At 59.9% G+C, this 57671-nt stretch carries 46 protein-coding genes (1 of these 46 running past the window's edge); 28 read left to right on the forward strand and 18 right to left on the reverse strand.

From position 1 onward, the window contains the following. Positions 1–945 (forward strand): CPBP family intramembrane glutamic endopeptidase (locus HXO69_RS01700; protein WP_296544930.1); only part of this gene is annotated, 945 nt, incomplete at its 5' end. A gap of 143 nt (positions 946–1088) precedes the next feature. Beyond that, a complete protein-coding gene (locus HXO69_RS01705; protein WP_296544931.1) occupies positions 1089–2396 on the forward strand; it encodes a M18 family aminopeptidase in 1308 nt (435 codons plus the stop codon). A gap of 92 nt (positions 2397–2488) precedes the next feature. Here the strand turns inward: HXO69_RS01705 and HXO69_RS01710 are convergent, their stop codons facing one another. After that, positions 2489–3235: a hypothetical protein gene (locus tag HXO69_RS01710; protein WP_296544932.1), complete on the reverse strand. Its 747-nt coding sequence runs from the start codon at positions 3233–3235 to the stop codon at positions 2489–2491. 1205 nt (positions 3236–4440) lie between these two features. Between HXO69_RS01710 and HXO69_RS01715 the strand changes: the two genes are divergently transcribed. Continuing rightward, positions 4441–5106 (forward strand): hypothetical protein, encoded by a 666-nt coding sequence (locus HXO69_RS01715; protein WP_296544933.1) that lies wholly within the window; start codon positions 4441–4443, stop codon positions 5104–5106. Between the two features lie 92 nt (positions 5107–5198). Here HXO69_RS01715 and pdxT read toward each other — a convergent pair whose 3' ends face one another. Both pdxT and pdxS read right to left on the reverse strand, forming a co-directional pair. Beyond that, positions 5199–5837 (reverse strand): pyridoxal 5'-phosphate synthase glutaminase subunit PdxT, encoded by a 639-nt coding sequence (gene pdxT, locus HXO69_RS01720; protein WP_049350439.1) that lies wholly within the window; start codon positions 5835–5837, stop codon positions 5199–5201. Between the two features lie 115 nt (positions 5838–5952). Next, entirely contained in the window at positions 5953–6858 is a 906-nt protein-coding gene (gene pdxS, locus HXO69_RS01725; RefSeq protein ID WP_005507298.1) for a pyridoxal 5'-phosphate synthase lyase subunit PdxS, read from the reverse strand. A 435-nt stretch (positions 6859–7293) separates the two neighbouring features. Between pdxS and HXO69_RS01730 the strand changes: the two genes are divergently transcribed. After that, complete coding sequence (locus HXO69_RS01730; RefSeq protein ID WP_049356104.1) at positions 7294–8934, forward strand: Na+/H+ antiporter; 1641 nt, start codon at positions 7294–7296, stop codon at positions 8932–8934. A gap of 196 nt (positions 8935–9130) precedes the next feature. Then, on the forward strand, positions 9131–10657 hold the full coding sequence (locus tag HXO69_RS01735; RefSeq protein WP_070616300.1) for an MATE family efflux transporter: 1527 nt from the start codon (positions 9131–9133) through the stop codon (positions 10655–10657). An 89-nt stretch (positions 10658–10746) separates the two neighbouring features. Here the strand turns inward: HXO69_RS01735 and nadE are convergent, their stop codons facing one another. Next, positions 10747–11580 carry an ammonia-dependent NAD(+) synthetase gene (gene nadE, locus HXO69_RS01740; RefSeq protein ID WP_070629280.1) on the reverse strand — a complete coding sequence of 278 codons (834 nt, stop codon included), beginning with the start codon at positions 11578–11580 and terminating at the stop codon, positions 10747–10749. Between the two features lie 219 nt (positions 11581–11799). On the opposite strand from nadE, the gene HXO69_RS01745 reads away from it, so the two are divergent. Further along, positions 11800–12171 (forward strand): recombinase, encoded by a 372-nt coding sequence (locus tag HXO69_RS01745; RefSeq protein ID WP_296544938.1) that lies wholly within the window; start codon positions 11800–11802, stop codon positions 12169–12171. Positions 12172–12256: 85 nt separating this feature from the next. Here the strand turns inward: HXO69_RS01745 and HXO69_RS01750 are convergent, their stop codons facing one another. From HXO69_RS01750 to HXO69_RS01765, 4 genes are all read right to left on the reverse strand, one after another. Beyond that, the gene (locus tag HXO69_RS01750) at positions 12257–12397 is read right to left on the reverse strand and encodes a hypothetical protein (protein WP_296544939.1); all 141 of its coding nucleotides are present in this window, start codon (positions 12395–12397) and stop codon (positions 12257–12259) included. Between the two features lie 95 nt (positions 12398–12492). Continuing rightward, positions 12493–16533: a S8 family serine peptidase gene (locus tag HXO69_RS01755; RefSeq protein ID WP_296544941.1), complete on the reverse strand. Its 4041-nt coding sequence runs from the start codon at positions 16531–16533 to the stop codon at positions 12493–12495. Between the two features lie 443 nt (positions 16534–16976). After that, positions 16977–20963, reverse strand: a complete 3987-nt coding sequence (locus HXO69_RS01760; RefSeq protein ID WP_296544942.1) for a S8 family serine peptidase — start codon at positions 20961–20963, stop codon at positions 16977–16979. Positions 20964–21208: 245 nt separating this feature from the next. Beyond that, positions 21209–25156, reverse strand: a complete 3948-nt coding sequence (locus HXO69_RS01765; RefSeq protein WP_407072251.1) for a S8 family serine peptidase — start codon at positions 25154–25156, stop codon at positions 21209–21211. Between the two features lie 364 nt (positions 25157–25520). On the opposite strand from HXO69_RS01765, the gene HXO69_RS01770 reads away from it, so the two are divergent. The 6 genes from HXO69_RS01770 (at position 25521) to HXO69_RS01795 (ending at position 31618) form a co-directional block, all read left to right on the forward strand. After that, on the forward strand, positions 25521–26159 hold the full coding sequence (locus HXO69_RS01770; protein ID WP_070505761.1) for a hypothetical protein: 639 nt from the start codon (positions 25521–25523) through the stop codon (positions 26157–26159). Beyond that, complete coding sequence (locus HXO69_RS01775) at positions 26156–26989, forward strand: type VI secretion protein (protein ID WP_296544946.1); 834 nt, start codon at positions 26156–26158, stop codon at positions 26987–26989. The genes HXO69_RS01770 and HXO69_RS01775 overlap by 4 nt, the downstream gene beginning before the upstream one ends. Positions 26990–27105: 116 nt before the next feature. Continuing rightward, positions 27106–28041, forward strand: a complete 936-nt coding sequence (locus tag HXO69_RS01780) for a hypothetical protein (RefSeq protein ID WP_296544947.1) — start codon at positions 27106–27108, stop codon at positions 28039–28041. 183 nt (positions 28042–28224) lie between these two features. After that, complete coding sequence (locus HXO69_RS01785; protein WP_296544948.1) at positions 28225–29355, forward strand: pyruvate ferredoxin oxidoreductase; 1131 nt, start codon at positions 28225–28227, stop codon at positions 29353–29355. 284 nt (positions 29356–29639) lie between these two features. Next, positions 29640–30110, forward strand: coding sequence for a DUF4870 domain-containing protein (locus HXO69_RS01790; protein ID WP_296544949.1), 471 nt, complete (start codon positions 29640–29642; stop codon positions 30108–30110). 215 nt (positions 30111–30325) lie between these two features. Beyond that, the gene (locus HXO69_RS01795; RefSeq protein WP_049327414.1) at positions 30326–31618 is read left to right on the forward strand and encodes an adenylosuccinate synthase; all 1293 of its coding nucleotides are present in this window, start codon (positions 30326–30328) and stop codon (positions 31616–31618) included. 356 nt (positions 31619–31974) lie between these two features. Here HXO69_RS01795 and HXO69_RS01800 read toward each other — a convergent pair whose 3' ends face one another. After that, positions 31975–32679 (reverse strand): hypothetical protein, encoded by a 705-nt coding sequence (locus tag HXO69_RS01800; protein WP_296544951.1) that lies wholly within the window; start codon positions 32677–32679, stop codon positions 31975–31977. Between the two features lie 262 nt (positions 32680–32941). On the opposite strand from HXO69_RS01800, the gene HXO69_RS01805 reads away from it, so the two are divergent. Further along, on the forward strand, positions 32942–33979 hold the full coding sequence (locus HXO69_RS01805; protein WP_296544953.1) for a magnesium and cobalt transport protein CorA: 1038 nt from the start codon (positions 32942–32944) through the stop codon (positions 33977–33979). A 37-nt stretch (positions 33980–34016) separates the two neighbouring features. Here HXO69_RS01805 and HXO69_RS01810 read toward each other — a convergent pair whose 3' ends face one another. The 3 genes from HXO69_RS01810 to HXO69_RS01820 form a co-directional block, all read right to left on the reverse strand. Then, complete coding sequence (locus HXO69_RS01810; protein WP_296544954.1) at positions 34017–34700, reverse strand: integrase; 684 nt, start codon at positions 34698–34700, stop codon at positions 34017–34019. 264 nt (positions 34701–34964) lie between these two features. Continuing rightward, complete coding sequence (locus HXO69_RS01815) at positions 34965–35993, reverse strand: iron chelate uptake ABC transporter family permease subunit (protein ID WP_296544984.1); 1029 nt, start codon at positions 35991–35993, stop codon at positions 34965–34967. A 35-nt stretch (positions 35994–36028) separates the two neighbouring features. Then, a complete protein-coding gene (locus HXO69_RS01820) occupies positions 36029–37327 on the reverse strand; it encodes an iron ABC transporter permease (RefSeq protein ID WP_296544955.1) in 1299 nt (432 codons plus the stop codon). Between the two features lie 123 nt (positions 37328–37450). Between HXO69_RS01820 and HXO69_RS01825 the strand changes: the two genes are divergently transcribed. The 3 genes from HXO69_RS01825 (at position 37451) to HXO69_RS01835 (ending at position 40618) form a co-directional block, all read left to right on the forward strand. Continuing rightward, positions 37451–38473 (forward strand): iron-siderophore ABC transporter substrate-binding protein, encoded by a 1023-nt coding sequence (locus HXO69_RS01825; RefSeq protein WP_296544956.1) that lies wholly within the window; start codon positions 37451–37453, stop codon positions 38471–38473. 283 nt (positions 38474–38756) lie between these two features. Beyond that, a complete protein-coding gene (locus HXO69_RS01830) occupies positions 38757–39656 on the forward strand; it encodes a YwqG family protein (RefSeq protein ID WP_296544958.1) in 900 nt (299 codons plus the stop codon). Between the two features lie 41 nt (positions 39657–39697). Then, entirely contained in the window at positions 39698–40618 is a 921-nt protein-coding gene (locus tag HXO69_RS01835) for a YwqG family protein (protein ID WP_296544959.1), read from the forward strand. Positions 40619–40707: 89 nt separating this feature from the next. On the opposite strand, the gene HXO69_RS01840 is transcribed toward HXO69_RS01835, so the two are convergent. Then, on the reverse strand, positions 40708–42309 hold the full coding sequence (locus HXO69_RS01840) for an ATP-binding protein (RefSeq protein WP_296544961.1): 1602 nt from the start codon (positions 42307–42309) through the stop codon (positions 40708–40710). 418 nt (positions 42310–42727) lie between these two features. Here HXO69_RS01840 and HXO69_RS01845 point away from each other — a divergent pair, with 418 nt between their 5' ends. From HXO69_RS01845 to HXO69_RS01880, 8 genes are all read left to right on the forward strand, one after another. Next, positions 42728–44191, forward strand: a complete 1464-nt coding sequence (locus tag HXO69_RS01845) for an O-acetylhomoserine aminocarboxypropyltransferase/cysteine synthase family protein (protein WP_296544962.1) — start codon at positions 42728–42730, stop codon at positions 44189–44191. After that, positions 44191–44697, forward strand: coding sequence for a CoA-binding protein (locus tag HXO69_RS01850; RefSeq protein WP_005509183.1), 507 nt, complete (start codon positions 44191–44193; stop codon positions 44695–44697). Before HXO69_RS01845 ends, HXO69_RS01850 begins: the two co-directional genes overlap by 1 nt. Before the next feature lie 731 nt (positions 44698–45428). Continuing rightward, positions 45429–46580, forward strand: coding sequence for a PLP-dependent aspartate aminotransferase family protein (locus HXO69_RS01855; RefSeq protein ID WP_012904272.1), 1152 nt, complete (start codon positions 45429–45431; stop codon positions 46578–46580). Positions 46581–46879: 299 nt separating this feature from the next. Continuing rightward, the gene (locus tag HXO69_RS01860) at positions 46880–48040 is read left to right on the forward strand and encodes a PLP-dependent aspartate aminotransferase family protein (RefSeq protein ID WP_070833433.1); all 1161 of its coding nucleotides are present in this window, start codon (positions 46880–46882) and stop codon (positions 48038–48040) included. A gap of 103 nt (positions 48041–48143) precedes the next feature. After that, positions 48144–48989: a transporter substrate-binding domain-containing protein gene (locus HXO69_RS01865; protein ID WP_296544967.1), complete on the forward strand. Its 846-nt coding sequence runs from the start codon at positions 48144–48146 to the stop codon at positions 48987–48989. A gap of 267 nt (positions 48990–49256) precedes the next feature. Next, positions 49257–50078 (forward strand): transporter substrate-binding domain-containing protein, encoded by an 822-nt coding sequence (locus HXO69_RS01870; protein WP_296544969.1) that lies wholly within the window; start codon positions 49257–49259, stop codon positions 50076–50078. Positions 50079–50106: 28 nt separating this feature from the next. Next, positions 50107–50781 (forward strand): amino acid ABC transporter permease, encoded by a 675-nt coding sequence (locus tag HXO69_RS01875; RefSeq protein WP_049340190.1) that lies wholly within the window; start codon positions 50107–50109, stop codon positions 50779–50781. Continuing rightward, a complete protein-coding gene (locus HXO69_RS01880) occupies positions 50774–51523 on the forward strand; it encodes an amino acid ABC transporter ATP-binding protein (RefSeq protein WP_296544971.1) in 750 nt (249 codons plus the stop codon). The genes HXO69_RS01875 and HXO69_RS01880 overlap by 8 nt, the downstream gene beginning before the upstream one ends. A 99-nt stretch (positions 51524–51622) precedes the next feature. Here the strand turns inward: HXO69_RS01880 and HXO69_RS01885 are convergent, their stop codons facing one another. Then, positions 51623–52414 carry a trimeric intracellular cation channel family protein gene (locus HXO69_RS01885; RefSeq protein ID WP_296544972.1) on the reverse strand — a complete coding sequence of 264 codons (792 nt, stop codon included), beginning with the start codon at positions 52412–52414 and terminating at the stop codon, positions 51623–51625. A 230-nt stretch (positions 52415–52644) separates the two neighbouring features. Here HXO69_RS01885 and HXO69_RS01890 point away from each other — a divergent pair, with 230 nt between their 5' ends. Then, entirely contained in the window at positions 52645–52848 is a 204-nt protein-coding gene (locus HXO69_RS01890) for a hypothetical protein (RefSeq protein WP_296544974.1), read from the forward strand. Between the two features lie 97 nt (positions 52849–52945). Continuing rightward, complete coding sequence (locus HXO69_RS01895) at positions 52946–53596, forward strand: L-alanine-DL-glutamate epimerase (RefSeq protein ID WP_296544975.1); 651 nt, start codon at positions 52946–52948, stop codon at positions 53594–53596. Between the two features lie 129 nt (positions 53597–53725). Here HXO69_RS01895 and HXO69_RS01900 read toward each other — a convergent pair whose 3' ends face one another. The 3 genes from HXO69_RS01900 to HXO69_RS01910 all read right to left on the reverse strand — a co-directional run bounded on the left by HXO69_RS01900 (position 53726) and on the right by HXO69_RS01910 (position 55424). Continuing rightward, entirely contained in the window at positions 53726–54184 is a 459-nt protein-coding gene (locus HXO69_RS01900) for a GNAT family N-acetyltransferase (RefSeq protein WP_365668067.1), read from the reverse strand. Between the two features lie 124 nt (positions 54185–54308). Continuing rightward, on the reverse strand, positions 54309–54839 hold the full coding sequence (locus HXO69_RS01905; RefSeq protein WP_296544978.1) for a carboxymuconolactone decarboxylase family protein: 531 nt from the start codon (positions 54837–54839) through the stop codon (positions 54309–54311). Between the two features lie 3 nt (positions 54840–54842). Then, the gene (locus tag HXO69_RS01910; RefSeq protein WP_049346562.1) at positions 54843–55424 is read right to left on the reverse strand and encodes a peroxiredoxin; all 582 of its coding nucleotides are present in this window, start codon (positions 55422–55424) and stop codon (positions 54843–54845) included. A 250-nt stretch (positions 55425–55674) separates the two neighbouring features. On the opposite strand from HXO69_RS01910, the gene HXO69_RS01915 reads away from it, so the two are divergent. After that, positions 55675–56307, forward strand: coding sequence for a GNAT family N-acetyltransferase (locus HXO69_RS01915; protein ID WP_070818984.1), 633 nt, complete (start codon positions 55675–55677; stop codon positions 56305–56307). 65 nt (positions 56308–56372) lie between these two features. On the opposite strand, the gene HXO69_RS01920 is transcribed toward HXO69_RS01915, so the two are convergent. Beyond that, positions 56373–56690 (reverse strand): acylphosphatase, encoded by a 318-nt coding sequence (locus HXO69_RS01920; protein ID WP_070615466.1) that lies wholly within the window; start codon positions 56688–56690, stop codon positions 56373–56375. Positions 56691–56973: 283 nt separating this feature from the next. Here HXO69_RS01920 and HXO69_RS01925 point away from each other — a divergent pair, with 283 nt between their 5' ends. Continuing rightward, positions 56974–57671, forward strand: partial view of a DHA2 family efflux MFS transporter permease subunit gene (locus HXO69_RS01925; RefSeq protein ID WP_296544981.1) — the beginning only. 886 nt of this gene lie beyond the right edge of the window; the window shows 698 of its 1584 coding nt (coding positions 1–698); the start codon lies at positions 56974–56976; its stop codon lies beyond the right edge, outside the window.

Below are 57671 nucleotides of genomic sequence, written 5' to 3' on the forward strand. Positions count from 1 at the left end.
GCCCCCGGCACCCCCGCGGCTGCTACTGCGCCTGCCGGTCTTGCGTACCACCGCCTCTCCCACGCCGACCCGAATACCCGCTGGTTCTCACCCCTGCTGGAAGGTCTGCTCGGCGTCGCCGTATTTCTTGGCCTTAACCTGCTGATTTCAGTTGCCCTGGCCGCGGCGATTATGGGTTCGGGACTTTCTCTCCATGATGTAGCGACGAACCGTGCCGTCATTATGGAACACCCGGCGCTCTTCGCTCTGACCTTCCTCTCCCTCATCGCCATCGTGCCTTCGCTCTTTATTGCGCGCCTGGTTGTAGGCCCGAAGCCCTGGGGTCTGATTCATTCGGTGGCGGGTCGTCTACGCCGCTCACTGTTGCTTCCATACCTGGGTTTGAGCTTCGTTGTCTACGGCATCTACTACGCCGTGATGCTGGCGTTGAGCGGTGAGAGCCTGCCCGAATACCGCTATTTTCAACCTCCACAGGTTGAATTTTGGGTTTATGTGGCGATGATGCTGCTCCTGGTGCCCGTGCAGTGCTACGCCGAAGAGCTCGCCTACCGCGGCTTCATGATGCAGATGCTGGGCCGCTGGCTCCGCACCCCCTGGCTGCCGATTGTGCTGCCCGCAGTGCTGTTCATGCTCTCCCACGCCTACGACCCCTGGGGTCAGAGCACGATTCTTGCGATGGGTATTTACGCGGGTTTCCTCTGCTGGTACACCGGCGGTCTGGAAGCCTCCATCAGCCTGCACGTGGCAAATAACGTGATCCTGATGCTGCTGTCCATGGTGGCTGGTCTGGATCCGTTCGCCTCCGAGGGTGTGACCCCTGTGGATGCGCTGCAGGGTATTGCACTGGAAGGCGTGTACGTGGTGCTCGCCTGCCTGATCTTCAACGCACGCGCTCGCCGCGGCGAAGTTTCACGTGAAACACAACCGCTAAAGGTTGATAAATAGGCTATATGGCGGGTTACTCTAGCTCGACTGTTCAACCCGCCCGCCCCGCTCCATTCGAGCCTCACCAGGGCTATTACCCCATACCCCGTGGACTATCGGCCCCGGTCACCCCGTCAACACCCAAGAAAAGGTAGGGTTAAACCATGACTGTTGATGCTGTAAAAAATATTGAAGACCTCGCCGCATTCGTGGCGGAGTCGCCGGTCTCTTACCTCGCCGCGCGCACGGTAGCGCGCCGCCTGCAAGCAGCAGGCTTCACCGAGCTCGTAGAGACCGAAGCATGGGACCCGCAGGTCGCAACCGGCCGCCACTTCGTCGTCCGTGACGGCGCGATTATCGCCTGGGCTGGCGGCGCGAAGGCGCAGAAGGCAAGCGGCTACCGTGTGCTGGGTGCGCACACCGACTCGCCCTCCCTGAAGATCAAGCCCTCCTCCTCCATCACCACGAAGGGCTGGCACCAGATTGCCGTCGAGAACTACGGCGGCGCACTGCTGAACTCCTTCCTCGACCGTGAGCTGTGCGTGGCGGGCCGCCTCACCGTCCTGGAGGACGGCGAGCTGAAGGACCGCCTGGTGCGCACCGGCCCGATTGCGCGCATCCCGCAGCTGGCACCGCACCTGGACCACAAGCGCAACGAACTGGTGCTGGACAAGCAGTTCAACATGTACCCCGTGTGGGGCGTGGACCCCGCGGAGAACGACGTGCTCGGCTACATGGCGAAGCACGTGATTGACGGCGAGCCGGTCGACCCGCAGAACATTGTGGGTTACGACCTGCTGTTCGCTGATTCGCAGCCGCCGCGCCGTTTTGGTGCGGATCAGGAGCTGTTCGCTTCCGGTCGCCTGGATAACCTGTCTTCGGTGCACGCGGGTCTGACCGCCCTGGAACGTTACGTTGCCGATAACGCGGACGAGCACGCCACCGAGACTGTGATGCTTGCGGCGTTCGACCACGAGGAGCTCGGCTCCGAGTCGCGTAGCGGTGCGGCCGGCCCGTTCCTGGAGGATATTCTGGTGCGCCTCTCGGCTGCGCGCGGTGAGAGCACGGAGGAGTACCGCCGTTCGGTGGCGGCATCGTTCTGCCTGTCGGCTGATGCCGGTCACCTGGTGCACCCGAACTATCAGGGTCACCACGACCCGACCGTGCAGCCGCTACCCGGTGGCGGCCCGCTGCTGAAGATTAACGCGAACCAGCGTTACGCAACGGATTCGGTGGGTGCTGGCGTGTTCGCTGCGGCGTGTGCGAAGGCTGGTGTGCCGTATCAGGAGTTCGTGTCGAATAACAATATGCCGTGTGGTTCGACGATTGGCCCGATTACGGCAACCCGCCTGGGCATGCGCACTGTGGATGTGGGTATTGGCCTGCTGTCGATGCATTCGATGCGCGAGATGTGCCATGTGGACGATATGGCGTACATGACGCGCGCGGTGGAGGGCTTCTTCCGCCTCTAAATTGAATCCCTAGCGGGAGTTTAAAAAGTTGTGGCGGTGACCGAACGAAACGGTCACCGCCACAACTATTTTTAAGATGAGACAGGCTTGGATTAGACGGGGTTGTCGGGGCTGGGCAGGGTTACCACCTCAGACCAGCGAGTATCCTTAGCGGCCGCACGGTTCGCGTCGCTCTTCTGCTTCACATCGGCTGGCGCCTGCTGCACCCACGCCTCAAAAGCAACAATGTAGTTCTCGGGGTAGTTTGCCGCGAGCAGTTCCTGTCGGGTCGGGAAGTACTCCTTACCCTCCCGAATGTCGACGTAGTTGCTTGCCTTATAGGGGTCTGCGCTCTGGACGTCAGCGCGCGGGCCGGAGGCTACCTTTCCGCTTGCCACGTTATTGTCATCGATAGCGCGCACCCATGCCGCAGCGTAGGCGTGATCGGCCTTGTTCTTCTCGTACAGTGCCAGGCACTCGGCTCCTGCCGATTCAGCTTCGGCGCGGGTGGGGAAGTTCGCCTGGTTGCGCACAACATGCCGCGCGGAGACGTAGGAGGGCAGTGCCGTACCGCGGTCGGCGCTCATGGCTTCCTGCTGCTTGAGGGTTTCAGCTTTCGCGGCTTCGTCAGGTTCAAGGCAGGGGGTAGACGTCTTCTTCGCCGCGGAAGAGGAGGCGGACCCGGTGGGGCTTGCTGCTGACGGGGAGGAAGCCACGGTCGTGTGCGAGGGTGCGGGGGTGTTTGATGCCGTGCTGGTGGAGCTACCGCAGGAAGCAAGAAGCAGGGGAAGAATCGCCAGCGCGGCACCGCGTCGTAGACCGCTGGAACGGAGCGAAAGAAAAACGGGGGTGTGGGTCATGAGACCACCTCACAAGAGGGATGGGACGATATATTGCGTCTAAACATACCCAAATATTTGATATGTGGTCAATGGAAATTATCATCTAATTTTTAAAACCAACACTCTAGACGCAAGGTGTGCTACCCAGTAGTCTTAGGGTGTTGACCTGCTTAAATATGAGGTAGACGGGGTAAGAGTGCGGAGATTTTGCAGGTCACCTACCTATCCCGGTATTGGCTTTGGGGCTTAATGGATAAGAAAAACAACATTGAGGCTATGCGTCCGGTGTTTCGCTACTAGTGTTTTATGCTCTTGAAAGGAAATGGCATCATGAATTCTACTTATAAGATGTTCGCCATAAATGAGAAAATAATTTTGTATATCTTGTTTCTCATTGTATTGCAATCTTTTTATATTTTCCCAACTGCCCTGTATACAGATTTCGATAGATTTGTCTCGCCATGTGATGGGTGGCAAAGTACCTATTTCTACTTGCCCTTCTTTGTGGTGGGAGTTGTATTAGCTAGCTTGTGGCAGATTTTTAGTATATGGCTGGGTGTCAAGCTTCGCATAGGCATTTTTTGGATTGCGTCGTTATATTTAGTTTTTAAAATGTATGGGACTTATGAAATTGTAAAAAGCTATATCGTCAGTCCATGTAAAGTCCCTACAGAATATATGCATGGAATATCGTGGCCATATGATCTACAGGCATTCATTCTCCTGGGTCCCGATATTGTCTCATGCGTTATTTTTATAGCAGTTTTTATTGCATGTTCTAAGCGTAGCTACTGGGTGCCAACCCTCGCAGCTATAGCCGCATTTGTTGCGCAGTGCGTCCTCTCGCTACTGCTCTGGGAATACGTTAGGGGGCTTATTTATTTTCTCCTCTAGTGGCTTCTAGTCGTTGAGGTGCGGACTTTTGCAGGGCTGGAGGTTGCATAAAGGGCACTCCGACCGTGCCCCTCTGGGCATGTTGGCTTCTGCTGATTATCAGGCAAATAGCAATATCTGACGCTGGTGTTTTAGCGACATGTTTGCTTCAAGAGCCCGGTGGCTTCCGTGTTTACGCAAGTCAAGGCGCTGAACAAGCTTGTTTGTCGATTTTCCTCCGAGGTGTTGGATTTTAAAAAATAAACACATTTTTCTCTTGACCATGCATCAAAAATGCCCGTATATTGAAGGTCAACTCGGTATGCTCCAGCCCACAATGAGGTGACATCATGACCCTGAATTTCAGGACTCTGAACCCCCGCTATAGTGCACTGCGATACGGTGCCGCTCTTTCAATCCTGCCCCTGTTCCTTGCCGCCTGCGGTGGTGCGAACACCGCGGCAAGCAGTACCTCCTCACCCTCCACGGCGAGCGCCTCAGCAACGGCAAGCACCACGCCAACCGTCAGCTGCTCCTCATACTCCGCCGAAGCTACCGCCTCAGCAGAAGCCGCCAAGCCCGTCCCGCGCACCGATGAACAGTACCCCGCGTACATCCAGTACCGGAACATCCTCGCAGACGGCGCCCACATCATTGAGCCCAGCGAAATCGACAGCAAATGCCACGCCGCACTCAAAGCAGGGCGCAGCACCCTCCCTGAATACGTTCAAAACATCGATGCCTACAACGCTCAGCCCAGCGTCGGACTCACCGACCCCTTCGCCGGTAGCGAGTACCGAGACATCAAGGACCGCAACGAATTCATCCCCCACCGCGCAGACCTGGAAGAAGCCGCCTACCCCGAGATGATTATTCGTCTCTACGAAAAGTGGTACGAGGCAGCCCCCGCAGACATCAAGACGCTCAGCGACGCGAACCGTGCACGATTCCTCGCCACAAGCGCCTACCAGCAGTGGAAGGCCCAGCCCCAAACCCCCAGCAGCTCCCGCGCATAAACCCACTCACGCATAAGCCCACTCAAAAATAGTTGTGGCGGTGACCGAACAACGGTCAACTCTTGAACGGGTTATCACCGGTTTTGGGGGGGCTACTTGCCCTTCACCTCGCGTGCCAGAGCCAGCAGCTCCTCATGCACCGTCGTATCGCCCGTAACCTCCGGGTGGAAAGAAATACCGATTAGGTTGCCCGAACGCACACCCACAATCTTCCCCTCATGACGAGCCGTCACCTGCACACCCTCACCAGTGCCAGTCACAATCGGCGCACGAATAAACGCCGTATCAATAACCACCTCATCACCGGCAGGGGTCAGCCACGGCAGGCGCACCTCCGCAGAATCAACCTGCGAACCAAAAGCGTTACGACCCACCGAAACATCCAAAACACCCAGCGACTGCTGACCCGGCGCCGGATCATCAATACGCTCCGACAACATAATCAGGCCAGCACAGGTACCCAGAGTCGGCAGACCCGAAGAAATCGCCTCAATCAGCGGCTCACGCACACCAAAAATACGGGTCAGGCGGTCAATCGTCGACGACTCACCACCCGGCAAAACCAGCGCATCCAGACCCTCAAGCTGCTCACCAGTACGCACCCAACGCACCTGCGCACCCAGAGACTCCAGCATCTCCGCATGCTCACTCACGCCGCCCTGCAACGCCAAAACACCAACCGTAAAACCCTCACCCGGCAAAACACCGGTAGGCTGAACCTTCTCAACCATCACCGCTCCCTTCACAAAACAACAAACACAACAAACACAAGGAGGGTGGGACCCGCCTCAGCGAACCCCACCCCCTCATCAAACACTCACCCCGAATACGGGGTGCGCGCACGAATTACCAGCCGCGCTCCGCCAGGCGGTGCGGTGCCGGAATGTCAGCAACGTTAATGCCGACCATAGCCTCACCCAGGCCGCGAGAAGCCTCAGCAACCTTCTCCGGGTCGTTGTAGAAAGCAGTAGCCTTCACGATAGCCTTCGCGCGAGCAACCGGGTCGCCCGACTTGAAAATACCGGAACCAACGAACACGCCGTCAGCACCCAGCTGCATCATCATTGCAGCGTCAGCGGGGGTAGCCACGCCACCAGCGGTGAACATCACCACGGGCAGCTTACCGGTCTGAGCAACCTCACGAACCAGCTCGTACGGTGCAGCCAGTTCCTTAGCCTTCACGTACAGCTCGTCGGGCATGGTGTTGTACAGGCCCTGCAGCTCAGCAATCTGACGCTTAATGGTGCGGATGTGCTTAGTCGCCTCAGAGACGTCACCGGTGCCAGCCTCGCCCTTCGAACGGATCATAGCGGCACCCTCGGTGATACGGCGCAGAGCCTCACCCAGGTTGGTAGCACCGCACACGAAAGGCACCTTGAACTGGTGCTTATCAATGTGGTTCACGTAGTCAGCGGGAGAAAGAACCTCAGACTCGTCAATGTAGTCGACCTTCAGGGTCTCCAGGATCTGAGCCTCAACGAAGTGGCCGATGCGTGCCTTCGCCATGACCGGGATCGAAACAGCATCAATGATGCCCTCAATCATGTCCGGGTCAGACATACGAGCCACGCCACCCTGCGCACGAATATCCGCGGGAACGCGCTCGAGAGCCATGACGGCAACAGCGCCAGCATCTTCAGCGATCTTAGCCTGTTCGGGGGTGACGACGTCCATGATGACGCCGCCCTTGAGCATGTCGGCCAGGCCGCGCTTAACAAGCGGGCTGCCGGTTACGGTGTTGTTATCAGTCATGACCTTATCTTCTCACGTTCTGAGTGTTCGCGCGCACTCACGGAGGCGGAATTTCTGTTCTCTGACACAGTACGACCCCAAGTTCACGTCAGAACGACACAAAACGTCATGAAAAGCGGTTAGAGTAGGGCGGTTCATGGGCTGAGCAGGCCCGGCTGAGCAGACCCGCCGGATGCACGCAGGTCGCCTCCCATAAACTCACATCCCGAGCGGCCATAAGGCAAGGTTTTGCTCAGGGTAAACATCCACCCACCCGCACTGAACAACGGTAAAATACAGAAGCTACGCCCGCACTCGTCCCCACGCGGAAGCCTCACGGCCCAGGGAACGAGCAAAACATTTTGGGCACCCTGGCACCCGCACACTCGCGGACATCAGCCGTCTATCAGACGCACACCATGAACCAGCCGCCACATCCAAAAGGAACACACCAAATTGCTTGAAGTCATCATTGCCCTATCGCTGGCAATTCTTCTGGGTAATATCCTCGCCCATAAAATACGGATAACCCCCGCCATTCTGCTCATTTTCCTGGGGCTTGTGCTGGCGCTCATCCCCGTTCACGCCATGCACGAGGTGCGCGAGGTCGGGCTGCCACCGCACGTGATTCTCGAAATCTTCCTGCCCGTGATGCTGTTCTGGGAGACCCGAAACACCTCCTGGCGTGAGGCGCGCGCTCGTCTGCGCGGCATTCTGCTCTCGGGCACGGTGCTCGTAATTTTCACGGCGTTCGTTATCGCCTGGGTGCTTCACACATTTATGGGCGTCTACCTGTGGCATGTGGCGCTGATTATCGGTGTGGCGCTCGCCCCCACCGATGCTGTGGCCGTGGCAACGCTCAACGGCAAACTCCCCAAATCTTCCATCACCACCCTTAAAGCGGAAGCACTCATTAACGACGGCACCACCCTAGTTCTTTTCGCACTCGCCCTGCAGCTTGCGGGTGGTCATGAACTTACCCTGGGGACTGCATCCGGAATGTTCTTCTTCTCGTTCCTGATTGGAACTCTCGTTGGCCTGGCCGTCGGATGGGGTGTAGATAAGCTGCGTGCGCACATCGGCAACCCCATGAACTTCAGCGTGTTCATGTTTACCGTGCCGTTTATTGCTTTCTTCCTGGCTGAAGAGATCGAGCCTTTTGAGGGCATGAAAGGTTCCGGAGTGGTGGCTGTGGTGGTCGCCGCTTTCTACCTGACCTATCGCGGACCGGATACCATCAAACCCCAAAACCGTTTCTACGGTCTGCCCATCTGGTCGTTTGTCTCCTATGTCATGAACGGTGCGCTCTTCGTGCTCGTGGGTGTTCAGCTGCCCAGCGCCACAGCGCCTGTGGATGATGTTCTTCGTGAATACAACTATGCGTGGGCTTTGACGTTCGCCGTGATTGTGGTGGCATGGCTTGTTTCCATTGCGGCGCGTTTTATTTTCCTGCACGTCTCGATCGGTATTATTCGTGCCCTTGACCGTTCAGAAAAGCAGAAGCAGCTGCGCACAACTTTCCGTGGCCGTGTAGTGAGTACCTTTGCGGGACTGCGCGGCGGTGTTTCCCTCGCGGTGGCTCTCTCCGTGCCGACTGATGTTCCCGCGCGTGACTTTATTATCTTTGTTGTTGCGGGCGTGGTTCTGCTGTCGATGGTGGTTCAGGGGATGCTCCTGCCGCTCGTTATTAGGTGGGCGAAAATTCCGGTTGATACCACCGAAGAAGATGAGATTAATGAAGCAATCCGCACGATCATTGCCGAGTCCTTCGACTCTGTGGCTGAGATCGGCCAGGAAATTGGTGCACCACAGTGGATTATCGACCGCATTGCCGACGAACAGATGTACAACGCGAGTATACACCGCAACCTGCACGCCGTTCGTAAAGACGGTGCGAATGCGCCGGAAGAAGCCCGCCGCATTATTGAAGCGGGCGACCTTGAGAAAGAGCTGCGCCTGCGGCATTTGGAGAAGCAACGCAGCGTGCTCAAGCGCCTGCGTAATGAGCGCATAATCGACACGAATGTGCTCCACGCGATTCAGGAAATCCTGGATATTGAGGAGGTTCGCGTGCTTGGTCCGGTTGAACTCGAATAGCTCACACTCCTACATGCGATACGTATGAGGCGAGGCGCCCCACCCCTAAACGGGGAGGGGCGCCTCGTTACTTTTTTGTCTAAACCCCTAGCCCAACCACTACGTGGAAACGGTACAATACACTAGCCCGTTTTTTGTGCGGACCACGCTTCTTACCGCGCACCGGACACAACACAGACTAGAACCACAGGAACCTATGACGTCCCACCAGACTGAAAACAACGCACCCAAAAATAGCGCACCCAACAACAATGCACCCGCCGCAGGACACGGCGGACACGGCCCGCACGGCGCAAGCGAAGACCCGCAGAACATCTACCTGCTCAAAGACGCCCCCATCCTCAAGGCGCTCCTCTCCCTCGGCGTGCCCATGGCACTCGGCCTCGCCATCACCAGCATCTACAACGTGGTGAACTCCTACTTCGTCGGCCACTACGGCGGCACCGAAGACCTCGCCGCCACCAGCTACGGCGTGCCCGTCTTCGGCGTCATCATGGCGATCGCAGGACTGTTCGGCCTGGGCTCCTCAACCCTCGCCTCCCGCAAGCTCGGTGAAGGCCAGCCCGCCCACGAAATTCACCGCGTCACCTCCTTCGCCCTCTACTCGGCGCTCGGTGCCGGTATCGTCGCGGCGGCTATCGGCTTCATCCTCGCCGACCCGATCACCAGCATCATGGGTGCATCCGGCGGCTCCTACGAACCGACCCGCATCTACGTGCACCTCATGTTCCTCGGCGCGCCCCTCGCTATCGGCATGTTCACCCTCGAACAGCTCGTCCGATCCGAAGGCTACGCCAAGCAGTCCATGTACGGCATCATCGTCGGCACCGTCGTCACCTGCATCTTCGACGTGCTGTTCATCGCCATCATGGGCATGGGCGTCGCCGGTGCCGGTTGGGCGATGCTGCTGGCGAACGGCGCATCCATGCTGTACTACCTGCTGTTCCTGATGCGTCAGAGCGAGAACTTCTCCGCGAACATCCGCGACTTCTCCCTCGACCCCGCTATCATCAAGCCCGTGGTCGCGGTCGGTGCTGCTGAGCTCATTCAGAGCCTCAACCTGATCTTCGCCGCCCTGCTGCTGAACAACCTCGCCGCCTCCTACGGTGACGACACCGTCGCGGCGTTCGGCCTGGCAATGCGCCTGAACATGGTGCCCGAAATGCTGTGCATGGGCCTGTGTATGGGCGGTATCCCGCTGTACGCCTACGCTTACGGTGCCCGCAACGGCGCCCGCGTGAAGGAGGCGCTGCGCACCGCAACGATCCTGTCCGTGGCGACCTCCGCGATCATCACCATTCCGGTGCTGATTTTCCGCCGTGAACTGCTCGCCGTGGTTGGCGATGCAAGCCTCATCGACACCGGCGAGGAGATTATGGTTGCGCTGATGCTCGCCGCCGTGTTCAACGCGGTCAGCATCGTGTTTGTGTCTTGGTTCCAGGCGGCCGGTAAGGGCGGCCCGGCAATGCTGATGACCCTCGGTATTGCTCTGCTGTTCTTCCCCGCCGTGTACTTCGGCAACATGTGGTTCGGCTTTAAGGGTCTGACCTGGGCGTTCCCCTTCACCCAGGTGCTCGCCTGCGCGTTGGGCCTGGTGCTGTTCCTCGCCACGGGTGGCGCGAAGGTACCGCCCGCTGAAGCTGAGGTTGAGGCTGAAGGTTCTGAGGATTCGGACGTTCAGGCTGCCCAGGTTTCTGGCGCACAGCCCGAACAGAAGGCATAGTCCTCGGTCTGCAAAAGCATAGTAAAAGCCCCGAACTCCCACCAAGGGAGTTTGGGGCTTTTACGTTAGGTCATTTGCCGGTTGAGGCGCTAGTTCTTCCACCAGGAATCAAAAATCGTCACCGGAGTAGTGCGCTTATGGCGGCTACGCAGGTAAATCTGCTCCAGCTTCGCAGCTGCCGCCTCATCGATTTCCTTACCCTCCAGGTAGTCATCAATCTGCGGGTAGGTCAGACCCAGCTCATCCTCATCGGTACGGCCGGGCACGCCGTCCAGCAGGTCAGCCGTCGGCGGCTTAGCCCACAGACGCTCAGACGCACCCAGCACCCGCAGCAGCAGCTGGTTCTGGCGCTTGTTCAGGCCGTACAGCGGTAGCAGGTCCGCGCCGCCGTCACCGAACTTCGTGAAGAAACCCGTAATGGACTCCGCCGCATGGTCGGTACCCACCACCAGGTAGCCGGGGCCGCCAGCCACCGCGTACTGGGCAATCATGCGGGCGCGCGCCTTCACATTACCCTTGTTGAAGTCGCTGATCTGCTCGCCGGTCGCGGCAGTGTAGGCGGTGTCGAAGCCGTCGACAGCCTCCGCAATGTTGAAGGTCAGGGAGCGGGTGGGCTGGATGAAACGCAGCGCCTCCTGCGCGTCCTCTTCGTCGTGTTGCACACGGTAGGGCAGGCGCACCGCCACGAACTCGGCGGTGCGGCCGCGCTCGTTGAGGCGGTCCACCGCCAGCTGGCAGAGGCGACCCGCCAGAGTGGAGTCGATACCGCCGCTGATACCCAGTACCAAGCCGCGGCTTCCGGTGGCTTCCAGGTAGTCGCAGATGAACTGGATGCGGCGCTCCACTTCTTCGCGTGCCTGCTCTTCGGTCATGTTGGGCTTGACGCCCATTTCACGGATGATCTGTGCCTGTAATTCACGCATGACTTAAGTGTACGCTCCACCTTATAGCCCGTGCGGTGAACCACCGAGGGAGGCGAGGTAGTGTTCCACACGGTGCGTTCAGCGCGGCGCACGCGGCGGGTTCAGTATCGTTTCAGCCCTGAAAATACACAGCATACTCACCGGTAAAAACCCTGTGCGACAACCCGTGCGGCTGTTAGCATGAACATACGGTTCAAATACCGTTCAAAATAGCCGGTGATGAGGGAAAACGCCCCCACACCTGCTACGCCACAGAACACGTCAACCAAGGACGGTGAAGACAGCACCATGGCAAAAACAAAAACTGAACTCTACGATGAGCTCGTAGACATCGAAACCAGCCTCGAAAACCACCCGCTCACCTCCGGGAAAATAGCGGAGGCGAACATCCTCGTCGAGCAGATGAAGGAGCAGGGCGCCACCCAGGAAGAAATTAATGAGGCACTCATCCGGCAGGGGCTGCCTTCCCTCGTGGAGATAGGCAAGAGTACCTTGACGCAGTCTTTCAGCCTCTGGAAGCTGAGTCACCGCAAGTTAAAGGTGGAAGCCGCCATTGAGAAGCTCAACCGTAAAGAAGCCCGCCGCCACTAACTAGCCCGCCTCGGGCAGGGCGAGGCAAGCAAATACCCCCGGCAGATGCGTACGGCATCCACCGGGGGTATTTTTCAAAGGAATATCAGTGGCTTAGATTTTCAAAGACGCTCTCATAGCGATCAACGAAGTCCGCCGCCGCGTTCAGAAGCTCCTCCTGGTCAAGGGAATCCTGGGTAGCTGACAGCGTCTCATCATCGCCGTTCTGAACCTGTAATTCACGCATAACTTAAGTCTACGCCGCAGACATAACAGCCCATAGAAAAGGCCGTGCCGGGGCAGAAAACTCCACCCCAACACGGCCCTCACATCCGTATCCGACTAGCGGTTATTCAGCACACGCACGTTATAGCGGTGCAAGAACGCCGCCATCGCGCCACGCTCAATCGGCTGAACCGGACGGAACGAACCATCAGCCCAACCCGTCGTAATACGCTGATCAGCCAACCACGCAATCTCACGATAGAACTGGCTACCAGTCGACACGTCACTAAACGGCGACACCGCAGGAGCCGAATACGCCGGCGAACCCGCAAAACGGTAGAAGAACGCCGCCATCGCGTCACGATTCACCGCAGCATTCGGGTGGAACGTACCATCAGACCAGCCGGTCGTAATACCGCGGGCACGCATCCACTCAATCTCCTTGTAGAACGGGTGGTCACGCGGCACATCCTTAAAGCTCGGAGTGGACGGTGCAGTGAACTGCGGCGAACCCGCCATACGGTAGAAGAACGCCGCCATCGCGCCGCGCTCCACCGAACCGTTCGGGCGGAACGTGCCGTCAGGGTAGCCGGTCGTAATACGACGCTGAGCCAGCCAGTTAATGTCATTCACGAACGGGTAATCCGCCGGAACATCCGTAAAGTGCGCGCTCGCGGCGGTATCCTCAGAGTTCGACGAGACACGCAGAACCTGCGCACGCTCACCCGCAGCCCCATTCACACCGGACAGGTCACCGGTCGCATTGTGCATGTGCAGGAACAGCGCAGAAACGTTCTTCGCGTCGCCGTTACGGTGCGCCACCAGCTGCGCGGAGGGTGCGTCCACGAACAGGTTCGGCACGCCCGCCGAATCGCCGCTGAACCACAGCTTCGGCGCCGCATAGTTGAACACCACCGAATCAGTCGTATCAACCACGGTCGTCGCGGAGAACGCGCTAGAAGTGGTCACCGAGTACGAAATCTCAGTGGACTCGGCGTCCGGGTCCAGACCCAGAACGCTCAGCGGAACAGTCATCACCAGGGTGTTCGAATCCATGATGTTGGTGTCCGTATCACCCCAGGTGCCGTTCAGCGGGTACAGGGCGTTCTCGATGGCCTGCCACTTGCCGTTGCTGCGCTTAGAGACCTTCACCAGCGGGTAGTCCAGGCCCTTCTCACGCACCGTCTGCAGGCGGTAGTCGCTCGTGCCGTCCTTGTTGGTATCAACGAACACGTAGTAGGTGCCGCGCGGGGTCACCTCCTGCCAGTTACCCCAGGTCGAAATACCGAAGGACAGCTGCGCCGTGGAGGTGTCCTGACCGGCAGCCTTCAACGCCGCCACGTTCGAGGCGGCACCCACATACTGCAGGTCCATGCGGGAATCCGAACCCACACCCAGCTTCGCGGTCGGGATGCGCGGGCTCGAAGCACCCAGCTCAAAAGCACCCAGCAGGGAGCGGTAACCGCCCTGATCCACCGCGGTACCCTGCAGGGTCAGGGTCTGCTCGGTCGCACCGGAACCATTCGAATCAAAAGCAATATCGGCACCAGCCACACGCATCGCGGAGACAGGCTTCGGCGCCACGTGCAGCGGCATGCGCAGGGTCTTCACCGCAGCCGAAGAATCAGCATCGGTCAGAATCAGACGGCCCGAAGCGCTCGCAATGTACTGGCGGGCACCCGAAATGGTCACCGCACCAGTCGAGTAGTTCACCGAATCCTGGGTCGGGTACATGGACGGGTCCATGGTCTTCTCCAGCTTCGACGGGTCAATACGCACCGTCACGGTGAACGTGGCGGTCTGACCGGCACCCACAGACACGGACTGCGGGTAGGAGAACTCCACACCCGGGATGCTCGTGCTGCCCTCATAGTTCAGGGTGTAGGTGTGCGCCACCGAGTCGGTATTCTCAACGCTCACGCGGTGCTGCAGAGTCTGCACACCGGCGTTCGGGGCGTACTCGAGCACGCCGAAGGTATCCGAAACCTGCTCGGGGCGGGCGGCGTTGAACAGCATCACGCGGTCAGCCACCGCCGCACGCGTGTTGATGCGGCCGGTACCCACGCGGTCCACCGCGTACGGGTTACCCCAGGCGTCCTGCATGTGGTGGTCGGCGGTGTTCATGATGGCGGTCTTAATCATGCGCGGGCCGTACTCCGGGTGCGCCTGCATAATCAGCGCCGCAACACCGGCAACAAACGGCGTGGACATGGACGTACCGGTCTTCACGGTCGCCTCAGTACCGCCACCGACCAGGATGGAGGAAATGTTCGTGCCCGGTGCCGCAACGTCCGGCTTGGTGATGCCGTGCGAACCGTGCATGCCGCGCGCGGTGGAGGTGTTCGCCTGATCCAGCTTGCCGTTGGGAACGCGGATCGAGTCGCGCAGGTTCTCGCCGAGCTGCAGGGTCAGCTCACCTGAATCAATCTGCGCGGAAAGGCGCTCCACCTGGCTCTTGGCCAGGCGCACGCCCGGAATGGAGGAGTTACCGCCGATAGCGGTGTCACCGACCTCAGTGTTCGAGGTGAGCACCACGCCGGTCGCGCCAGCCGCCTGCAGGTTGTCGAAGCGTACCTTCGAACCGCAGGGTGCGGTGCCGTCAGCGTCCGCCCAGTCAATGAGGGCCCACTTGCCCTTCAGTGCTGCGGCTTCCTCTTCGGTGAATGCCTCGCAGGCGTAGCGGTTGCGGGAGGCGGCACGCACCACGGTGCCGCGTAGCTGCTCCTCGGTCGCCTTCGAGTAGTCGAAGCTCACCGAGTAGTCACCGTAGGTGTCTGCCTCGTTCGCGGGGGCGAGAATCTTCACGCGGTCCACCAGCTGGGTCGAGCCGATGGAGTTCGCCACGGTCAGGCCGTAGGCGCTGGTGCCGGGGCCGCCCGAGTTGGAGTAGGTGTCGCCCACGGCGTTGTAGTTGTTGGCGTTACCCGCCGCGACCACGGAGAGGATACCCTCGCGGTAGAGGGAACCGACCGCGTAGTTCACGGTCTCATCGAACACGCCGAACTCGTTGCCGAGCGACAGGTTCGCGATGTCGGCGCGGTCTGAGAAGTCGCCGTCATCGTTGGGGTCGAGCACACGGTCCAGACCCTTGGGGACGAACGCGGTGGTGCCCTTACAACCGAAGATGCGCAGGCCAATCAGCTGGGCGTCCGGTGCGGAGCCGGGGCCGATTTTCATGTCCTTGAGCTGCTCTTCGGTGAGCTTGGAGTAGTCGCCGTGGAAGGTCGAGCCGTCCGCGTTCACGCCGTAGCCTGCCGCGGTACCGGCAACGTGGCTACCGTGGCCGCCGCAGTCGAGCGGGTTGTTATCCGGGTGGGGCGTGGAGGTTTCCTTCTTGGCGGAGTTGTAGTCGTCACCGACCAGGTCGTAGCCGCCAAGGAACTTCTTCGGATCGTAGGTGCCCTCGGGGATCGTGTCGGATGCCTTCGCCTTCTCGAAGGCTTCCTGCGTGCCGGGGCCACCCAAATCGGCGTGCGTGTAGTCGATGCCGGTATCGAGCACCACAATCTTCACGCCCTTGCCGGTGTAGCCGGTGGAGGCGGGGTTCGCCGGGCTCTTCGCCCATACGGAGAGCGTGTCCGTATCGAGGAGGGTACCGCTGTTCTGCGGCGCCATGTCCTCAATGATGCTGATGCGTTCCACATCGTCACGGTTTGCGAGCGCACGAATCTGCTCAACGTTACCGTAGAGCGCTACGCCGCGCATCGTGTTGTGGGTGGTGTACAGGACCTGCGCGCCGGATTCCTTCGCCGCGGAGGCGCCCTGCTGCTGCACGCTGGCGCGGATTGCCTGCACCTGTGCTTGCGCGTTGACGGGTGCCTGCGCGCGGGAGCGGACCGCGTCCGGCTGGGTCTGGGCGTACGCGCCCTGACCCTTGAATCGGACGAACACGGCGCGTTCGCCGGTGGCGCCGTCCAGGCTGGGGGAGAGAACTTCGTTGTTGTTCTCGCCGGTGCCGGTGTTCTGGTGGGGTGCGTCCCGGTCTGCGCCGCGTACTACGCCCGGTGCCGCGTAGGCGGCGGTACCGAACGGCAGGGCGGTCAGCCCGAGGGTGAGCCCCAGGGTGAGTGCGCCGCAGCTGCGTGCCAGCTGCTTGAGGCGACCCGGCTGTGTGTGCCGGGCGGCTCGCGCGGGGGTAGCTTCAGGGAAGGTTGCCACTGAATGCTCCTTTTTAGTGATGGTGCGTTTCTTAGCGGTTTCTGCGCCGAGGTTCTGCGCCGAGGTTCTGCGCCGAGGTTCTGCGCCGAGAGTTCTACTCGGAGAGCTGTACGGCAAGGGTTCTGCACCGAGAGTGCTTCGGTGCGTCTGCACTGTGTTTCCAGTGCGCCTCCAGTGCGTCTGTGCGGCGTGAACGTCAAGGTTCATGCCGATGGTGAAGAAACCTTCACTTATTGTCTCAACGATTCTTTATATAACCCAGTCAGAATCGTATTACGGAACATTACACGTAAATAAAAAGCACCCAACCACAGAAAAAGGGAGCCGCACCGCCGCAGATAAACTGCAACGGTACGGCTCCCTCGGTAAAACCTGCTGAGGTAGCACCTACAGCGGTAGAACCTTACAAACCCTAGATTTCAGGGTTTTTAGATCCTGTGCCTCTAGATTTCAGGGCTTTCCTTCAGCACACCCGTGCTGTAGCGGTACACGAACGCCGCCATAGCGTCGCGGTGCACCGGCTCCACGGGGCGGAACGAACCATCGGGCCAGCCGGTGGTCACGCCCTGCTCAGCCAGCCACGAAATCTCGCGGTAGAACTGCTTGTCGGTCGGAACGTCCGTGAAACGAGCCTGCGCGGGGGCAGTGTACTCGGGCGAACCTGCGTAACGGTAGAAGAACGCAGCCATCGCGTCACGGTTCACCGAACCCTCCGGACGGTAGGTGCCATCAGGCCAGCCGGTGGTGATGCCCTGAGCCTTCATCCACTCAATCTCCTTGTAGTAGGGGTGGTTGAGCGGAACGTCCGAGAAGCTCGGGGTGGACGGTGCGGTGTACTGCGGCGAACCAGCCATACGGTAGAAGTACGCCGCCATGGTTGCGCGGTCCATGTTGTTCAGCGGACGGAAGGTGCCGTCCTGGTAGCCGCGGTCAATCTGACGGGCAGCAATCCACGTGATTTCACGGTAGAACTGGTTATCCGCCGGAACGTCGGTGAAGCGTGCATCGTGGAGGGTGCGAGCCACCTTCACGACCTGCGCACGGTCGCCAGCGGCAACACCGTTAGCGGTCTTACGGCCGCTCAGGTCACCGGTCGCGTTGTGCATGTGCAGGAACAGAGCCTGACGCTCCTTGTTGTTGTTCTTGCGGTGAACGGTCAACTGACCGCCGTCACGATCCACGAACAGGCCGGGCACGCCCGACTCCTCACCGGTGAACCAAACACCGGGGTTGAAGGGGGAGTACTCGATAGCGGAGGTGGTGTCCACGTAGGAGTTACCTTCGTTGTACCAGGTGTCGGTCTGCACCGTGTACTTGATGCTCTGAGCCTTCTCAGCGGTCAGGCCCAGGTCCTTCAGCGGCACGCCCAGAATCATGGTGTTGGTGTCCATGATGTTGGTGTCGGTATCGCCCCAGGCGTTGTTCAGCGGGTAGCGTGCCACCACGGTGGATGCGTTACCGGAGATGGACCAGACCTTCACCAGCGGGTAGTCCAGACCCTTCTCGCGGGTCACTTCCAGAACGTAGTCTGCGGTGGAGTCGTTGTTGGTATCAATCTGCACCTGTACCTGACGGCCCCAGTGCATGCTATCCCAGGTACCCCAGGTCGAAATACCGAAGAACAGAGAACCATCGTTCGGGTTCTTGCCGGCAGCCTTCAACGCCGGAGCGTCCGAGGCTGCACCCACATACTGCAGGTCAACAGCCTGGTTCGACGGCAGCTTCAGCTGACCGGAGGGAATACGGTCACTGACCGCACCCAGCTCAAACGCACCCAGCAGCGAACGGTAACCGCCCTGGTTCAGGGTCGTGCCGCGCAGAGTCACCGTGGACTCCTTATCGGCAATACCCTTGTAATCAATGCGGGACGCATCAACACGCATCTTCGAGACAGGCTTCGGCGCCACGTGAATCGACTGGCGGATAGCCTCGCGGCCATTCTCAGAGAAAATCAGGCGACCAGAAGCGCTCGCAATGTACTGGCGCTTACCAGCAGCCAGAGTCTTACCGGTCGTCCAGTCCTGAGCAACATGGTCGGCGCTCATCGCCGGGTCCATGGTCTTCTCCAGCTTGGACGGGTCAATACGCACGGTCACGGTCACGTTCTTACGCTCACCGGCACCCACGCTCACCTGCTGCGGGTAGGAGTACTCCACACCCGGGATGGTCGTGCTTGCCTCGTAGCTCAGAGTGTAGGTGTGAGCCTGCGAATCGGTGTTGTCCAGAACGATTTCACGCTGAACAGTCTGAATACCCGAATCGGGGGTGTACTCCAGCACACCAAACGCGGTCGAAACACGCTCGGGGGTCTTCGCATCGTACGCAATAACCTTCGCGTCCACGGCTGCGCGAGCATTCACCATGCCCGTACCCACACGATCCACCGCGTACTGCGTACCCTGCTCATTCTTGATGGGGGTGGACGCGCCGTTCATCAGCGCAGCCTTAATCATCTGCGGGTTGTAATCCTGATGCGCCTGCAGCACCAGAGCGGCAACACCGGCAACATGCGGGGTCGCCATGGAGGTACCGGTGAAGGAAACACCCTTATTACCCATACCCACAGCGGCAGACACAATCTCAGTACCCGGCGCCGCAAGGTCAGGCTTAATGAAGCCGTCAGAACCGTGCTGGCCGCGAGCACTCGACGTGTTCAGGTCAAAAGCGTGCGAGTGGGAGCTACGACCCGAAGCCTTGTAGTCCAGGTTCATCTCAACGGTCACCGGACCGGCAGCCAGAGCCTTCTCCAGGTCCTTCGTCGAAGAAGCAGTCAGACGCAGACCCGGAATGGTCGCGTTACCGCCAATGCCGATGGAGTAGCGCTCAGCCTTACCAGCCATCATCACGCCAACACCGCCGGCAGCCTGAACGTTATCGAAACGAGTCTTCGAACCGCACGGGAACGTCAAATCGTCCTGATCCCAGTCGAAGTAAACCCACTTACCCTTCAGGGCCTTCGCCTCTTCAGCGGTGAAAGCCTCGCAGGCGTAACGGTTACGCTTCGGGGCGGCAACAACCTCGCCGCGCAGCTGATCAGCGGACGCCTTCGAATAATTGAAGTTCACCGAATAATCACCCTGCAACCACTCCAGACCGGTCTTCGTGGTCACGCGGGCACGGTCAATCGGCTGAGTGGAGCCGTAGGCGTTCGCCACCGACAGCGCCGCAGCTGCATTCGCGGGGCTACCCGAATCGGAGTAGGTGTCACCCACACCGTTGTAGTTATTGGCGTTACCGGCAGCAGCCACAGTGAACACACCCTGGCGTGCCATCGTGTCAATCATGTACGATTCGGGGTCGTCAGCCGGGGCGAACTCGCCACCGAGCGACAGGTTCACAATGTCGGCGCGGTCAGAGAAATCACCGTCACCATTCGGGTCCATCACGGTATCGAGCGCCTTCATCACAACACTCGAATTGCCGTAGCAACCGAACACACGAATCGCCAAAATCTGAGCATCAGGAGCAGTACCGGGGCCAATAGACATGCCCTTCAGCTGCTCCTCCGTCAGGTTCTTGTAATCGCCACGGTAAGTCGTACCGTTCGCCGTCACACCATAACCGGCGGCAGTACCCGCCACGTGCGTGCCGTGACCGCCAGAACCGAAACCATCCGGGCGGCAATCCAGCGGGTTATTATCCGGCTGCGGAGTCGACTTCTCAGCCACCGACGCATTGTAGTCATCACCGACCAAGTCAATGCCGCCAATGAACTTATTACGATCAATCAGGCCCGAATCAGCGGACGGAAGCTCCGTCATCGCCTTAGCCTTCAGATACGAATCCACCGTACCGGGGCCACCAAAATCAGCGTGCGTATAGTCAACACCGGAGTCAACAATCGCAATCTTCACGCCCTTACCCGTGTACCCCGTATTCTCACGGGTCCACGTGGCAAGAGTCTTCGTATCAATCTCGCTACCGGAGTTCATGCGCTCCTTCGCGATAATCGGCGAAATACGCTCCACATCCGGGCGCTCCGCCAATGCACGAATCTGCGCAGCATCACCAGTAATCGCCGCACCACGCATCGCATTATGGGTGGTGTACATCAGCTTCGCGCCAGAAGCAGCCGCCACAGACTGAGCCTGTGACTGCACCTGAGCTGCAATAGCCTGCACCTGCGCCTGACGGTTCGCCGGCGCCTCCTTACGTGCCAGAACAGCCGCGGACTGGGTCTGCTCATACGCACCCTTGCCCTTGAACTGAACATACACGGTGATCTGGCCTTCAGCCTTCTGCAGACCCGGGCTGATACGCGAGGCAGCGTCACCGGATGCGCTCGCAGTATTTCCTTCGACCTGCTGGGGGCTCTGAGCGTGGGCTGCAGAGAAAGTGGCGGGAACGCCGAGAGTAAGGGCAAGAGCCGCACTCAAACCGGTCGCACCGACAGCCTTCATTCTGCGGCGTGGCGCATGAGGCGTTGTCATGGAATCCTCCTTCGGATTTTCTATTTTTCGGTAATGCTGTGTGCTCTGTGGTTGTGTATCGGTGATGTGCGGAGGCGGCCCCACCGGCAGACGACGAGTGAGCGTGTCCGCCGGTGAAACCGCCACCAAAACTTAGAAAGGTTCCGGGACTTCAAACCCCGGAGCCAGCCGGTTCCAGGTGCCCCTCCCACCCCATGCAGGGGGCGGGAGGGGACCCGAACCGTTCGCTACCGGTTAGCTACCGTCTAGCGGCCGGCCTGGTTAGCGACCTTCTCGGTGTAGCGGTAGATGAACGCCGCCATCGCATCGCGGGCAATGGGGGTCACCGGGCGGTAGGTGCCGTCCGGCCAGCCGGTGCTGATGCCCTTCAAAGCCAGCCACGTGATTTCACGGTAGAACTGGTTATCGGTGGACACATCGCTGAAGTGGCTGGTTGCAGGCAGATCCACGTGCGGGGAACCCGCTGCACGGTAGAAGAACGCAGCCATGGCGTCACGGTTCACCGGTGCGGAGGGGCGGAACGTGCCGTCCGAGTAGCCGGTGGTGATGCCCTGAGCCTTCATCCACTCAATCTCCTTGTAGAAGGGGTGCGTGGTGGGCACGTCCTTGAAGCTCGGAGTGGAGGGTGCGGTGAACTGCGGGGAGCCCTGCATGCGGTAGAAGAATGCCGCCATCGCGCCGCGCTCCACGGACTCCAGCGGGCGGTAGGTGCCGTCCGGGTAGCCGGTGGTGATGCCGCGCTGAGCCAACCAAGAGATCTCAGTGTAGAACTGGTCGCCGCGCTTCACATCGCTAAAGCGGGACGGAGTGATGTACTCGGTCTGCTGCTCCTTGATGTTCAGCACCTCGGCGCGCTCGCCCTTGGCACCGTTGGTGCCGGAGAGGTCGCCGGTGCCGTTGTGCAGGTGCAGCAGCAGTGCCTTGGCGGGGGTGCCGGATTCGCCGAGCGCGGGGATTGCGTCAGCGGAGCGGTGCGCCGTCAGGGTGGTGCTGGAGGCATCCGGGAAGAGGCCAGCCACGGAGGAGGAGTCGCCGCTGAACCACAGCTTGGGGCTGAAGGGGCGGTACTTGATCCAGCCGGTTTCGCTGACATTACCCCACTCGTACTGGGTGGTTGCGCTGACTCGGTACTGAATGTCCGGGTTATTTGCGCTGGTCAGACCCAGATCCTTGAGGGGCGCGCTCATAATGAGGGTGTTGGTGTCCATCATGTTGGTGTCCACGTCACCCCAGGCGCCGTTGAGCGGGTAGTAGGCCAGCTCGACGAGGTTGCCGTTCTTGTAGCCGTAGAGGCGAACCAGCGGGTAGTCCAGGCCCTTAGCGCGGTCGGTGACCAGCTTGTAGTCGGCGCGGTTGTTGCCGTCAGTGTCGATTTCTACGGTGAAGGTGTTCTCGTAGGAGACAACATCCCAGTTCGCCCAGGTGGAGATACCGAAGCGCAGGGTGCCGTCATCAGCGTTGCCGCCGGCTGCCTTCAGCGCGGGCGCATCCGAGGACGCACCGACGTACTGCAGGTTCGCCTTGACGTTGCTGTTCAGCGACAGGGAGGTGGGGGCAACACGGTCCACGCTCGCACCGTACTCGAAGGCGCCGAGCAGGGAGCGGTAGCCGCCCTGGTTGACCTCGGTGCCGCGCAGCGAGACCTGGGACTTGGTCCAGCCGGTGTCTGCCTTCTGTGCCTCATCGCTGGAGGGCTTCTGCGTGAAGGTTACGGTGTCTTCGGCAGCGTGCATGGTGCTGACGGGCTTGGGTGCCACGTGAACGGGCAGGCGCAGTGCCTTGGTGCCGTCTTCGGTGAGGACGAGGCGACCGGAGGCGCTGGCAATGTACTGACGGTACTGTACGGGCACGGTTTCGTTGCCGGTGTAGTAGTCAGTTGCGTTCTGGGTGGTGTCCATTGCTGCGTCGCGGGTCTTCTCCAGCTTGGACGGGTCGATGCGCACGGTGACTTCGAACTTCTTAGTTTCACCGGGTGCGAGGGTGACCGCGGAGGGGAAGGAGTATTCCACGCCGGGAATATTAGTGCTTTCAGCGTAGGACAGCGCGTAGGTGTGCGCCACGGAGTCGGTGTTCTCGACGGTCACCTCGCGGGTGAGGGTCTGAACGCCAGCATCCGGTGCGTACTCGAGCACACCGAAGCTCAGGGACACGGTGCCGCTCTTGTCAGCGTTGTAGACGAGGGACTTCGACTGCACGGCAGCGAGGGTGTCGACTCGTCCGGCGCCCACACGGTCCACCGCGTACGCGGCACCGGATTCGGTGCGCACATCGTGGGTTGCGGTGTTCATGAGGGCGGACTTGACCTGCGCGGGGGTGTAGGTCGGGTGGCTCTGCATGACCAGGGCAGCGGAGCCGGTCACGTAGGGTGCCGCCATGGAGGTGCCGCTGAAGGTCACGGAGTTGTTACCGGTCGCTACCGCCGCGGAGGTGATGTACGAGCCGGGTGCCGCAATGTCGGGCTTGGTGTAGCCGTAGCTGCCGTGGAAGCCGCGGGCACTCATGGGGTTCAGCTGATCCAGCTTATCGGTGTCCACGCGCAGGGAGGACTTCAATTCGTTACCGAGGCGCACGGTCAGGGGCTTACCTGCCGCTTCTGCTGCGGTGATCTGTGCGCGCAGGTCCTTAGCGGCGGATGCTGCCAGGCGGAAACCGGGCAGGGTATCGTTACCCGCGATGCCCAGGCCGGGTTCTTCGTCATTGCCTGCAAGCAGCACGCCCTTGGCGCCTGCCGCCTCCAGATTGTCGAAGCGCACCTTGGAGCCGCAGGCGAGCTCACCGTCATCTTTAGCCCAGTCGATGAGCACCCACTTGCCCTTTACAGCTGCCGCTTCGTCGGCGCTGAGGGCGTTGCAGGCGTAGCGGTTGTTCTCGGAGATTGCGGTGAGTTCACCGGTGAATTCCTTGGTGCCCGCCTGCGCCCAGGGGTAGGAGACGCTGTAGTCGCCGCGTACCTTGCGGGTGGTGCCGGTGGCGGGGTCGGTCAGCTCTGCTGCATCCACGACGCGGGTGGAGCCGTAGGCGTTAGCTACGGTGATTGCGCTGGCTGCGGTGGCGGGGTGACCGGAGTTGGAGTAGGTATCGCCGCGCAGGCTGTAGTCGTTGGCGTTACCCGCGGAGATGACGGAGAGCACGCCGGCGCGGGTGAGCGCGTCAACGGCGTAGGCTTCGGGGTCGTCCTGCGGGGAGAATTCGCCGCCGAGGGACATGTTGACCACGTTCACGCGGTCGGAGAAGTCGCCGTCACCGTTGGGGTCGAGGGCGCGGTCGAGCGCCTCGATAACGACGTTGGTGCTGCCGCTACAACCGAAGACGCGGAAGGCGTAGATTTCAGCGTCGGGGGCGACGCCGGGGCCGATCTTCATGGTCTTGAGCTGCTCTGCGGTGAGCTTGCTGTAGTCGCCGGTGAAGGTGGTGCCGTCGGCGTTCACGCCGTAGCCTGCCGCGGTGCCCGCCACGTGGGTGCCGTGGCCGCCGGTGGTGCAGTCGAGCGGGTTGCCGTCGGGGGTTGCGGTGTTGGTGCCGTCGTAGGCGTCACCGACGAGGTCGTAGCCGCCAGCAACCTTGGTGCGGTTGATGAGTCCGGAGTCTGCGGAGGGCAGCTCGGTGAGCTTGGATGCCTTCTCGTAGTCTTCGAGCTTGCCGCTACCGCCGAAGTCGGTGTGGGTGTAGTCGATGCCGGAGTCGATGACGGCGATCTTCACGCCCTTGCCGGTGTATCCGCCCGCGCCGGCGGGGTTGGTGGTGCCGGTCCAGGTGGCGAGGGAGCCTGCGTCAATGGCGGCGCCCGCGTTCTGGCGGTACTTGGGCAGGATGGGCGAGATCTTCTCTACGTCGGGGCGGTTGGCGAGTGCCTTGATGGACTCGGCGTCACCGCGCACTGCCACGCCGCGTACTGCGTTGTGGGTGGTGTAGAGGACCTGCGCGCCGGACTGGCTGCTGACCTGCTGTGCCTGGCTCTGCACCTGGGAGGCGATTGCCTGCACCTGTGAGCTGGTGTTGACGGGTGCCTGCACGCCGGCGCGTACGCCTGCGGGCTGGGTCTGTTCAAAGGCGCCCTTACCCTTGAAGCGGACGAAGGCGGTGACGGTGCCGCTGGCGTTCTTCATGCTTTCGCTGAGTACCTGCTTGACGGCGTCGGGGTCTTCTGCGGCGTGGGCGGTGGTGCCCAGTGCTGCGAGGGGGCTCAGCGCCATGCTGAGGGTGAGTAGCCCGCTGCCGATTCGGCGTCGGTGCGACCGGCCGCGGGGGTTTGGGGAGGCGGTGTGTGTCACGGTGCTCCTTTGCTTGGCTCCCGGGGTGTTTCTGGGAGGCTTGTGGTGTTGTTCTGGTGGGTTCCAGCTGAACTTGAACACACTAGATGTGAACTAGGATACACCCCAAAGTGGCTTGTGAAGCGTTTATTACTCCTAAATGCATCAAAATGTGGACATGTTCGACTCTTTTCTTTTTCACGTTTTTCATTTGCATTTGGGTTCAGGTTCTTTTCAGGTTCGGTTGTTACTGTAAAACCATCTATTGAACATCTATCAAAAATGATGGGATAGGGAGGGCTGAACCATGGTCAAGCGACGCGTTTCTGGTGACGATTCTGTTCTGCTGATGTCCCCCCAGGTTATGTACGGCCGCCCCGGTCCACGGTTGGAACGCATCCATAGAGGAGAGGTGCAGGGCATCCTCACCGAGCACAGCTCATCCGCCTGGCAGATTGGCGAGGTGGTAGGCTACGCCCCCATGGAGAAGCCACCCGAAACCCTGGATATGAAGAGCCTCTTCACCGACTGGAGCGGCTTCACCTGGTATGTCCTGGGGCCGTTGCTTCGGATGGTGTTCTGGTCATCTTTCTTTATCGTGCTGATGAGCCCGATACTTTTCAGCCTGGGTTTCAGGGGAGTGGGCGAGGAAATGGCGATGATACTTGTCATTTTTTTGATTCCGCTCTTTTATTTCCCTCCGCTGATTTTGCTTGTGGGCTTTGTCGGCCTCGTCGCAGAAATCTGGTTGCTGCTCCTCTGCGTAGGAAAGTTTCTGAATGCTGTTGGGGATGCCGTCGAATCGACGCGCCTGCTCGTTAGGCAGCACAAGATTCAGCAGGATTTTCAATTCCGGCTGGTGTACGAGTGCACCCCGCTTGACGGTGGTTCAGCTGAGGCATTGCTGCACCGCATCCTTGAATCGCACCAGGAGGAGGAATCATGACTGCCGATAAGAAGCAACCCATCGACAATCAATCTGTTTCCCCTAGTCAGCGTGTTTTGAAGGTGGCGCCCCATGTGTATTACGGTCGCCCCAATCCGCAGCTGATGCGCATCCACGCGGATGATGTTCAGGGAACTCTCCCCAATGGAGAATCGCCGGAGGAACACGGCGGCGAGCTGGTTGGTTACTGCCCTCTGCCGGTTCCTAACCGCAAGCCCCACACTGGTAGACGCGTGGTGGAGGTGCTGGTGTACCTAGCGTTGGCTATCGCGGCGAATCCTTTCGTATATTTCTTGTTGCCTTCTTATACCCTGAGCGAAGAAACTCTAGGTTCTCTTTACCTGGCAGGCATAGGATTTTCGGTGCTGAGCATCGGTATTCTTCCGCTAACGCTGTTCTTTTTCTCTCTGTGGGCTCTCATCAATTTCTTAGGTGTGATGGTGCGGCTCATCTGGAGGCGTAAGGCCGGGGAGAAACTTACGTTCCGGCTGGTGTATGACTGCGCCCCGCCCTCTAAAACAAACCAGGAGCGCTACGCTTCGCGGCATCGTAGTGGCATTACTCAGCCGGTGACGAGTTTTGGCGGTTCGTCTGATTCATCTCAGAAGGGGGAGGCGAAGCTTCTGTTCTTTGCCGTTTCCGTACTGAATCCTTATATTGCGGCGGGGATTCTCTCCATTACGGGCCTGTTCGGGGCGGGGCCACTCGTCGCAGCTCTCTTTATGATGGTGAATCAGGTGAGCGCAGGGCTCATGGGGATTCCCGGCATCATCTGGTTTGTGGCGTGGATTCTGAGCATCGTGCGGCTTAACAAAGCGGCCGAGGCTTAAGCAGACTAGCCACTGGCTCAAAGAACAGCTACGGGATTGAGCCCCCGCGCACCGAACACACAATGTAGACAACACAACAGACACTAACAAGCAGACAAGCATTGGAGGAGGTTACCGTGGCGGAGCATAGCGAAGCACCGAAGAACCCTCAGAACCCAACCGAGAAGAGCGATAGCGAGTATCAGCCCCTGTGGGATATGGAACAGCCCGCCCCCGATTACTCGGCTTTGCTACTTCACGGAACGCCCGTTCCCGCACCGACCGGGAAGATTCCCGAGCCGGTGAAGGAGGTCTTGGAAATACAGAAGGCTCGTTCTGCATCTGTGCCTGCTGACCCTGTGGTTCCTGCAGCGTCTACTCTGCCGGTTTCTGCTCCTGCACCGTCTGCGCAGGCGGCGAATTTTTTCCCCTCGGCGACGGGTCACCCGGTGCTGAACCGGCCGCTGTATGGCCGCCCGGGCCCCACAATGCGCCGAATGTCCCCCATGGGCACGGAAGGTAGCGTAGCCACAGGTCAGCAGGCGCCGTCCGCGTTTCCCACCTGGCAGGAGGGGAAAGTAGCGGGTACACCACGACCTATCGGGTATATCTCGGCGACCGCACTTGCGGGCAAGGTGAGCGGATTAGACCTGTGGTGGAAGGCGTGGCCTGAGTTCATAGTGCTCTTCTTCATAGGTGTGGTGTTTAATCCCCTGACTTATCTTCTGTTGGCTACCGTTACAGAGGATCCTAGCTTCGGTGGGTTTATTTACTATTTCTTCCTGATGCTTTCTCTGGCGACATTTGGTCTTCTCCTGTTCTTGTGGGCTGGTGCGTTGATTTTTGCGCTACTCCGAGTGAGCCGAAAGTATCGGGCGCTGAAGTGGAAGGCCATGCCTCTCGGGTCGTTCTGGTTCTATCTGGTGTATGACCGCCTGCCTAGGGATGCCGAGGAGATGCAGTGGATCCTGGGTGCGGCGTCTTCGATGTCTTCGGTGGCGCCAGCCCCTCAGCCGCTGAGTGCCCCGAGCCCTACCTCAAGCCCTGTTCCAAACTCAGCGGATGCATCGTAGTCGACTTCCCGTGGGTCCCTGGGCTCTTGTAGCGCTGAACCCCCGGCAGTGTTAACACGTGAGTGTTGGCGCTTGTCCGGGGGTTTTTCTCAGCTTTTATCAGGCAGGTTTCAAGGGACTGCCCAGCGCCCGCTGGTACGGTGGTGCCACTAGGAGTATGTCTGGTGAGCGAAGGAGACAACCATGGCAGACCGCCCCGCTGCACAGAAGGATGAGGAGTACCAGCCCCTCTGGGACACCAACCAATCCGTCCCGGAATACATGAAGCTACTCATGGACCAGCAGCCGTCGACAGCAGAAGACGCCACGCTATACCAAGAATCCGGTAGTGAAGACGAAAATCTAGAACACCCCGACCCGGACTATGAGTACGTCTACCCGGGTGCCCCTAAGCGCTACGACTCTGCGCGGGAGGACTCCGACGGCGCCGAACTAGACAGTGACGAGCTGAGCGCCGACGAACCGGAAGAAACTTCCAAAGAAGCTCACGAATCCCGCAAGGACGACAAGGCGAACCACCCGGTAGCGCTCGCCTCCACTGAGCCCGCACCCTCTCCTGGTGCGCAAACTGAGGTAATAGGGGCTGCCCACGCCTACGGCGAGTATGTTCGGTTGGAGTCCCTCGGTTTGAGCCCGGGCGCCACCCTGCCGGTCATTCCCGACCCGCTCTTCGGCACCCCCGACTCAAAACTCATCGAAATGCGCCTGCTCGACCGCTCCCAGGACGAGTCCGCACCCATGCAGGCGTGCGCTGCCCACCTGAACCCGGTCAAGGACGAAGGGAACCCCGTATCGCGGGCAGCAATGATTCAGCCGGTGGGCTACGTTCCCGTGAATAGGCCGCCGACAAGGTACAGCGTTAAAGACCTGAAGAATGAACTCATCTTCACGAACATTGGGCTTGGTTTACTGCTGATACTGAACCCCTTCGTGTTGGCCCCTCTGGCAAGCATCGTAGACCCCGAATACGGGTTTATTATCGCGTTCATTTTCGTGGTTATCGGCGTGGGGTCACTTTTTGTGGTGCCGGTTCTGTGGATTATGGGCATTGTTCGCCTCTTCAAACGCCGGAATCAGATAAATGACCTCATCGAGGAGGGGCAGACCCCGCCCACCGAGTTCTGGTACTACCTCGTGTACAACCGCCTGCCGGAAGGCTACACGGGCGTTGACGGCATCACGAAGGAAGAAGAGGACTCTTTCACGGTGTACGAGTTTCTGAAAAAGCAGGAACGCGCAAAGCTGCGCGAGGCCGCTGCACTACAGAAGTCCGCCGCACATCCTGCGCTCGCCGATGAAGAGAAACAGGGCTAGCGACCAAACCACACAGCCCCGGGCTGTATAACAACCTGCCCCTCCACGCACGTATGACCGCGTGGAGGGGTAGGGGCATCTCATTCCATGTCATATTCGGGTTTCTTCGTCTGTTGTCCGGCGAGGGTTAATATTCCATTTACTTTGCCTTGATAGGGTGAAACCATCACGAGTGTTGCGACCACGCAGAGCGAGGCGGGCACCCGCCGGAAACGGCGAGTTAGCCTGCCGCCGCACCTCAACGATTAGCTGTATCCACTCATCGATAGATTAAGGAAAGAACGATGTCCCAGAACCCGAACCCTGAACAGTACAACCAGTACTCTCAGCAGGCACCCTCCTACTCGCAGGCGCCGGGTCAGCAGCCCAACGGTTACATGGTTTCCTCCAAGGACGACCAGAACATGGCGATGCTCGCGCACCTGGCTTCTGCAATTCTGTCTCTGCTGTCCTTCGCAACTGCAAGTATTCTCGCGCCGCTGGTTATGTGGTTCATCTACAAGGACAAGCCTGGCTACGGCTTCACTAAGGAATCGGCACGCCGCGCGTTCAACTTCAACTTCTCCCTGTGGGTCATCAGCATGGCTTCCTGGCTGCTGGCGGTGGTGACCTTCGGTCTTCTGTTCTTCATCCCGTTGATTGTCTCGACGGTCGTGACTGTCCTGATGGTTATCTTCCACAGCCTGGCTGCTATGGCTGCAAACCGCGGTGAGCAGTACACCTACCCGATGACCTTCATCGAGATCATCAAGTAGTCTTTACGGCTCATACCGGTAGCGCCCCCGTCCGAATATCGGATGGGGGCGTTGCCGTGCCCGGTATGGCACGCCTACCGACCCGTCACACGGGACTTAAAGGGGCGGGCACGGTATCATTAGAAGAGGTGTGCCTACCCGAAACATGAGGCGGTAGGTCGCCGCCGCGCCGTGAAATCCGGTGCGTATCTTCAAGGCTTTCAAGGAGCACAAAAATGTCAGCTGTCGTGATTGTGGGCGCCCAGTGGGGCGATGAGGGTAAGGGTAAGGCAACCGACCTGCTCGGCCCCCGCGTAGACTACGTGGTCAAGCCCAACGGCGGTAACAACGCCGGTCACACCGTGGTGGTGAACGGCCAGAAGTTTGAGCTGAAGCTACTGCCCGCGGGTATTCTGAGCGATAACGCCGTCCCCGTGATTGGTAACGGCGTGGTTGTTAACCCCGAAGCTCTGTTCGCTGAGATTGACGGCCTTGAGGCACGCGGTGCAGACACCTCCCGCCTGAAGATTTCCGCTAACGCACACCTGGTCGCACCCTACCACCAGACCATGGACAAGGTGACCGAGCGTTTCCTTGGCAAGCGCGCTATCGGCACCACCGGCCGCGGTATCGGCCCCGCCTACATGGATAAGGTTGGCCGCCTCGGCGTGCGTGTTCAGGACATCCTGGACGAGTCGATCCTGCGTCAGAAGGTTGAAGGCGCACTGCGTCAGAAGAACGAACTGCTGGTGAAGGTCTACAACCGCCGCCACGTTGAGGTCGACGAAATCGTCGAGTACTTCATGTCTTACGCTGAGCGCCTCAAGCCGATGATTGTGGACACCACCCAGCTGCTGAACAAGGCGCTGGATGAGGGTAAGACCCTGCTGATGGAGGGCGGCCAGGCAACCTTCCTGGACGTTGACCACGGCACCTACCCGTTCGTGACCTCCTCCAACCCGACCTCCGGCGGCGCATGCGTCGGTTCGGGTGTGGGCCCGACCCGCATCTCCCGCGTGATCGGTATTCAGAAGGCGTACACCACCCGCGTGGGTGCTGGCCCCTTCCCGACTGAGCTGTTTGATGAGATGGGCGAGTTCCTGCGCACCACCGGCGGCGAGTTCGGCGTGAACACTGGCCGTCCGCGTCGTTGCGGCTGGTACGACGCCGTGCTGGCGCGTCAGGCTGTGCGCATCAACGGCTTCACCGACCTGTTCATCACCAAGCTGGACGTTCTGACCGGCCTGGAGAAGATCCCGGTCTGCGTGGCTTACGACGTTGACGGTGTGCGCCACGACGAGATGCCGATGACTCAGACCGAGTTCCACCACGCTAAGCCGATTTTCGAGTACTATGACGGCTGGACCGAGAACATTTCGGATGCGAAGAGCCTGGATGAGCTGCCCGAGAACGCCCGCAAGTACGTGCTGAAGCTGGAAGAGATTTCTGGCTGCCGCATCTCCGCGATTGGTGTGGGCCCGGATCGTGACCAGACCATCGTGGTCCGCGACCTCATCAACGAAGACTAAGCGCAAAAGCTAAAGACGCGAAAGCCCCCGGAAGGTACCTGTAAGGTACCCGCCAGGGGCTTTCACGTAGTTGGTGGTGATGTTTATGACGAGTATCGCAGAGAGCATCCAGATAATTACCCATGGAAATTTCACTTTGGCCCGTGGCGTGCAGGGTATATGGATGTCACAATTAATAACTTTGTCATGCGGTATGGAATGTATGACATTGAAGAAGAATCCAAGAAAAACCGGAAATATTTTGACAAAAATTCTAATTACAGTCGCGGTATTTATGAATCTAATTCTGTGGAATTTTAAATAAAAATTTGGGGCTCTATATCAATATCAGTATTGATATAGAGCCCCAAAATATTCTATAAGATTCCCATCAAATCCAATCTGTAGAGGGTATATAGAATATCTGAAAAAGTAACTTCATCATTATCGATATACCCACAGCTCATGTTTGGTGAACCATACCAGCTACGTGCCTTGTGCATGTCGCTATTTTCTTTAACGCAATGTGCGTATTCTTCGGGGATGGGGGTAAGGTTGACCGTCGGCTTACCGTGCATTCGATAAAGGAAAATGAGCGCAGTATCAATGTATGCGGTGGCGTCGTAATGGAACTTTCCGCCTCCCCATCCGCTGCTGATACCTTCACGAGTAGCCCAGATAGCAATAGGGTAGTGCGGGTCATTGACCGAGATATCGCTGTACGGTGAAGTAGCAGGAAGGTCCTTAACCACGGGCCTGCCCTTCACATGGTACAGAAACTCAAGAAGCTGCCCACGAGTCATCGCAGGCTGGGGAGCATTCTTATTCTTCTGAAGATAAAGACGGCGGCCGTGAGTAATAAGTCCAGTGCACTCCGCCCAAGCGATCACCTTATCCTGATAATCACCCGGGGTATTGTACTCAGACTCATTAATGCAGGTGACTTCCAGTTCATCACCCGGAAAAGGAGAAAAAGTCTTAGGGTGCAATTGCGCTGCAGAAGCAGGTACCACCGCAGACAACAACAGAGAGGCGGCAGCAAAAGTACATGCCGCACCCTTCACAAATGGTTTCAACAGCATCGTTGGTTCCTTAAAAGAAAATAGTGGTTGGTTCTAAGACAATCTCAGTCTTATTAACTAGAAGTTTAGACTTTCTTAGCTTTCAAGGGAAGGTTGAAACTCTATAACCCCCAGATATCTTAAAAAGAAAATCCAAGACTCACCTCAACACCCCAGCCCTCAACGCCTCTGAACCTGCATAAGTGACCGGGCGGGGCGCATACCGTATGCTGGAAGGAGCGCCTCGCACACGTGGCGCCAAAGCGTTCAGAGGAGGAGAACGATGACCTACATTACCGGAGCCATCTACCCCAGCGGCGACCGCATCCGCATAGGCGCACCCGAAGAAGAAACCCTCAACGCCTACCAGCAGCCCAACACCGCCGTAGCCCTCGGATACGCCAACCCCGACATCCACGAACTACACGCCCTGCAAAAAACCTTCAACCTGCACGAACTCGCCATCGAAGACGCCGGACGAGGCCACCAGCGCGCCAAACTAGAACGATACGGCGACTCCCTCTTCACCGTCATCCGCCCCGCCATCTACCTCGACAAAGAAGAAGAAGTGCGCCTCAGCGAACTGCACCTCTTCACCGGCCCCCGCTACACCCTCGCCCTCGTCCGCGACGAACAGCGCAGCAACCGCAGCATCAGCGACCAGTTCAACCTGCTCTACGCCACCCCCGACGCATCCCCCGCCCGACTGCTGCACCGCATCCTCGACAGCACCGTCGACGGGTACGCACCCGTGCTTGACGGCCTCGAAAACGACAACGACGAAATCGAAGACATCCTCTTCTCCACCGGCGACCGCCGGGACGCCTACCCCCTCGCGCAACGCATCTACGAACTGCTCAACCAGGTCATCGACTTCCAGCGTGCCTGCCGGCCCCTCGAATCCATGATCGGCCGCATCATCGAAGGGATACGCACCGGTGCGCTCGACCCCTCACCCTACCCGAGCGCATCCGAAGAAGAAAAGAATGAAGAAGCGGTCGAACTTGCCCGCCAATTCCGCAACGTGCTTGACCACGTGGTGCACACAAAAGAACGCCTCGAAGACCTTCGCAGCTCCCTCGAAAACGCCCTGCGCGTGCACGACACCCTGCTCGGCCAGCAGCAGAACGACGACACCAAGAAAATCTCCGCCTACGCGGCGCTGCTCATGGTGCCCACCATCATTGGCTCCGTGTACGGCATGAACTTTGAGGTCATGCCTGAACTCAAGTGGGAGTTCGGCTACCCCGCCGCGCTGCTGCTCATGGTGGGTTCCTGTCTGCTCCTCTACTGGTTCTTCAAGAAGAATAAATGGCTCTGATATGCGCGTATGCCGCATAAGGCATACACGATATGCCTTATGCGGCGCGGTCGTACTGGGCACGCATTGCGCGGCGGCAATCACGACGCTCACGCTTGAACTTCTTACACACAGCCTCCGAATCGGCAAACATGTAGAAGTCCTCCGGCTCAGCCGACAGACCCAAAGTCGACAGCTCAACCAGCGACAGCATCGCGTAGAACATCTCGCGGCGCAGCTCAAAATTGCACGCACCCGGAGCAGACTCCACCGCAAACACGCCGCCGGTGCACTCCAGCGCGCGCATCGCCCAGTGCTGAGTCCACAGGTCACCATTGACCGGGCTCACGCCCAGACGGGTCAGCGCCAGACCGGTACCCTGCACACGCTCAAAGCGCAGGCACATCTCCAGGTCCTTCTCCAGGGGGAACACGAACAGCAGAGCGTTCTGGGCCGCAGCTCGTAGCTCGCGCAGGTTCGCCCCGTAACCGGAAGCACCCTGAGTCAGGTGACGCATCACGCGGCCCATAGTCGAAGACGCCGGCGCGGTGCGGAAGCACGAACCGTCAGCCACCAGCTGCTCCAGAACGCCGCGGAGTTCCTCCACGTTGAAACGCTCCATACGGACGATGGTGCCGGACTGCATCAGCAGGTTGAACTCTGCATCACGGCACAGCTGCTCATCAGCGGTGCAGGAAATCTCTGCGTTTGCGTACTGGCTCTCGTGAGTGGTGTTTTCCATGACCGTTCCTTCCGTAGATGCTGAATCAACCTAGCGGCAACACCGCAGGAGACGGTGTGCCCGGTCGGAAGGATCGTCCCTTCCAACACCTACACTCTATGAACGACCCCTGACACGATAAGCAGTTTTTAATCTACCCCGGGGTAAAACTGGGAAAATTCTGAAAAATTCTGAAAGCTGCCCGTGAAACGCCGCGAAACACAAAAAACCGGGTGCCCCCACAGTGGGGAACACCCGGTCACTTACACAGAATAGGGAACGGATTTAGCGCTGACGGTACAGCAACCACAGCATGTACACGCCACCCAACGCGCCCGTCACCAGACCCACCGGAATCTGGAACGGCGCCAACGCACGAGCCGACACAAAATCAGCCAGCACCAAAATCACCGAACCCAACAGCGCCGAATGCCACATCGCCATACCCGGAGTGTTCCACAGGCGGCGCGCAATCTGCGGGGCAACCAGCGCCAAGAAACCAATCGGACCCGCAACAGAAATCGCCACAGCCACCAGAAGCACGGCAGCCGCCACCAGCAGGTTCACGGTCCTCTTCACCGGCAGACCCAAACCCGCCGCCAAGTCATCGCCGAGCTCTAAGACGCGCAGGCGATGCGTCAGTATCAGCACCAGCGGAATCGCCACCAGAAGCAGTACCGCCTGAACCGACATCTGATTCCACGATAGGGCATTCAGCGAACCGTGCTGCCAGGTCTTCGCCGCCTCCGCCTTCTCCAAATCACCGCGCGTAATCAGGTAATCATTCACGGAACTGAGCATCGCACTGACCGCAATACCAATCAGCACCATCTTCTGACCCATCGTCGCGCCACCGCGCGCACCCGCCAGAAGCATCACTACAGCAGCCGTCGCAAAACCGCCAATAATAGCGCCCATGCCCATACCCACGCCGGTAGAACTCAACGACCCAATCAGCACCACCGACAGGGCGCCGGTCGCCGAACCCACCGTGAAACCGATGATATCCGGCGAACCCAGAGCATTACGCGAAACCGACTGAAAAATAGCGCCCGACAAGCCTAAAGCCGCACCCACCACCACGGCGGCAAGCATACGCGGCAGACGCTGATTCAACACCAGCTGACGCTCAATCTCCGTGCCCTCACCGTTGAAGATCAGGCGGAACACCTGCTCCGGGCTCATCTGATAACTACCAAACACCAGGGAGGCGACCGCCGCCACCACAAGCACCGCCACCACTAGCAGGGTACGCGGAATAGGGGTGCGGTAACGCCCCGGAATACGCACGGACCCGGCTACAGAACGAGACATAACGCTCACAATAAAACCTCTCAGAAAGCCGGGATCTACGAACCAGACGCGCCAGATGAACTAGATGAGCCAGCCGAGCCGCGCACAACAGGGCGGTGAGCATGATGTGCTCCGTGCTCCGACACGTGAGCCGGACCCGCCTCATCGTGCGCCTGCGCCTTCGCTCCCATGCGGCTCTTCTTTGCGCCGCGCGCACCGGTACTCAAATGCAGTACTAGAACCATCAGCACCGGGGCACCAATAAAGGCGGTCACAATACCCACCTCAAGCTCGCTCGGCATGACCAGAACGCGACCCAAAATATCGGAGGCAAGCACCAGCACCGGGCCGTACACCAGTGACAGCGGTAGCACACGCGCAATATCGGAGCCCACCAGCAGACGCACCACATGCGGCACGACCAGACCCACAAAACCAATCGGGCCCGCAATCGCAGTCGCCGCACCACACAGAGCCATAATCGCAATGATCGTCGCGCCACGCACCATCGTCACCGGCACACCCAGGCCGGCTGCCGCATCCTCACCGAGCGCCAGGGCACGCAGGGGACCAATCAGCATGAAGGAGAGCACCAGGCCCACTGCTACAAAGGGCAGCGCCGAGAGTACCTGCTCGAAGGTGCGGTTCTCCAGCGAACCCACCACCCAGAAACGGTGCGAATCAAAAGCCTTGGAATTAAATATCGTGATAATGCCGGTGATAGTGCCCAGGCAGGCATTCACCGCCACACCAGTCAGCACCAGACGTGCCGTCGAATCCAGGTTCGGCTTAGAATCCACCAGGCCCATGACGAACACCAGCGCCGCCGCCAGACCCGAACCGGCCAGTGCCAGCCAGAGCTGCACGAACGGAGACGACACCCCAAAAACGCCCACGCCCACCACCACGGAGGCGGCAGCGCCGGAGTTCACACCCAGCAGGCCAGGCTCAGCCAGCGGGTTGCGGCTCAGCGCCTGCATGAGCACGCCCGACACCGCCAACGCGGCACCAACCAGCAGCGCCGCGGCGGTACGCGGGGCACGCTTCGCCCAAATCAGTTTCGATTCGACGGTGTTCGCCTCCGGGTGGAGGAAACCGTCAATCGAGCGGTCCAGGGCGAACATGCGCGAACCCACCGCAAACGACAGCGCGCACAGCAGCACCAGCAGAACGCCGCCAATGATGAGCGCAACCGCCAGGCGGGAGATGGACTTGCCGCCCTTACCGCCCGAGGAGGCGCCAGATACGGCGTCCGAAGAAGCGGAGAGGGCGCGAATTTTCGCCAGGGAAGCAGCGCTGACAGCAGGTCCTTCGCTGACGGCGGGTCCGGAAGAGGTGGTGGTCTGTGGGGTCATATGCCTTGGAGGTGGTGGGGGAGCGGTGTGCTCCCGTGCGGACGGAAGGTGCTTAACGTATCAATAGATGAGTATTAAGTATCGCATATGCATATATGAGGTTATCCTAATAAAATGGCAAATATGACGAACAAGATCACCCGCCGCTCCTTCGGCGCACTCGCACTCGGTTCCTTCGGTGCCCTCGCCCTGGCGGCTTGCGGCTCCTCCAACACTTCCGGCTCTTCCTCCTCCGCGTCTGCTTCTGCGACCGGTAAGAAGGTGGCACCCTCCGCACTGCCCTCCGGCATGGGCACCACCACCGTTGACGGTGAGTTCCCCCGCACCGTCAAGCACTTCCGCGGTGAAACCACCATCAAATCCGCACCCTCCAAGGTCGTGATTCTCTCCACCGGTCAGCTCGACGGCGTGCTCTCCCTGGGCATCGTGCCCGTCGGCGCAGCAACCGCAGGTGACGCCGACCTGGTCCCCGCATACCTGAAGACCAAGTTCTCCGATAAGTCCGCGGAACTCGACAAGATCGCCAAGGTCGGCAAGCGCACCGACCCCGACCTGGAAGCCATCGCGAACCTCAAGCCCGACCTGATCCTCATCAACAACACCAACAAGAAGGATGAGGTGTACGAGTCCCTCGCCAAGATCTCGCCGACCGTGGTCACCGAGGGCACCGGCATCAACTGGAAGCAGGACTTCCTGCTGATTGCCGCCGCGCTGGGTACCACCGAGAAGGCTGAGAAGCTCATGGAGGAGTACAACACCAAGGCGAAGTCGGTCGGTCAGAAGGCCGGCACCGAGAAGACCTTCTCCTTCCTGTACGCTTCCGCTGACCGCACCCGAATCTTCGCGAAGTCCTCGTTCGTGGGCTCCATCTGCGTGGATGCATCCCTGGCACGCCCCGCGGCTGCGCAGGTTGAGAAGACTTCCGTGGACCTGAGTGCTGAGCAGCTTGACCAGGCTGATGCCGACTACCTGTTCTACGGTGTGCAGGGCGGCGACGAGTCCAAGCTGACCGGTGAGGCGCTGTGGAGCACCCTCAAGGCTGTCACCGAGAAGCACGCGCACAGCGTGGATGCCGATATGTTCTTCCTGAACGCTGGCCCGGCTGCCGCGCTCGGCGTTCTGGAAACCATTGAAAAGGCGCTCTAAAGGTTCTAGCCTCTCGTAGAGATTCACCGGGAAGCCCCGCATCTGATCTTTCACGTCCCGCGCGTGAGGGTGAGGAGGCGGGGCTTTCTGCACGCTCGGCACCTGCTTTTGCACCTGATTACCGCCGCCGGATGCATGGGTGGCCTGCACGGGTGACTGAAACCGGTGCGCGCCCGCCCGAAATAGGGTCTAATGGGGGTAGAAGGCGCCGCGGTACCGTTGCCTCGCGCCTTCCATACCGAACCTTTCACACCGATTAATTCACCGACGAAACGAGCACATCATGCCGATGAATAACCCCTCCGAAGAGACCCTGGCGCAGGTACGCCGCGTTATCGACGCGCTCAACGAGCGTGGCGCTCGCAAGCAGGCGATTCGCCTGAAGGTAAGCAGCCCCGACGCGCCGCTACCGCAGACCGCCTCTAAGTTTGGTGGCCGCCCGTACCTGCCCGCGGGCGAGTCTGCACCGACCAATGAGAAGGGTGAGCCGCTGGGCATGATTGCGCAGATTAACTGTGCCGACCTGCCCGAAAACGATATTTACCCCGCGACCGGCATGCTGCAGTTCTGGATCGACCCGAACGACGAAGAGTGCATGTGGGGCTACGACTACGAAAAGCCGCTCTCGCAGAAGAACCACCGCGTCGTCTACTACGAGACGCTGGGTGAGCCGAACCCGGAGGCACCGTACCCAACCGTGAACTGGGACGACTACGGCTGGCCCTTCGGACGTGACGGCAAGGGTACCGCTGAGGAGGTTGTCGAGTACGCGCTCGCCTTCGAGACCTGGGAGCAGGGCTTCCTGGATGGCGGCTATGAAATCTACGACCAGTTTGCTGACGCCTGGGATGAAATGTACCCAGACCAGAAGCTGCCCGAGGAGCCGAACGCACGCGATGACGCCTCCTACAACCTGCTGGAGCCTTTCGAATCGGAGGAGAGGGATTACTCGCACATTGGCGGCTACCCCTCGTTCGTGCAGAATGACCCGCGTGACGAGTTTGAGGAGCTGCGTGGCCACACGGTGAACCTTCTGACCATCGAATCGGAGTGGGGCGAGGACGCCGATGAGGGCGTGTACGTGATGTGGGGTGATGCCGGTGCAGCGAACTGGCTGATTACTCCGGAGGCGCTTGCCGCCCGCGACTTCTCGCAGGTCGTCTTTGAGTGGGCTTGCGGCTAGACACTGCGCTACTTTCACATCATCAATGAGGAGATTCTAAGATGCTCGACAACAAACCGTTCAAGGACATCGAAAAGCAGGTGAAGCACGTTATCAACCTGCTCAATCAGGAAGGCGCTCGCAAGAAGGCTATCGCCATGAAGCCTTTCGTGCCCGATGCGCCGCTGCCGCAGACCGCCTCCAAGTTTGGTGGCCGCCCCTACCTGCCCGCCGGCGAGTCTGCACCGACCAATGAGAAGGGTGAGCCGCTGGGTATGATTGCGCAGATTAACTGCGCTGACCTGCCCGAGAACGACCTTTTCCCGACCACTGGCATGCTGCAGTTCTGGATTAACCCGAACGATGACGAATGCATGTGGGGTTACGACTACGAGAACCCGCTGTCGCAGAAGAACCATCGCGTTATCTACTACGAGACGCTGGGCGAGCCGAACCCGGATGCGCCCTTCCCGAACGTGGACTGGGATGAAGGCGGCTGGCCTATCGGCGGTTTCGACTGTGAGAGCGGCCCGCTTGAGATTGAGTACGGCGTGACTTTTGAGGTGCGTGAGCAGGGCGTGACCGCCTCCGGCTACGACTACTACGACGTTTTCGGTGCGAAGTGGGATGAAACCTACCCGGATGAGAAGCTGCCCGAAGCGCACGAGAACCCGTACAAGAACCAGCCGCGCCGCGAGGCTATCTACGAGCTGACGGAGCCTTTCGAATCGGATGAAGAGTACTCCCACATGGGCGGATACCCGTACTTCGTGCAGAATGACCCGCGCGACGAGTTCAAGGAGCTGCGCGGCCACACGGTGAACCTGCTGACTATCGTCTCTGAGTCGGAGAATGAGGAGAACGAAGATGAGGAGATTGAGATTATGTGGGGTGACGCCGGTTCTGGAAACTGGCTGATTACCCCGGAGGCGCTTGCCGCCCGCGATTTCTCGCAGGTCGTCTTTGAGTGGGCTTGCGGCTAAGAAGGTCTTGGCTGAATAGCCGTAGGGGAGGGAAATAGAGAATAACCGCTCTATTTCCCTCCCCTTTTACGTACCTTTATTGGGCGCTTCTAAGCAGCGCGATACTTACGGTTCTTGCTACGCGGCGGAGCTGTAGCGACAATCAGCTTCGCCTCCACAAGACGGCGCAGGTCATTCGTAATGGACGTACGTGAAGCACCCCGACCCCAATGCTCCTGGATATACGCCGTGGAGACCGCCTCGCCCTGTGCACGCAGGCCGCGTACAATACCGGCCTGGCGCTCACTGAGGCCGTCAAGCGTTGAATCAGCTCCCGACGCCTCGACGGTGTCCGCTGAATGTTTGCTCTCGGGATGGGTTGCTTGCTGAGTTCTGTCTTCAAGAGCGGGTTTCTGCGCCCCGAAAGACATACCCTGCGGAGGCTGCATCAGAGTGACCTGCACGTAAAGCAAACGGTCAGCAAACTGGGGAGCGGGCAGACCCGCCTCCTTCAGCGCGCGCAGAACCGTGGGAATACCCGAAGCCCTGTTCTCTGCAATCAAACGCCCCGTCGCCGGGTCGGGCAGGTCAGTCAGAATGCTCGCCAAGTAGCTATTGCGGGTTGAAGAAACACCGGGCTGACCAAAATCTCGGATAGTCACGGCACCGTAAATACCGCCCGGGCTACGCACCACTAGGCGGTTGGTGTAGAGCTCAACCTGCACCTGCGAGCCGCGCGCACCCGGCGAGTAGTCGCGGTGCATGAGGGCGTTAACCAGGAGCTCACGGATAGCCTCCAGCGGATACTCGTAGCGCTCAACCCGCCCGATACCGCTACTGTTGAGACCCTCCATCGTGGACGTTTTGCGCATATTGCGAACCAAAACGCCCATCGCTTCATCCAGCATGGAGGGGATAGGCCCGGTACAGCTGTGATTGTCTAGGAAACGTCGACCGTCCTCGGTGACCTCGCCGAGTTCTTCACCGGGAAGAACAACGACGCTCATCATCAGCTGCGGGAAGAACGCCTGCGGGTATGAGCCCATGGCGAGAAGCGCCCCAAGAGTGGGCACTTCTCGACCCTCAGAATCGATGCGGAGAATGCGCGCCTGCAGAAGAACCTCACGGTCAGAAAGCGCCGCAAAAACACGAGGCTGTTCCTCGCGGAGGCGCGCAACGTAGGCGCTGACGAGGGTGGGGGAGAGGTCCTTGAAGCTTGCCTCGCTGACAAGTTCTTCGTCGTAGCGGGGCTGACTGCGGTTCTCTAGGAGGCGGTCAATCTCGTATTTGGTGAGGCGAATATCGGCCTCACCAACACGCTGATAGGAGCCGTTATACATGCCGTGTGCTTCGATGTAGTAGGGCTTCTGTGTCGGGTCGCCGGGGAGTACATCGATGCGCACGATACGGTGCTGCTCATCTGCCGCCTCAATTTGAATATCTACCGGGGGTCGAGGCGTGATCTTGGAACGGATTGCCTCAACGGATGCGTCGTGGACTGCCTGTGCGTTGAAACCTTCAACCGGTTGCAGACCTTCTGCCGGGTCGGTCAGGCCAAGAAGAATGGTGCCACCGTCGCCGTTAGCGAAGGCGCTAACGGTTTCAAGAACGGACTTGGGGAACCCGCCAGCGGCAGCTTTGACTTCTACTCGCCCGTTTTCAGCCTGGCTACGGCGTAGGTATTCGATGAGTTCGGCGGTGTTTGTTTCCATGTATGCTCCCGGTGGCTACTTCTTGGTGAACGTCATAGCAACGTCATAACAGCATCATAACAATTTCTGCGATGATATTGTTATGATCCTGCGATGATGTTGATATGATTCGCTGTTTTCCTTGCACCTAGAATCTTGAAAACCCCGGAATTGCAGGCTAAAACCGGGAATTCCTGTCAGTCACATTGACCACGCATCATAACAACCGTCATAACAAATTCTGTTATGACGGCTGATATGACGCCTCGCTAAGACCGTACGGCAGTCCCTGCTCACCGAAAAATAGCCCGTCATAATCCGCAATAAACGACATATAGGTACCCGCACTTGGTGGACCCCGCCGCCGGTGGCACAGTATAAAGTCGAGCCACTATCGACTCCCCGCACACAGGCGGGCAGATACACCAGGAGCAAACCAATGGCTGAACACACTTTCGGCTTCCGCACCCGCGCACTGCACGCGGGCGGCACCCCCGACGCTGAACACGGTGCCCGCGCGGTCCCCATCTACCAGACTTCCTCCTTCGTCTTCAAAGACGCTGACGACGCGGCGAACCTCTTCTCCCTGCAGAAGTACGGCAACATCTACTCGCGCCTGTCCAACCCCACCGTCGCCGCGCTGGAGGAGCGCATCGCCTCCCTCGAAGGCGGTATCGGTGCGGTAGCGACCGCCTCCGGCATGGCTGCCGAGTTCATCACTTTCGCGGCGCTCTGCCAGCAGGGCGACCACATTGTGGCTTCTTCGCAGCTGTACGGCGGCACCGTCACCCAGCTGGACGTGTCCCTGCGCCGCTTCGGCATTGAGACCACTTTCGTGCCTGGTACCGACCCCGCCGACTACAAGGCGGCACTGACCGAGAACACCAAGGCAATCTACACCGAGATCGTGGCGAACCCCTCCGGTGAGGTTGCCGACCTGGAAGGCCTCGCAGAGGTCGCACACGAGGCGGGCATCCCCCTGGTCGTGGACGCAACCCTGTCCACCCCGTACCTGATTCGTCCCCTCGAACACGGCGCCGACATCGTCATTCACTCGGTCACCAAGTTCCTGGGCGGTCACGGCACCACCCTCGGCGGCATTGTGGTCGAGTCCGGCCGCTTCAACTGGGGTAACGGCAACTTCCCGTCCATGACCGAGCCCGTGCCCTCCTACAACGGCGTGTCCTGGTGGGGTAACTTCGGCGAGTACGGCTTCCTCACCAAGCTGCGTTCCGAGCAGCTGCGTGACTTCGGCCCGTCGCTGAGCCCGCAGGCCGCGTTCAACCTGCTGCAGGGTGTTGAGACCCTGCCGCAGCGCATGGACGCGCACCTCGCCAACGCTAAGCAGGTCGTCAACTGGCTGGTTGAGGACGCCCGCATCGCCTACGTGAACTACGCCGGCCTGCCCGACCACCCGCACCACGAGCGTGCGAAGAAGCTGCTGCCGCTGGGTGTTGGTTCCGTGTTCTCCTTCGGTGTGAAGGGCACTGAGAAGGCTTCGGGCCGCCTGGTCGGTGGCGAGTTCATTGGTGCGCTGCAGCTGGCAAGCCACCTGGCGAACATCGGTGACTCCCGCACCCTGGTTCTGCACCCGGGTTCGACCACGCACCAGCAGCTCTCCAGCGAGCAGCTTGAGGCTGCCGGCGTGGGCGAGGACCTGATCCGCATCTCCGTGGGTCTGGAAGATGTGGAAGACATTATCTGGGACCTGGACCAGGCACTGACCTACGCGACCGGCCTGAACCACGCCGGTGAGCGTGTGGGCGAGTCCAGCGCAGACAAGATTGTGGAGGCCGAGGAGGCCGTTGCCGCCGCCAAGGCCGCCGAGGACGCTGCCGCCGCTGAAGCTGTTGCTGGCGCGTCCTGCTCCCTGCCCGCCGCTACCGCTCAGGAGGAAAAGTAATGACCGAGAAGCGTACCTGGGTGGGTCCTTCCGCCCCTGAGCGTCTGAACATTCTGCGTAATACCCGCACGATCGCGATTGTGGGTATGAGCGATAAGATTTCGCGTGCCTCGTACTTTGTGGCAACGTACCTGCAGTCGGCTTCGCCGTACAAGCTGTATTTTGTGAACCCGATTCTGGCGGCGAAGGGCAAGCTTGTGCTGGGTCAGCCGGTGTACCCGTCGCTGCAGGACCTGCCGGAGGTTCCGGATCTGGTGGAGATTTTCCGCCGTAACGAGGACCTGCCGGGCGTGGTTCAGGAGGCTGTTGATCTGGGCGCTAAGACCGTCTGGATGCAGCTGGGCTCCTGGAGCGAGGAGGCTGCCGCGATTGGTGAGGCTGCCGGCCTGAATGTGGTGATGGATAAGTGCGTGAAGATTGAGCATGCGCGTTTCCACGGTGGTCTGCACTTGGCTGGTTTCAATACGGGCGTGATTTCTTCGAAGCGTCAGGTGCTGTCGAAGTAGCCTGTGCTGTATAAGCCGCGGCTATGGCTTGTAATTACAAAAATTAGGCGCTTGTAAGCGTTTGAGCGGAAGGGGGCGTACCCGGGGTGATTCCCGGGTGCGCCCCTCCCGTATTTCTGCCGGTGTCTCTGATTTCCCTTGAGGTCGTGTCTCGCCGGTGTTACTCTGCTAGTAACAGTCCCCCCTCCGCCTCTGATTCAAGCGCATCTCGAGGGGGTCCTTTTTATGTTCGGTTCTACGGCGAACCGAAGTACGGCAGAGTACATGGGAGTAAACCATAAGCACTTTGAGGGTCGTCTTAGGTCTCTGACTACTCTGAGAAACCGTGTAGCTCATGGTTCTCGTCTCTGGATGATGCCGACGACTGATACCTCTGCAAAGCCCAAAATTCCGGCGTGTTTGGGCGAGATTGAGAGCGCAGCATCGCCCCTAGTGGAGGGAAGTTCAGCTTTAAGGTAAACCTACCCTTATGTTCTGGGGTGCTGAGCCGGTATCCTAGTGTGGAGCCCGGCGGCCGGTACTCAGCACACACGCGTACCGCCCGCCGGGTCTTTTCCCGCGCGAAATATGACGAAATATATGTCTAAAATGTCGAAATATAACGCTATTTTTCGGTCATAAAAAGTCACTCGGTCACAGAAAAGAAAAAACTAGTCAGCCACTAAAAAGAGCCATAAGCTAGCAATATATTTATCCCCCGCATTTTATGCCCAACCTTAGCCGAGGACAGCATGACCGGATTCACCACGAAGGCAATTCACACCACGGACCGCGACAACCCGTACGGCTCCATCCTGCCTCCGATCTACACGACCACCACCTACGCCCAGCCCTGTGACGGCACCGAAGGCCCCTACGACTACCAGCGCGGCGGCAACCCCACCCGCGGAGCCCTCGAAACCACGCTCGCAACCCTCGAAGGCGCCAAGCACGCCTTCGCCTACCCCTCCGGAATGGGCGCCACCGCTGCCGCCCTCGGCATCCTCAAGGAAGGCGAAACCCTGCTGCTGGGCATGCCCTCCTACGGCGGCACCTACCGCTTCGCAACCATCGAACTGCCCGCCCGCGGCGTCAAGACCCGCTTCATCGGCGACTTCACGGCCCTCACCGACGAGGACTTCGCCGACAACGTGACCATGGTGTTCCTGGAGAGCCCCTCCAACCCGCTGCTTCGCGTGAGTGACATCGCCGCCATCGCAGAAATCGCCCACCGCAACGGTGCAATCGTGGTCGTCGATAACACCTTCATGACCCCGCTGCTGCAGAAGCCTCTCGACCTGGGCGCGGACATCAGCGTGCAGTCCGCCACCAAGTACCTGGGTGGCCACGCCGACCTGCTCGGAGGCGTCGCCGCAACCAACGATGACGCGCTCGCCGAGCGCCTCTGGCACCTGCAGATGATTACCGGCGCAATGCTTTCGCCCACCGACTCCTACCGCCTGCTGCAGGAAGTCAAGACCCTCAAGCTGCGCCTGACTCAGCAGCAGAAGAACACCATCGAGGTCATCAACTATCTGGAGGCGCACCCCGCCGTGAAGCGCGTGCTCTACGCAGGTTCGCACAGCGAGTATGAGGCGCAGGTGCACGCCCGCCAGGCGAACGGCCTGGGCGCGCTCATCTCCATGGAACTGGTGGACGGCGCCGACCTGCCCGCCTTCCTTGAAGCCCTGAAGATTTTCACCCACGCGGTGAGCCTGGGCGGTATCGAGTCGCTGGTGGTTCGCCCCGCGCTCATGGTGCAGGCTGCCTACACGCAGGCGCACCGCGACGAGTACGGCGTGAGCGACAACCTCATCCGCCTGGCGATCGGTATTGAGGAGATTGAGGACATCATCGAGGACCTGGAGCGCGGCCTGACCGCAGCCCTGGCTCATCAGGCGTAGTCCCCGAGCATCAGATACCGCGCGCCCGTATGGCGCGATTCTAGGTGCTTTGAATATATGTCGTATATAGCGCTCAAAATACCGGATTAATGTATTTCTTTCAATGTAAAAGAATGTTTTTAATGCGGGTATTTTGTGTGCCCTCACCGCATTTTTATATGACGTTGCGTGAACATATTAACCCCCGTGAAGTTTATCTAGAACGGCATAAAAAATGCGGGTAGGGTAAATCTCAGATACACGACGACACCCAGCAGCTACACCCGCGTTTGGGGTAGCCCGGACGAAAGAGAACCACCATGAGCCAGCAGAATCAGCTCGAACCGACCGGCTTCACGACCCGCACTATCCATGCCGTGCACGATACCCGCTACGATGCGTCCGTACCACCGGTCTACCTGGCGAGCACTTTCGGTACCGCAGGTGAGGACACCACCTACATGTATCAGCGCGGCGCGAACCCCACCCGCGATAACCTGCAGGCGACCCTCGCCGCCCTCGAGGGGGCCGAGCACGCTTATGCGTACCCCTCCGGCATGGCGGCAACCGCGGCGGCTCTTGGTGTTCTGGAGGCGGGCGACACCCTGCTGCTGGGCATGCCGACCTACGGCGGCACCTACCGCTTTGCGACCACCGAGCTGACTAAGCGCGCCGTGAAGACCCGCTTCATCAGTGACTTCACGACTCTGAGCGATGAGGACTTTACCCCGGACGTGAAGGTCGTCTTCCTTGAGACCCCCACGAACCCGACCCTGCAGGTCACTGACATTGCCGCGGTTGCGGAGCTGGCGCACCGCCACGGCGCCCTGCTGATCGTAGACAACACCTTCATGACCCCCTACCTGCAGCGTCCCCTGGAGCTCGGCGCGGACATCACCGTGCAGTCCGCCACCAAGTTCCTGGCCGGTCACGCAGACCTGCTTGCCGGCGTTGCGGCGACGAACGACCCCGACCTGGCGGTTCTGCTGCACCGCGGTCAGCTCGTTAGCGGTGCGCTGCTGCCCCCGATTGACTCCTACCGCCTGCTGCAGGACGTGAAGACCCTGGCCCTGCGCCTGGATCGTCAGCAGCAGAACACCCGCAAGATTATCGAGTTCCTCTCCGAACGTCCCGAGGTTGAGAAGATTTTCTACGCCGGTAGCTCCTCCGAGGAACAGGCGGAGGTGCAGTCCCGCCAGGCAAGCGGCATCGGCTCCGTCTTCTCACTGCTGCTCAAGGACGGCGGCGACGCGCAGGCCTTCGCCCGCGCCCTGCCCATCTTCGTGAACGCCGTGAGCCTGGGCGGCATCGAATCGCTCGTGAGCCTGCCCGCGCACACCACGCACGGCGCCTACGCCCAGGAGCACCGCGACGAGTTCGGCGTGGACGACCGCCTCGTGCGCCTGGCGATCGGCATCGAGGATGTTCAGGACCTCATCGCGGCACTGGAGATTGGCCTGAAGGCCGCCTTCGCCGGCTAAGTTCGTACCGCCGACTAGGCCTGTACCTCCGGTGAACGCCGCCGGTCCGTACCGCAGATTTCAACTTTCACACCACACATCAACGTAGATTAAGGAACCAAGAATGACCGTTCTCAACACCTCCACCGTGCTGAACCGACGCTCCCTGCTGCTGGGCGCTGCCCTTGCCGGAACCACCGGCCTGCTCGCCGCCTGCTCCGGCGGTAACAGCTCTAGCGCAGGCAGCTCGCAGAGCGCCTCCAACCTGCTGGAGTCCATCAAATCCGCGGGCAAGATCCGCATCGGCGTGGAGGGCACCTATCGCCCCTACACCTACCACGACGCCTCCGGTAAGCTCGCCGGCTTCGAGTACGACATCGCCGAGACCCTCGCCAAGGACCTGGGCGTGACCGCCGAGTACATCGAAACTCCCTGGGACTCGCTTATCGCCGGCGTGGACGCGGGCCGCTACGACATCGTGCTCAACAACGTGGCACCCACCGAGGAGCGTAAGAAGAAGTACGATTTCTCCGTGCCCTACGCGCACTCCCGTGCCCGCGTGGGCGTGAAGAAGGACTCGAGCCTGAAGAACGCCTCCGAAATCTCCGGCCACACCGCCGCCCAGAGCGCGACCAGCAATTATCGCAAGCTCGTAGAGGAACGCGGTGCCACCATTATCGAGGTCACAGGCTTCGATGAGGCCATCGAGCAGGTGCTCACCGGCCGTGCCGAGCTGACCGCCAACGACTCTGTGTCCTTCGCCGAGTACTTCAAGGAGCACCCGGACGCCAACCTGCGCCTGCTGGAGGGGGAGGTCGGCCCCGGCACCAACGTCGCCGTTCTGCTGCCCAAGAACCAGACCGCGCTGAAGGATGCGATTGACGCCTCCATCAAGAAGCACCTGGGCAACGGCGACTTCAAAGCAATTTTCGAGAAGCATGTGAGCGAGGACTTGAGCCCCGCCTCCTAAGCTTTCGTGAAAGGCTCGGAAGGGGCCCGGAAAGGGCTCACCCGCCAGGACTTCTGACACCGCGTCGTGGTTGATGTCTCAGCAGTTTTTTCCGCATTGATGAGAGAATATGACGGAATGTTACGTTGAATTCTCTCGGGTTGGGAATAGCTGTAGGATAGCCAGCGTTGCACCCGCAGAGAGGGGCACACCGCATGATGCCCCGGGTTACCTCAGGGTGACAACCCGCAACTACAAGAGCATCAACTACGACGCAAAGGAAGAACCATGTCCGCAATGATTAACCGCCGCACCGTCCTCGCAGGCTCCGCTTTCACCGGCCTGGCTGCACTGCTCGCAGCGTGCGGCTCGTCCAGCAGCAGCACTTCCGCATCCAGCACCAACAAGCTGGAGGCCATCAAGTCTGCCGGCAAGATTCGTGTGGGCCTGGAGGGCACCTACCGCCCCTTCTCCTTCCACGACTCGAACGGCACTCTGGTCGGCTTCGAGAAGGAAATCGCCGACCTGATCGCTAAGGACCTGGGCGTGACCGCCGAGTTCATCGAGACCCCCTGGGATTCGCTGATCGCCGGCGTGGACGCTGACCGCTACGACATCGTCATCAACAACGTCTCTGCAACCGACGAGCGTAAGCAGAAGTACGACTTCTCCGTACCCTACCTGTACTCCGAGCCGAAGGTCGCCGTGAAGAAGGACTCCTCCCTGCAGAACGTGAGCGAGATTTCTGGTCACTCCTCGGCGCAGTCTGAGACCTCGAACTTCCGCAAGATGGTGGAGGCGAAGGGTGCCTCGATCGTGGTCGTATCCGGTTTCGATGAGGCTATCGAGCAGGTCCTCTCGGGCCGTGCAGAGATGACCGCGAACGACTCCGTGTCCTTCGCCGAGTACTTCAAGGAGCACCCGGACGCTAACCTGCGCCTGCTCGCCGGTGACCTGGGCACCGGCAGCAACTCCTCCATCCTGCTGCCTAAGGGCCAGGACGCCCTGCGTAACGCTATCGACGAGTCGCTGAAGAAGCACCTGGAGAACGGTGACATCAAGGCGATTTACGAGAAGTACGTGGGCGAAGACCTCTCCCCGAAGAACTAACACTCTTATAAGGAGCTGAGTTCCGCGCATGGAACGCTACCTCAACCTCTGGGCAGAATCACTGCCGCAGCTGCTAGCCTCAACGGTGGCAGTGACCATCCCGCTATCGCTCATCTCCTTCGCGGTGGCGCTGCTGGTGGGCATTGTGTCTGCTGGCGCGCGTACGAGCCGCTTTGCACCGGTGAACTGGCTGGCGTGGGTGTACATTTGGGTTTTCCGTGGCACCCCGCTACTGGTTCAGCTGTTCATCGTCTTCTACGGCCTGCCGAAGGTCGGTATCGCCCTGGACGTGTGGAGCGCCGCAATCATCACGATGAGCCTGCACACCGGCGCGTACGTGGCTGAGACCTTCCGTTCCGCGGTGGCGGCTATTCCGCGCGGCCAGTTTGAGGCGGCGGCAACCCTGAACTTCACCCGCATGCAGACCCTGCGCCACGTCGTGATTCCGCAGGCGGTGCGTATTGCGTTGCCGAACCTGGGCAACAACTTCATCGACCTGATTAAGGGCACTTCGCTGGTGTCGGTCATTTCGATGGTTGACTTGTTCCAGACCGGTAAGCAGATCGCGTCGCGTACTTTCGAGCCGCTGGCAATGTACTCCGAGGTCGCCATCATTTATCTGGTGATTTTCACTCTGCTGACCGCCGCACAGTCGGCGCTGGAGAAGTACAGCAACCGTTACGTGAGGAGCAACAATGCTTAGCGTTGATTCCCTGTCGAAGAGCTTCGGCGATACGCAGGTGCTCAAGAACATCAGCCTGGACATCCCCGACGGTGAGACCACGGTGATTCTGGGCCCCTCCGGTAGCGGCAAGTCCACTCTGCTACGCTGCCTGAACCTGCTGGAAACCCCGCAGTCCGGCACGCTCACCATTGACGACGCGCAGGTGGACTACAGCCAGAAGCTCACCGACGCGCAGGTGCGTGATATTCGTTCCCGTTCGGCGATGGTGTTCCAACAGTTCAACCTGTTCCCGAACTACACGGCGCTGAAGAACGTGGCGCTCGCCCCGACCCTCAACGGCACCCTGAACGCTCGGGAGGCGCAGGAGCGTGCCCGCAAGCTACTGGCGAAGGTGGGTCTTGCCGATAAGGTGGATTCCTACCCGGACGCTCTCTCGGGTGGTCAGCAGCAGCGTGTGGCGATTGCCCGCGCGCTGGCGTTGGAACCCTCCTACCTGCTCTTTGACGAGCCGACGAGCGCTCTGGATCCTGAGCTGGAGGCGGAGGTTATTCGCGTGCTCATGCAGCTGGCGAAGGAGGGCCGCTCCCTGGTCATCGTGACGCACAATATGGCGTTTGCGAAGAAGGTTGCGGACCGTATCGTGTTCCTGGAGAACGGTACCCTGCGCTATAACGGCGAGCCGACCGGTTTCTTCGCCTCGGATGATGAGCGTATCCGCAAGTTCCTGACCGTGTACGACAGCACCGAGTACACGATTTAGTCGTACTGCATATAGTAAATATGGGCTGGTTTCTGCCGGTCAGATAATCATCTGACGTGCGAAAACCAGCCCATATTCTATATTCAGCATATATTCGTTCTACTCTGAAGGCCTCTTCAAGCGGCGGTACTCCTCCAGCTGCTCAGGACTGACCACCTGTAGCTGGTCGGTGAGCGGGTCACCTGGTGACCAGCCCTCATCCTGAACCGAGTTCTCTTCACGGTTGAAGAAGGTGAGCAGGCGGGGGCGGTGCACCTGAATGCCGCCCGGGGTGGTCGGCAGCTGCCAATTCTTCATATGGGAGAGCACACCAAACACCAGACACAAGAGAATAGACAGTGCCATCGCCAGGTTAGGGCGGTGGAACAAGCCGGTTACCAGAGCGGTTTCAGAAGCACCCATAAACGCGACTGTCGCGTACAGGGAGTTACCGCCAAAGATCGCCGGAATGCGGTTGACCATAATGTCACGGATAACGCCGCCACCAACCGCGGTGGTGATGCCCAGGGCGATGGCGGGCAGCCAGTGCAGGCCCAAATTTAGGGACTTAATGGTGCCGGTTGCAGCCCAGCATCCCATGCCCACGAAGTCGACAACGAGCATGGTTCGGGTCGCCCAGCGGGCACTCAAATCGATGCTGTACGCAAGGATGGAAGAAACGATAGCACCCACCCAGTAGCCGCCGTCAGTGAGTGCCACGGGCAGTCCGGAGTTCAGTAGGATGTCACGAATCATACCGCCGCCCATGCCGCAGGCGACCGCGAGCAGCAGGAAGCCCACAATGTCGAATCGGAAGGCGCGCGCTACAGCACCGCCGAGCAGGCCGTTAGCGACAACGGCGGCAATGTCGACGATGCGGAATACCTGATCTGGGTCAAAGAGCTCGTGCATGGGCGTTCTCCTGCGTACGTGATGCGTGTGCCGGTAGGGGAAGTGCGCGCAACGGGGGTCGGGTGACGACGTTATCACCGCATCCGGCGCTGTCTGCCTGTGCGCGTACCTGAATTGGCACCGATTTATTGTAGACCCGCCGCCGCCTCTGCTCCTAGTTAAAAGGTGCTCATGACGAGCTCTGAGACGTAACGGAGAAGCTTGTGGGCGCGCTAAAAGATGGGCGTAGAATGAGTGAATCTCCACCCCCAATGCTCTGTCATGATTGTTTTTGCGCTGGGTCCTTCCAGTACGGTAGCGGCATCATTTCTTCGCTACTGTTGGCGTTGAGCCCGTTGAATGCGGTGGAGTCCATGGCGGTCATGATGTTTGCCGGCGCGGCGCTGTCGGCGCTCATGGTGTGGTTGCCTTCGCGCAGGCGGAACGCTCGCTAAGCTGGAGCTAGACGAATACTAGAGGCATGTGGCCCGCTCGTTTGATAGACCGGGCCACATCGCAAATCGTTATCTGCGTAAGGTGAAAGGAGCCGCCGTGACGGTATCGCGTGACGAAGTTTTCGAAATCCTGCGGGGCGTGGTGCCCCGCCTGGAGGAGGCGCTTCCCGGCTGGTCGGTGCGCCCCAACATCACGGGTACCGGCGCGGTGGGGCTCTACCTGGACGGCCCCGCAATCTACCGGGACGGCGAGCCCCTGGCCGGCGTGAACGCCGAGGGTGAGCCGGTCGCCCGACACCTGTGCGGCACGATTCAGACCGCCGACCGCGGCCTGCCGCAGGAGCTGACCCAGGTGCGTTACCAGTACATCCTGGGCGTGAGCGTGGCGGAGCACGAGAGCGAGTACCCCGAGCCGGCCGACCTGGCGAGCGTGGGGGAGCCGAGCTGGGTTCCCGCGTTGAGGGCCCTGGAGGTGCTGGTGGAATCCGAGGGCCGCGAGGCGCTGTTCATCAGCCGCGGCGGGTACGTTCCGGGCCGTCGCGCCCTGGGTAAGCGCCGCGTGGCGCTGCGTCGAGAGCTCTTTCCGAGTAAGCCCTGGCTGGGGTTGGGCACGATTGATTGGTGCGCAGGCGTGCGCTCGACCCCGGTGTACGCCGAAGACTTGGCGGCTCTGGTTGCCGCGGCGACGCGCCTGGCGAGTAGCTGGGATGCCGCCCTGCGCACTGGCGCTGCGGACAGCCAAAAGTAGTTAAAACGAAGCGGCGCATCCGACCCGAAAAGGGAAGGATGCGCCGCTTCTGTGTAAGCTCTGACGCTTAGTGGGTTTAGCCCAGTGGTTCAGCCAGCTTGAATGAGTTGAGCCGCATGCGATATTGCCTTATCGATAGCATGCAAGGGTGATGCATCCTGCCGCCTCTACGGGGGCGTAACCGTAGCGTTTGTAGAGCGCAACGACGTGTTCACTGGCAACGTCGGTAGTAATGAGTCGCTGTCGAATGTCTTCTCGGTCAAAGTCACCAATGACACGCTTTAGAAGCGCAGAACCAACGCCTTGACGCTGAGCGTGCGGATGTACCAGAAGGTCCTGAATGTAAGCGATAGATTGACCGTCTCCGATGGCGCGTACTAGCCCGATGAGCCGTCCCGTTCCTTCAGGCGTTGCCTCTCGTGCGGTGTAGAGATACCGCGACCCTTCCAACATCGGGATGAGGCGTTCGGGTGTTCTGGTATAGGCGCTCCAGCCGACAGAATCGTAAAGCTCAGTGAGTTCTTCCACGTTGGGAAGGCTGGTGGAGGCCAAAATACAGTACCGCATACAGGCATTGTATAGCGCCATATCGGGGGAGTTAGGAAGCTGCCGCCCAATACGTTGCAGGGCTTGATGTGCGCATAAAAGCGGCGCATCCGACCCGTGATGGGTGGATGCGCCGCTTCTGTGTAAGCTCTAACGCTTAGTGGGTTTAGCCCAGTGCCTCAGCCAGCTGAATGCCCTGTGCCACGCCACCGAGGGTTGCAGCAATACGGATCAGGTCGTTGACCTGCTCCTTGGTTGCGCCCTCTTCACGCAGGGTGTGCTCGTGAGCCTCAACGCAGTGGGAGCAGCCGTTGACTGCGGACACTGCCAGTGCGAACATTTCGAAGTCCAGCTTCTCAATGCCACCGTTCTTACCGATGATCTGCATGCGCAGGTTTGCGCGCTGGTCATCGTATGCACCGTTCAGGAAGCCACGGGTGCGGTAGAAGATGTTGTTCATGCCCATGATGGTTGCAGCACCCAGAGCAGCCTCGTAAGCGGTGTCGCTCAGGTGCTCCTTAGCCTCTGCAGCAATCTCAACAACAACAGAGTCAACCTTGGTTGCTGCTGCGGTTGCGAGGATTGCGCCCCAGAGCTGCTGCTCGGACAGGGAGGTGATGCGGGGCAGGGAGGACAGGTTGAGGCTCATGTCCTTCGCGTAGGAAGGCAGAGCCGAACGCAGGTTATCGATGCTCATGGATTACTTCATCTCCTTGAATGCGTCGATGGTTGCTGCACCCTTCTTCCAGTTGCATGCGCACAGCTCGTCGGACTGCAGTGCGTCCAGCTGGCGGAGCACCTCGTCGGTGTTACGGCCGACGGAGTCAGCGGTAATGGAGACCGACTGGATGGTGTTGTGGGGGTCGATGATGAAGGTTGCGCGGTCTGCAACGCCGTCCTTGTTCAGGATGCCCAGTGCTGCGGTCAGTTCGCGCTTGAGGTCGGATGCCATGACGATGGGCAGATCCAGGAGCTCTTCGTGGGAGCGGCGCCATGCGTAGTGGGTGTACTCGTTGTCAACGGAAACACCGATCACCTGGGTGTCGCGTGCCTCGAACTCGTCAGCGAGCTTGCCGAATGCTGCGATCTCGGTGGGGCAAACGAAGGTGAAGTCCTTCGGCCAGAAGAAGACGACGCGCCAGGTGTCTTCGTCCAGACCCTCGGAGGAGACGGTGGTGAAGTAGTCTTCGGGCTTGGTTGCTTCGATGTCAGCCAGCTTACCGGGGACAACGCCGGTGAGCTCGTATGCGGGGAACTGGTCGCCGATGGTCAGAACTGCCATAGTGTTCTTCTTTCTGCTTGTGCCGCGCGGATTCGTTGCGCGGCGCTTGTTCTAAGTGGTGCCCATTGGGCGGGCTCGATAACTATTTTATTGTGAATAATTCATAATAATCAAGTAATGACGCATTAAAACAGAAGTGTTTAACTATGATTTGCATCACCGAACATTCCGAGGTGTCCAAAAAGCTTCTCCACGTGCAAATATCCATGCGCAAATCCCACCTACAAACCCCAGGGGTTAAGCTCGAATCATGACCCCCGAACACAGTAACTTCTCAGAACACAGCGAACATGCAGAGCCCAGCCAGCCCGAACTCATTACCGAACGCCTCACCCTGCGCCACCTGCGCGAGGCGGATATCCCCGACATCGTAGAAGCCTGCCGCGACCCGCAAATGATTCGCTACACCCGCGTACCGCTAAACTACACGCGCGCCGACGCTGAGGACTCCCTACTCACCACCGCCCGTCAAATTGCCGCCGGGCAAATCCAGCGCTGGGCGATTGACGCCTCCGGTGTGTTCGCGGGGAGTATCGAGCTGCGCCTACCTGACGGCACCCCCGAAAGCCCCGGAACCCGCGCCGAACTGGGCTATTACACCGCCCCGAAGGCGCGCGGCAAGGGCTATATGACCGAGGCGCTGCGAGCCGTCCTCGGCTACGCTTTCGACCCGCTCGGGCTGGGTCTCGAGACTGTCCGCTGGACCACCCTGGCGGGTAACGAGGCCTCCGAACGTGTGGCGGTTAAAGCGGGTTTCACCGGCATCTACGACGATATTGACCCGAACTCCGGTCGCCCCGATGAGAACGGTCACCCGGTGCAGCATCGGGTGCGCCGCGCCGATATGACCCGCGCGCAATTTGCGGCGCTCTGGGCTAACTAAACTGCGCTCTGGACGTAACGTGCACGGGGTTGAGCGGGAGCCCATGAGAAAGCCCCGCAATCTAGCTACCTGATGCCGAAGCCGCGGAACGAGCCGTTCGGCTCCTCCCACTCGACGAGAACCTCATCCACGCGCCCGGCGGTGTCGTCACCGCGCAGCACATCCACCAGGCGAGCGCAGGAGGCAGCGGTACCCTCCGCAACGACCTTCACGCGTCCGTCGTCGAGGTTCTCGGCGTAGCCGGTTAGGCCCATGGGCTTGGCGGTTCCGGCGCACCACCAGCGGAAACCCACGCCCTGCACTTTACCGCTGACGAAAGCGACGAGGCGGATTTCGGCGGGTTCTGCCGGGGTGCGATTGGTGAAGAAATCAAAGAAACCCATGGGTCCTCCCGGGGTCGTCTCATTGAGGGTGGTCTGATGGGGGCGCGCCAGCATTGGCGGCGCCCTGTCAGTTTCTATAGCTTCAGTCTAGAGGGTTCAGAGTGCTTCGGGGTGGCATCAGGGTGCCTGTTGCCCGGTTGCCTCGCGCACGCGTCGTGAACAGCTGAATTAGGGTAGAGCAACCGGAGCCGTGCCCACAAGGGGAGTAAGATGGGGTGATATTTATCAGCGGCAACGCTGAACACGCAGACTGTACCCGCAACGCTCATCCCCTGGAGGATCATTGAGTTCACACCCCAAGAAAGCGCCTCTCGTCGGTAACCCGGCGAAGGCACCCTACAAGCCCTGGCCTGCTCTCTGGTCCCTGGTTGTTGGCTTCTTCATGATTCTGGTGGACGGCAATATTGTCACCATCGCTCTGCCGCACATGCTGCAGGATTTGGATGCGTCCCTGTCGGCGGGCATGTGGGTAACGAGCGCCTACCTGCTGGCGTATGCGGTGCCGCTGCTCATTACCGGCCGTATGGGTGACCGCTTCGGTCAGAAGAACCTGTACATGATTGGTATGGCTATTTTTACTGCCGCTTCCCTGTGGTGTGGTCTGGCGCCGAACGTTGAGTCGCTGATTACTGCCCGCGTGGTGCAGGGCCTGGGTGCGTCGCTGATGACCCCGCAGACCATGTCTCTGATTACGCTGATGTTCCCGCCGAATGCGCGCGGTGTCGCCATGAGCATTTGGGGTGCGACCGCGGGTATTGCCGCGCTGGTCGGCCCGATTCTGGGCGGTGTGCTGGTGGATGCCCTCAGCTGGGGCTGGATCTTCTTCATCAACATTCCTGTTGGCCTGGTTGGTTTGTTCCTGGCGTGGCGTAATGTGCCGGTGTTTGAGGAGAAGAAGCACAGCTTCGACTGGTTGGGCGTGGTGCTTTCGGCGGTCGGCCTGTTCCTGCTGGTTTTCGGCATTCAGGAAGGCGCCACCTA

The organism is Rothia sp. (in: high G+C Gram-positive bacteria) (assembly GCF_015265375.1).
Lineage (GTDB): Bacteria > Actinomycetota > Actinomycetes > Actinomycetales > Micrococcaceae > Rothia.

Excerpts from the sequence above, each read along its gene's own strand:
- HXO69_RS01855 (WP_012904272.1), top strand. The coding sequence starts at position 45,429 with ATGACCGGATTCACCACGAAGGCAATTCACACCACGGACCGCGACAAC.
- HXO69_RS01830 (WP_296544958.1), top strand. The coding sequence starts at position 38,757 with ATGCCGATGAATAACCCCTCCGAAGAGACCCTGGCGCAGGTACGCCGC.
- HXO69_RS01815 (WP_296544984.1), bottom strand. The coding sequence starts at position 35,993 with ATGTCTCGTTCTGTAGCCGGGTCCGTGCGTATTCCGGGGCGTTACCGC.
- HXO69_RS01880 (WP_296544971.1), top strand. The coding sequence starts at position 50,774 with ATGCTTAGCGTTGATTCCCTGTCGAAGAGCTTCGGCGATACGCAGGTG.
- HXO69_RS01795 (WP_049327414.1), top strand. The coding sequence starts at position 30,326 with ATGTCAGCTGTCGTGATTGTGGGCGCCCAGTGGGGCGATGAGGGTAAG.
- HXO69_RS01875 (WP_049340190.1), top strand. The coding sequence starts at position 50,107 with ATGGAACGCTACCTCAACCTCTGGGCAGAATCACTGCCGCAGCTGCTA.
- HXO69_RS01705 (WP_296544931.1), top strand. The coding sequence starts at position 1,089 with ATGACTGTTGATGCTGTAAAAAATATTGAAGACCTCGCCGCATTCGTG.
- HXO69_RS01870 (WP_296544969.1), top strand. The coding sequence starts at position 49,257 with ATGTCCGCAATGATTAACCGCCGCACCGTCCTCGCAGGCTCCGCTTTC.
- HXO69_RS01775 (WP_296544946.1), top strand. The coding sequence starts at position 26,156 with ATGACTGCCGATAAGAAGCAACCCATCGACAATCAATCTGTTTCCCCT.
- HXO69_RS01915 (WP_070818984.1), top strand. The coding sequence starts at position 55,675 with ATGACCCCCGAACACAGTAACTTCTCAGAACACAGCGAACATGCAGAG.
- HXO69_RS01840 (WP_296544961.1), bottom strand. The coding sequence starts at position 42,309 with ATGGAAACAAACACCGCCGAACTCATCGAATACCTACGCCGTAGCCAG.
- HXO69_RS01845 (WP_296544962.1), top strand. The coding sequence starts at position 42,728 with ATGGCTGAACACACTTTCGGCTTCCGCACCCGCGCACTGCACGCGGGC.
- HXO69_RS01890 (WP_296544974.1), top strand. The coding sequence starts at position 52,645 with ATGAGTGAATCTCCACCCCCAATGCTCTGTCATGATTGTTTTTGCGCT.
- HXO69_RS01765 (WP_407072251.1), bottom strand. The coding sequence starts at position 25,156 with ATGGCGCTGAGCCCCCTCGCAGCACTGGGCACCACCGCCCACGCCGCA.
- HXO69_RS01850 (WP_005509183.1), top strand. The coding sequence starts at position 44,191 with ATGACCGAGAAGCGTACCTGGGTGGGTCCTTCCGCCCCTGAGCGTCTG.
- HXO69_RS01920 (WP_070615466.1), bottom strand. The coding sequence starts at position 56,690 with ATGGGTTTCTTTGATTTCTTCACCAATCGCACCCCGGCAGAACCCGCC.
- HXO69_RS01885 (WP_296544972.1), bottom strand. The coding sequence starts at position 52,414 with ATGCACGAGCTCTTTGACCCAGATCAGGTATTCCGCATCGTCGACATT.
- HXO69_RS01805 (WP_296544953.1), top strand. The coding sequence starts at position 32,942 with ATGACCTACATTACCGGAGCCATCTACCCCAGCGGCGACCGCATCCGC.
- HXO69_RS01825 (WP_296544956.1), top strand. The coding sequence starts at position 37,451 with ATGACGAACAAGATCACCCGCCGCTCCTTCGGCGCACTCGCACTCGGT.
- HXO69_RS01810 (WP_296544954.1), bottom strand. The coding sequence starts at position 34,700 with ATGGAAAACACCACTCACGAGAGCCAGTACGCAAACGCAGAGATTTCC.
- HXO69_RS01735 (WP_070616300.1), top strand. The coding sequence starts at position 9,131 with ATGACGTCCCACCAGACTGAAAACAACGCACCCAAAAATAGCGCACCC.
- HXO69_RS01785 (WP_296544948.1), top strand. The coding sequence starts at position 28,225 with ATGGCAGACCGCCCCGCTGCACAGAAGGATGAGGAGTACCAGCCCCTC.
- HXO69_RS01790 (WP_296544949.1), top strand. The coding sequence starts at position 29,640 with ATGTCCCAGAACCCGAACCCTGAACAGTACAACCAGTACTCTCAGCAG.
- HXO69_RS01750 (WP_296544939.1), bottom strand. The coding sequence starts at position 12,397 with ATGCGTGAATTACAGGTTCAGAACGGCGATGATGAGACGCTGTCAGCT.
- HXO69_RS01865 (WP_296544967.1), top strand. The coding sequence starts at position 48,144 with ATGACCGTTCTCAACACCTCCACCGTGCTGAACCGACGCTCCCTGCTG.
- HXO69_RS01835 (WP_296544959.1), top strand. The coding sequence starts at position 39,698 with ATGCTCGACAACAAACCGTTCAAGGACATCGAAAAGCAGGTGAAGCAC.
- pdxT (WP_049350439.1), bottom strand. The coding sequence starts at position 5,837 with ATGGTTGAGAAGGTTCAGCCTACCGGTGTTTTGCCGGGTGAGGGTTTT.
- pdxS (WP_005507298.1), bottom strand. The coding sequence starts at position 6,858 with ATGACTGATAACAACACCGTAACCGGCAGCCCGCTTGTTAAGCGCGGC.
- HXO69_RS01715 (WP_296544933.1), top strand. The coding sequence starts at position 4,441 with ATGACCCTGAATTTCAGGACTCTGAACCCCCGCTATAGTGCACTGCGA.
- HXO69_RS01900 (WP_365668067.1), bottom strand. The coding sequence starts at position 54,184 with ATGGCGCTATACAATGCCTGTATGCGGTACTGTATTTTGGCCTCCACC.
- nadE (WP_070629280.1), bottom strand. The coding sequence starts at position 11,580 with ATGCGTGAATTACAGGCACAGATCATCCGTGAAATGGGCGTCAAGCCC.
- HXO69_RS01760 (WP_296544942.1), bottom strand. The coding sequence starts at position 20,963 with ATGACAACGCCTCATGCGCCACGCCGCAGAATGAAGGCTGTCGGTGCG.
- HXO69_RS01800 (WP_296544951.1), bottom strand. The coding sequence starts at position 32,679 with ATGCTGTTGAAACCATTTGTGAAGGGTGCGGCATGTACTTTTGCTGCC.
- HXO69_RS01770 (WP_070505761.1), top strand. The coding sequence starts at position 25,521 with ATGGTCAAGCGACGCGTTTCTGGTGACGATTCTGTTCTGCTGATGTCC.
- HXO69_RS01905 (WP_296544978.1), bottom strand. The coding sequence starts at position 54,839 with ATGAGCATCGATAACCTGCGTTCGGCTCTGCCTTCCTACGCGAAGGAC.
- HXO69_RS01910 (WP_049346562.1), bottom strand. The coding sequence starts at position 55,424 with ATGGCAGTTCTGACCATCGGCGACCAGTTCCCCGCATACGAGCTCACC.
- HXO69_RS01745 (WP_296544938.1), top strand. The coding sequence starts at position 11,800 with ATGAGGGAAAACGCCCCCACACCTGCTACGCCACAGAACACGTCAACC.
- HXO69_RS01710 (WP_296544932.1), bottom strand. The coding sequence starts at position 3,235 with ATGACCCACACCCCCGTTTTTCTTTCGCTCCGTTCCAGCGGTCTACGA.
- HXO69_RS01820 (WP_296544955.1), bottom strand. The coding sequence starts at position 37,327 with ATGACCCCACAGACCACCACCTCTTCCGGACCCGCCGTCAGCGAAGGA.
- HXO69_RS01860 (WP_070833433.1), top strand. The coding sequence starts at position 46,880 with ATGAGCCAGCAGAATCAGCTCGAACCGACCGGCTTCACGACCCGCACT.